Here is a 40,895-nt window from a genome sequence, read left to right on the forward strand (position 1 = left end):
CGCCCGTCCCCGCCCCGACCACCCGCCGAAACGTCAGGTTGACCCGCTCGCCCTGCACGGCCGGTGCCTTCGGCACGCGGTGCTGCCATTCGGCCTGCGTGCGGCCGCGCATCACGAGCAGGCTGCCGTGCGTCAGCCGGTACGCATGCACGACGCCGGTCGCGCGATGACGCAAGTCGAACACGCGCATCGCGCCGAGGCTCACCGACGCGATCACCGGCGCGTCGCCGAGTTCCGGCTCGTTGTCCGCATGCCAGCCGAGGCTGTCCTGCCCGTTCCGGTAGCGATTGAGCAGCACGCTGTTGAAACGCGCGCCGCAAGTCGCCTCGACCGCGCGCTTCAGGTCCAGCACGGCCGGCGTCCACGGCGCGGGCACGTTGCGGATCCCCGAATATACGTAGACGGCGTCCGGCTCACCCTGCCATGCGGTGAGCCGCGGCAGCGGAATGCGGCCGCGCGGCGTGCGGATCGTATCCTGCCGCCACGCGACCTCGTCGACCAGCGCGGCCAGCACGCGATCGGCCTCGGCCGGTGCAAGCCAGTCCGGGTACCAGTCCACGTCGGGCGCGGGCGTATCGGCAAAAAGGTCGGGCGTCGACATGTCGGGATCAGGCAGCACATGAGCGGTGCAGGCGCACCATGTCTGCATGGTAGCCAACGGCGACGCGCACCGCCATGCGCTGTCATTCGGGCGCGTGACACGCCCGTGCACGCCAATCACCAGTCGCGAAGCCGATGCGCTGTCGCGCGCCACGCTATCATCGCGGCCTGTCGCAGCGCCCTCATCCGGGGTGCGGCCTTATTCCGCAATGCGGGCCGGCGCGACCCGGCCGATTTCTTCCCTGACCCACCATGACGCTCTCCGATTCCGCCCTCGACCAACTGTTCCTCACCGCGCGCACCCACAACGCCTGGCAGGACAAACCCGTCGACGACGCGCTGCTGCACCGGCTGATCGATCTGACGAAATTCGGCCCGACGTCGGCCAACGCGAGCCCCGCGCGCTTCGTGTTCGTCAAGTCGCCCGACGCGAAGGCGCGCCTGGCACCCGCGCTGTCCGAAGGCAATCTCGCGAAGACGATGGCCGCGCCCGTCACCGTGATCGTCGGCATGGACTTCGCGTTCCACGAGCACCTGCCACGGCTGTTCCCGCACGCCGACGCGCGCAGCTGGTTCGCCGGCAACGACGCGCTGATCGAAGCCACCGCATTCCGTAACTCGTCGCTGCAGGGCGCGTACCTGATCCTCGCCGCGCGCGCGCTCGGCCTCGATGCCGGCCCGATGTCGGGCTTCAATGCCGCGAAGGTCGATGCGGCATTCTTCGCGGGCACCGCGATTCGCACCAACTTCCTCGTGAATCTCGGCTACGGCGACCCGGCGGGCCTGTTCCCGCGCGGCCCGCGCTTCGATTTCGACGAGATCGCGCGCATCGAGTGACGCGCTAGCGGCCGCGCGTCAACCGGATCAGCGTGATTTCGGACGGCACGCCGAAGCGATTCGGCGGCCCCCAGTAGCCGGTGCCGCGGCTGGTATAGAGCCACATCGCGCCGAACCGGTTCAGCCCGCCGATCACCGGCTGCTGCAGGCGCACGAACGGCGGCCACGGCAGGAACTGGCCGCCGTGCGTATGCCCGGACAGCTGCACGGTGAACCCGGCCCGGCTCGCCGCTTCCGCGCTGCGCGGCTGGTGCGCGAGGAGGATCTTCGTCGCGACGTCGCGCGGCGCGCCCGCCAGCGCCTGCTCGGGGTCGCTGCGATGCGCCGGATCGAACCCGCCCGCCGTGAAATCGGTGACACCCGCGAGCACCGCGCGCGCGCCGTCGTGCTCGATCAGCACATGCTCGTTGAGCAGCACCGTCAACCCGATTCGCCGGAATTCGTCGATCCACGCGTGCGCGCCGGCGTAATACTCGTGGTTGCCCGTCACGAGAAAGCTGCCGTGCCGCGACTGCATGCGGCCGAGCGGCGCCGTGTGTTCGCGCAGCCGCTTGACCGAGCCGTCGACCACGTCGCCCGTCACGACGACGAGATCCGCCTCGAGCGCATTGACCGCGCGCACGATCCGCTCGATATAAGACCGCTTGATCGTCGGCCCGACGTGAATGTCCGACAGTTGCACGATCGCCAGCCCGTCGAGCGCGGCCGGCAGCCCGTCGACCGGAATCGACACGCGCTTGACCGCCGCCGTGCGGCGCGCGCCGACGAATCCGATCGCGCTGACCAGCACGGCGCCCGCCAGCACGCCGAGCGCCGTGCCGGATGCCGCGCCGCTCCATGCGCCGTCGTGCCCCAACTGCCGCCATGCGAAGACGGCGAGCAACACCAGCTCGCGCAGGAACGTCAGCACCAGCAGCGACGAGAAGAAACCCATCGCGATCGAGCCGGCCCAGCCGAACAGCGTCGCGGCCCAGCCTTCGTCGAAGCGGCGCGAGAACATGCCGAGCGGGATCAGCACGACGAAGCTCGCCAGCACCAGCGCCGCGATCGTGCGCGCGAGCGGCGACGCGAATGCGTCGGGAATGATCCGCAGCCCGACATACAAATGGAACAGCACGCCGATTGCAATGAACCGGACAAAGAAACTTCGCATGGAATACTCGCCCTCGTTGCGATACCGCTTCCGCGCTGCGCATCGGACGGGACCGTGACGTCTGGTCTCGTCATGTCCCGCGCCACGCGCCGCGTCCTTCGCACGATGGTACACAGATACCGGCCGGCTCGACCGAACGCGGATTCGTTCGCGCGCCTGCGGCAATCCGGCAATCGTCGCGGCGATTCCCGCGCATCGACAGACAAACGCCGCCCGCACGGTTTCGTCCAACGATCCTTTACAGTCCGGTTGCGCCCCTGCAAGAGCGTGCGCCGGCAGAATCGCGGACCGGCCGCGACCACCGTACCGCGAAGCCCGCCGGCCGGCCCGTCGCGCGCCGCCGGTGCATCCCGCATCGCTGGCGGTCCGCATCGCGCTGATTTATTATCGGCTCCGTATCGCGGAATCGTCGTCGCGGCCGCGAACCGAATTGCACCGCGCCCGGCATCCACTCCCAACGTCGAGCTCGCCACACCATGAGAAAAACAACGCCGCGCGCCCCCCTGCGCGTCGCCGCCGTCCTGGTGCCAGCCCTGCCGCTCGCGGGCTGCACGTCGCGCGGCGCACCGTCGTACGTCCTGTTCGGCGCATATTTCCCGCTTTGGCTCGTGAGCGCGATCGTCGGCATCGCCGGCGCGATCGTCGCGCACCGCGTGTTCGTCGCGACCGGCTGGGCCGCTACCGTCCCCTATCAGCTTGCCGTCTGCACCGCCATCGGGCTCGTGGTCGCCGTGATCGTATGGCTCACCGGCACGGGGCCGTTCGCATGAAGGCCGCCGGAACCGCCCGCCCCTCCACGAAAGGCCGCGTGATCGCGCTGGCGATCGTCGCGCTCGGCATCGCCGCGCTCGCGTACGCGTACCACCGCACGACGGCCTACCCGTCCACCGACGACGCGTCGATCGACGCGGACGTCGTCCACGTCGCGTCGCCCGTCGGCGGCCGCATCGTGCGGCTCGCGGTACACGAGAACCAGCGCGTCGCAAAAGGCGACCTGCTGTATGAAATCGATCCGGTGCCGTACCGGCTGACGGTCGCGCAGGCGCAGGCCGATCTCGAGCTCGCGCGCGCATCGCTCGACACGCGCCGCCGGTCGCTGATCGGCGAGCGCTCGAACGCGGCGGTGGCAGCGGAGCAGGTGAAACGCGCGACGCAGAACCACGATCTCGCGACGCGCGACGTGAACCGGCTCGCGCCGCTCGCCGCGCAGGGCTACGTCAGCGCGCAGCAGTTCGACCAGGCGAAGGTCCGGCAGCGCGATGCGGCCGTGTCGCTCGCGCAGGCGCGGGAACAGCAGCGATCGTCCGCGCAGACGATCGGCGACGACGCCGACGCGATCGCCACGCTCCATGCGCGCGAAGCCGCGCTCGCCCGCGCACAGCACGCGCTCGACGACACGGTCGTGCGCGCGCCGCACGACGGGCTCGTGACGGGCCTGGCCGTGCTCGCCGGCGAAACCCTCGCACCGAACCAGTCGATCTTCACGCTGATCGACGCGAGCGAATGGTTCGCCGTCGGCAATTTCCGCGAAACGTCGCTGAACCGCATCGCGGTCGGCGACTGCGCGACCGTCTATTCGATGATCGACCGCAGCCGTCCGCTGACGGGCAAGGTGGTGGGCATCGGCGCGGGCATCGCGGACAGCGATCGCATCAACCTGCCGCGCACGCTGCCGATCGTGCAGCGCTCGGTGAACTGGGTGCATGTCGCGCAGCGCTTCCCCGTGCGCGTGAAGCTCGACGAACCCGACGGCAAGCTCGTGCGTGTCGGCGCGAGCGCGATCGTCGAGGTCCGGCATGGCTCAGCCTGCCGCTGAGGTCCGCGCGCCGGGCCCGCGCGAAGTCCTGCGACTGCTCGCGCCGTTTCCGGGCCGCACGTCGATCGCCGTGCGGGTCGCGCTGATCTGCGCGCTGACCGCGCTCGTGACGAGCGCGTACGGTACGCCCGAAGCCGCGCTGTCCGCCTACGTCGTGTTCTTCATGATCCGCGCCGACCGCGTGACGAGCATCGTGCTCGCGGCCGCGCTGCTCCTGATCGTCACGCTCGTGATCGGGCTCGTGCTCGGCATCGCGATCTTCAGCATCGACTATTCGATCCTGCGGGTCGCGTGCATGGCCGTGCTGTCGGCCGGGCTGCTGTACCTGACGTCGGCCAGCAAGCTGCGCCCCGTGGGTGCGATCCTCGCGATGATCGTCGGCTTCGGGCTCGACCAGCTCGGCCTCGCGCCGTTCGGCGAAGCCGCGACACGCGCGCTGCTCTATATCTGGCTGACGATCGCGATCCCGGTCGGCGTCGCGATCGTCGTCAACCTGCTGATCGCACCGTCGCCGCGCCGGCTCGCGCTCGCGCAGCTCGCGAAGCGGCTGCGGCTCGCCGCGCTCCGGCTGCGCGGCGACGACGACACGCGCGCCGCGTTCGACGCGAGCCTGCGCGAAGGCGACCAGCAGTTGCTGACGTGGCTCAAGCTGTCGAAACTCGAAGGCACGTCATCCGCCGCCGACGTCGCGGCGCTGCGGCAGGCCATTGCGTCGAGCACGGCGCTGCTGGTCGGCGTCGCGCTGTCCGATCGCGAACCGGACGCGCGGCTGCCCGCCGCGTTTGCCGCGCCGATCGCGGCCACGCTCGACGAGATGGCGGCCATTCTCGAACGCGGCGGCTATCCCGTCGACGTGACGCTCGCGCTGCCGCCGGCCGATGCGCTGCCGCCGCTCGCGCGCGTCGCCGCGACGGATCTCCATGCGGCGGTTACGCGCTTCGCGGAACCGGGCGCGTCGGCCGATGCGGCGGCACACGCGCCGGCCGGCGCCGTCGGCACGGCCGCTGCCGCCCGAGCCGAACCCGCCGCATCGCCCGCGCCGGCGCCGCGCGGCGGCTTCTTCCTGCCGGATGCGCGCACCAATCCCGACCACATCCGCTATGCGTTGAAGACGACCGCCGCGGCAATCTTCTGCTATCTGCTGTATTCGCAGCTCGACTGGTCGGGCATCCACACGTGCGTCGTCACCTGCTACATCGTGTCGCTCGGCTCGACGGCCGAGACGGTCGAGAAGCTTATGCTGCGGATCGTCGGCTGCCTCGTCGGCGCGCTGCTCGGGACCGCGGCGCTCGTGTTCGTCGTGCCGGCGCTCTCGTCGATCGGTCAGTTGATGGCGCTGGTGTTCGCCGGCGCGTGGCTGTCCGCGTGGGTCGCGTTCGGCTCGCCGCGCATCGCGTATGCCGGCTTCCAGATCGCGTTCGCATTTTTCCTGTGCGTGATCCAGGGCGCCGGCCCCGGCTTCGACCTGACGATCGCGCGCGATCGCACGATCGGCATCCTGCTCGGCAACGTCGTCGTGTATCTCGTCTTCACGCGCATCTGGCCCGTGAGCATCGGCAAGCAGATCGACGTCGCGCTCGCGGCGCTGCTCGAGCAGTGGCGCCGCGTCGTGCAGACCGCGCAGCCGGCCGAACGCCGCACCCTCGCCGCCGAAGCCTTCGCGCGCCACGGCGCGATCGCGCAGGAGCTCGGCCTCGTCCACTACGAGCCGTCGTGGGTACGGCCGGCCGCCACGTGGCTCGCCACCCGGCGACGCGCGCTCGCGGAACTCGGCGCGCTCGAGGGGCCGCTGTTCCTGCTCGCCGAGCGCACGCCGGGCGACGCGGCGATCGGCGCGCAGCTCGCGCGCGTGGTCGACCTGCGCGACGGCGCCCCGGCTGTCGACGCCGCTGCGCCGGCGCCACCGTCGAGCCCACGTGCAGCAGCCGTGCCGGCTCCGCCGCCGGCCGCCACGCTCATCGACCCTGCACGCGACGCGCTGCTGAACCTGATCGACACGCGGCTCGCGCACATCGCCGACGCCGCGCGTCAAGCTACCCCGAAGGAGCCTGCCCCTCATGCGCGTCCCTGAACCGCCGCGCGCGTCGATCGCCGCCGCGCTCGCGACCGCCATCGCGCTGACCGGTTGTGCAACGTCGTCGATCGATCTGGCGCCGGAGGCACCCGACCGCCCGTGGCAGCCGCAAACGTCGGCCGCGGGCGACCTCGTGCCGGCGCCGCCGCTCGCGTCCGCGCAACGCGCGCCGCACGACTACACGCTGCCGGCCTCGCCCGCACTCGCGTCGGTGTCGCCGCCCGCTGCGCTCGATGCCACGCATCCGTATGCGCTGCCCGAGCTGATCGACCTCGCCGAATCGACGAACCCGCTGACCCGCATCGCGTGGAACGACGCGCGCAACGCGGCGCTCGCGGTCGGCATCGCAAAGGCCGCGTACCTGCCGAACCTGTCCGCGACCGCGATGGGTGCATACCAGACGAGCCACGGCTCGACATCGACGATCCTCGGCGACGCGTCGAGCAACACGACCGTGCACGGCACGATCTCGGCGCTGTCGCTGCAATGGCTGCTGTTCGATTTCGGCGGCCGCGCGGCGCGCGTCGAGGCGGCCGAGCAGGTGTCGCTCGCGTCGAACGTCGCGTTCACGGCCGTGCACCAGCAAGTGATCCACGACGTGACCGTCGCGTACTACCGGTACGAAGCCGCCCGCTCGCGCGCGGCCAGCGCGCGGCAGGGCCTGGCGAACGCGGATGCGATCCTCGCGGCGTCCCGCGCGCGGCTCAAGCAAGGCGTCGGCACCGTCGTCGAGCTCGCGCAGGCGACGCAGAACCGCGCGCAGGCGAATCTCGCGCTCGTGCAGGCGAGCGGCGCGGAAAGCGACAGCTACCTCGCGCTGGTTTCGGCGCTCGGCATCTCGCCGCTGTCGAAGCCGTCGATCGCCGCGCTGCCGAAGCGCCCGCTGCCGCCCGCGCTCGCTTCGTCGGTTGACGCGATCGTGTCGGATGCGATCGCGCGCCGCCCCGACCTGCAGGGCGCGTATGCGCTCGAGCAGGCCAACCGCGCGAAGATCAAGGCCGCGGAAGCCGCGTTCATGCCGAAGATCTTCCTGTCCGCGTCGACGTCTTACGCCAGCGGCGGCACCGCGATCACCGCGCTGCCCGCGATCGGCGACCAGGCACCGACCGTGAACCTGAACGGCAGCCGCTACGGCGGCGGCGTGTTCCTCGGCGTGACGATTCCGCTGTACGACGGCGGCCTGCGCTCGGCGGTGCTGATGCAGGCGCGCAACGATGCGCAAAGCGCGTCCGCGCGCCTCACGCGGACCAAGGAGGAGGCCGTCCGCCAGGTCGTCGCCGCGCAGAACGCGGTGCAGACGAGCCTCGCATCGCACGACGCGGCGCGGGCGCTCGTCGATGCCGCGCAGACGAGCTACGACGCGGCGCTGACCGCGTACCGGAACGGCGTCGGCTCGGTCACCGATGCGACGATCGCGCAAAGCCAGCTGCTCGCGGCCCGCAACGCGGAAGTCGACAGCTACGCAGGCGCGCTGTCGGCCGCCGCCGCGCTGGCGCTCGCGACGGGGACGATCGGCTCGTCGCCATCATCGTCGCAGTGACGCGCCGGCCGGCCGCCAAACCGGTTGACGCGTGCGCGGGCGGCCCTCTAGAATGCCGCCCATTCTTCCTTCAGGAACCATCGTGGACAGTTGCAGCACTCCGTTGCGTGCGCCGCTTGCCGCCTGAACGCCTGTCCGACGCAGTTCTCCTGCCGCGGCTCGCGTTCCGCGAGCCCGCACGCCACCCGTTTCACATCGAATGACGCATTCGCGCGGTACAGTACCGCGCGATGACGGCTATCGCGCCGCGCTCGGCCTCGCGCCGCCGCGACGCGGGCCGGCATGCGCTCCTTGCACGGCAGGACAACCCATGACTCTCGATTTCGCACTTCGTCTTTTCACCGCGTTCGCCTGCGGCGTCGCGATCGGCCTCGAACGCCAGATGCGGCAACGCACGGCGGGCCTGCGCACCATCACGCTCGTCGCGAGCGGCGCATGCCTGTTCGTCACGCTCGGCGTTCTGACCGGCAACGGCGTGGCCGGCGTCACGCAGATCGCCGCATACGTCGTGTCGGGCGTCGGCTTTCTCGGCGGCGGCGTGATCATGCGCGACAAGGGCTCGATCCAGGGCATCAACACGGCCGCGACGCTGTGGTGCTCGGCCGCCGTCGGCGTGCTGGCCGGCTCCGGCCATTACGTCCCGGCACTGGCCGGCACGGGCGTCGTGCTGCTCACCAACACGGTGCTGCGCGGCGTCAGCCAGGCGATCAACGCGACCCCCGTGTCGAACGCCGATCTCGTGCGCGAATACCAGATCACCGTGATCTGCCTGACCGCCGACGAAGTGCACATCCGCACGCTGCTGTCGAATGCGATGTATGCGAAACCGCTGTCGTTCCAGAGCCTGACGAGCGAGGACGTGCCCGAGCAGCCGGAGCGGCTGAAGGTAACCGCGACGCTGAAGCTGCATCCGAAGGATCAGCAGAAGCTCGAGCAGATCGCGAGCCGGATGAGCATGGAGAAGAGCATTTCCAGCGTGAGCTGGACCGCGAAGGAAGCGGAGCCGATGATGGAGTGAGCGGCGGCGGCCGCTCATGCAACCGGCGGCCGACCGCGCCGCCGGTGCCGCGTCAGGGCGTGTCGATGAGTCCGGCCCCGATCGCCTTGACGACCGCCTGGACCTTGTTCGTCGCGCCGAGCTTCTCGAGGATGTTGTTCACGTGGAAGTTGACCGTACGCTCCGAGATGCTGAGGATCTGGCCGATCTCGCACGCGGTCTTGCCCTCGGCCGTCCAGCACAGCACCTCGCGCTCGCGCGCGGTCAGCGTGACACTCGACTCGGGCGACAGCTTCGGCACCATGAAGCGGCTCATCAGCGAATGCGACAGGTTCGCGAGCCAGTTGGTCTGCAGCGTCAGCATGTTGATCTCGGCCGGGGTGAGCCGGTCGGCGTGACGCGCGATGCTCAACAACCCGAACGCGCCACGCGCCGCCCAGCTCGACTGCGCGACGCCCACCGACAACCCGTAGTCGCGCGCGTCCTGCCACAGCGGGCACGGCTCGATCCGGTCGACGTCGGGCCAGACGATCATGTTGGTGCTCAGCGCGCCGTCGCGAACCGTCGAGTCGATCTCGATGTAGTTCTGCGCCTGATAGTGCGCCATCCAGCCGTCCGGATAGGTATTGAAGATCGCGACGGCCGGCTTCGACACGGGCAGCGGCATGCGAATGCCGTAACAGCAATATTCGAAGCCGAGGCGTTTAGAATAAGCGGCGATCCGCTGGAAGAGCTGCTGCTCGTCTTCCGCGGCACTGAATTGTTGGTAGGCATCCTGCCAGCGCAATTCCATTATTTCTCCGACAACGTCACGCTGTCATAGCTGTCAGGTGCCAGCACCGGTTGGGGGCTGATACATTCCGCGCATGACTTCACCTTTGTTGCACCCGGTCCGCGGCCCGTCTCCGGACGGCTATGTGCGTCTGTCCGAAAGCGCACTGGCCGCGCTCGCGCTCGACCATGTCGCCACCGGCCTCGATGCATCGCTGCTCGCGGAACTGCACGACAGCGCCATCGACGCACGCCTGGCCGGCTACACCGAATGGCACCGCCCGGCCAGCGCCGGCGTCGCATACCTGACGATCGGCTGGGACTGGTATCTCGAACGCGCGACGGGCATGTTCGTGATCGCGGGCGGCGACGTCCGCAGCAACATCATGGCCGTCGACGCCACCGGCGCCGACCTCGGCATGTTCCGCACAGCGGCAGCGCTCGCCGCGCGGCTCGCGTCCATCGACTGGCCGGCCGCGGTTGCGTCGGCACTGCTCGGTCGCAACGACGCCTATCATGCCGGTCCCACGCTCCAGTGACAACCGGCCACGCATTCCTCTGACATTTCCGCAAGACTGGCGCTCTTTATAAGCAAAAGCCGTCCGTATTTCAATCCCGCCGATCAAGAAACCGTTACCACCGGTCGAATGGTGCCGGCGCACGCCCTCACCCTGTAAGAGTTACCAGTTACCGCCTCCTCGGAACGCGCGATGTAATGCGTGCATACCAAAGTACCGATCCGAGGACACCATGCGGACCTTCGTTCACGAAGAAGGGCGGTTGCCACACGAACTTGCAGCGGATCTCGGGCGCTATCGGCGCCGGGTGTTCGTCGAACAGCTCGGTTGGGCACTCCCGTCGGCGAATGAAAACTTCGAGCGCGACCAGTTCGATCGCGACGATACCGTCTACGTGTTCGCGAGAAACGCCGGCGGTGACGTGTGCGGATGTGCGCGCCTGTTGCCGACCACCCGCCCGTATCTGCTGAAGTCACTGTTCGCCGACCTGATCGCCGAAGACGTCGCGCTGCCGCAATCGGCTGCCGTCTGGGAGCTGTCGCGGTTCGCGGCGACCGGCGACGAAGGCGGCGCCGGCAATGCCGAGTGGGCCGTTCGCCCGATGCTCGCCGCGGTCGTCGAATGCGCGGCACAGCTGGGCGCGCGGCAGCTGATCGGCGTGACGTTCGCGAGCATGGAGCGGCTGTTCCGCCGGATCGGCGTGCACGCGCACCGGGCAGGCCCACCGAAGCAGGTGGACGGTCGCCTGGTTGTCGCGTGCTGGATCGACATCGATCCGCAAACGTTTGCCGCACTTGGAATCGAGCCGGGACGGGCCGCCCGGCAAGCCATCGCCGCCTGAGCCGGAACGCGCGTAGTCCGGCCGGGCGGCATCGTAACGAAGGAGAACCACCGTGGACCAGTCTCAGGTCTTTCGCGCGATGATGCCCGGCTTGACGGGTACCGGCGGCGCCCGCATCGCAGTCGCCTACCCGGCGTTTTCGCGGCCGCTGCCGCTCGTGCGGCTCGATCGCCGCGGGCTCGTGTTCCGGGCTGCCGGCGCCGCGCCGCTCGTGTGCGGGCTGCCGCGCGCGGCGACGCTGCTGGTCGCCGACGAGCCGCTCTGCTCGCTGCGCCTCGTGATCCGCGACGTCGCCGCTGTCGGCGACGGCCGGCACGACCTGACGATGCAGCCGTCCGGTGCCGCCGGCGACGAACTGCTGTGGCACGCGCTGCGCGAGCGCGAACCGTACCGGCAGATCCGGCAGCCGCTCGCGCCGGTCGATGCGGCCATCCCGCCGAACGGCGAGCCGCGGGCCGCCGGCGACGCCGCACAGCGTCCGTCGCGCAGCGCGGCGTTCCGCCTGCGCTGCCACAGCGATGCGTTGTTCTTCGCCGACTGGCTCGAATATCACTTCGACGAGCTGCGCGCGCTGTCGCAGCGGCACGGGCCGCAACTGCAGCTCAACGAGCTGCGGCGCCAGGTCGCCGACGACGAGGTGGGCGTGCGCTTCGTCTACGACATCGACGGACACGCGACGCGGCACGCGCTGACCGACTGCGCGCGCGAGGCCTGCGCGTGGATCGAGACGGAAATGCGCAACAAGTACGCGGTGCCGGTTGCGCAGGAGAGGTTCGGCGCGTTTGCCGCCCACGCGCGGGCAGGCGCCATGTGACAGTGACGGCGGCTCTCACGGATACGCGACGGCTGCCGGATCGAGGGGCAAATGCGCTGTGGCCGGACACGGGGGAACGTCGGCAAGGGTCGCGATACGCGCTCCCCTACCCTTGCCAGGACAGCGCGCTGCGCTGCGTTGCACAATTACAACTAGGGCTTGCCAGCCCTCGGGTTTTCCCTTAAAGTTGTGTCTGTCTCCTCCATGTCTCCAAACATGGATTCAGCCCGCTCCAGTAGCGGGCTTTTTCTTGCCCGTATGGTTTATCGGGGTCACATCCTCCTCTCTACCCGCCCGCGGCATGTGCATTGGCCGGCCCCGGCCAGTAGTAGACGAAAGCACACACCAGCACGAGAAGCACGGCAATCATCAGCAGCAGGTGCAACCAGCCTTTCCGGGTCGTCGGCAAGTCCGGCGCGCCGGCCATTGCCATCAGCACCACGATTGCCAGTCCAGCCAGCACCATCGTCCCCTTCGCCACCCACCCGAACGCGACTTCCAGCACAGCCATCAATCGAGACTGACGATACGGGCCGGCGACCGGTCGGCGCAGATCGGGCTTACGCATCGTGTTGCCCTCGCATCCCGCATGCAGGCCCGCATGTTGATCTGACGACACGGAAACACCGGATTCCGGTCCGCGCGCATCGCGCTGTCCGCAACGACCGACTCATCGCTCGGTTCCCCCCTTTTGGCGCACGGATTCGCCGCGACGCCGCGTCTCCGGTCGACTCAGCGTACCGCCCACCACACCACCCAAAACAGCGCGCCCGTCAACAGCGTCGCGTACTCGTCGGCAAGCGCCACGACCAGGCCCTCATCACACCGGCACGGCGACGCTGCGATGTCCCGTTTGCCGTGCCGCGAACGGCACCATTTACCAACTCAAGTCTGCCCCTAACGCTTGACGACGGACGTAGGAGACTCCGCTGTCGTCTTCATGGCGTGGCCTCCGGGTCTTGACGACAACGTCATACCGGAATTTTCCCCTTTCAAATAGGACAGTCTTGTGGGTGAGGGTCTCAATCAGATCTCTATCGCTCGTTATCAAATGGATACTCATGTATTTCGCGAGCGCAGCTTGATCCGTCCCACGAAACCACTCGTACCGATCGCCTCTTCAAAACACCGCCGCGCGTGCCGCCCTCCCTGTCAGGGAGACGTGTCCTGACCGGTCGCAGTCTCTAAGAACTGCCCCAAAAGCGATCGACAATCACGAAATTTAAAGATCTATGACCGGTCCACCGAGCGTGCGCCCAAGAGACTGCACTACTGCCACAACGCGTCCATCAGCGCCAGTGACCGTAACCGAATAAACCCGATTTCGCCCCTTGTGGGCAGTCTCACTGGCCTCCGCAACAATGCGCTCGCCGCTTTTGACGGAATCAATAAAAACAATACTCGCACTCTGTGACACGCTCGCCTCATTTCGACTGTTACATGCATACGCAAACGCCGTATCTGCGAGCGCGAATAACATTCCTCCATGTGCGATACCATGACCATTCAGCATGCCAGGTTGAATGGTCATCGACAAACGCGAATATCCCGGTCCGGTTTTCTCGATTTCAATATTCCAGGCCAACCCAGTGCCCTCACGCGAAAGCATCTCTTTCGCAACCCGCTCCGCCAACGCAGCCTCGCTCACATTTTCCACTTTCCACCCCAATTCATAAGATCGTTGCCGCGGCACCACTTACAGATGATTTTTCATTAAATTTATCAATGAAACAGATTCGGAAGGATTGATGATCTGCCACTTCGGCTGGCCCAAACGGGCGTAATAGCCCCCTACAGAATCGACGCCCCGATTCGCCTCAAGTCGTTGAATTGACCGGATGCAGCCAATTTCCGTTTAGGTTGCAGCGCTTAAAACTGCGTCCACACGCCTGTTTCATCAATTTGAGCAATCATTTCCAAATGCGCCAGAGCATCTCATTGCCACTCAAAATTCCCTCGCGGAATACGCAGCGCCATCCTTTTGACGACGCAAGCACGGGCCAAACACGAGCACACCTGTCATGCAAGTAGCAATCGCATGATGATTCCAAGCTTCTCCGCGAATGGCCCATAAACTTCCTTAGCTATTTCCCTTCAATTTCATTTCTACAATTGCCTTTCTCACAAGATCTTTCGTCACCTTCCCGTAACCCGACTTAGGAAGATCTTTCCAGAAAAAATAATGCCGAGGCTTCTTGTACGAAGCAATTCTTCCATTTAGCCATGCATCCAGGTCTGGACAGGACGCTTCATCTCCTTCATTTTTAAGCACACAAACCGCAATACCAATCTCGCCCCATTCCTCGTCCGGCACCCCAACGACAGCGACCTCGCTAACCAAAGGATGTGCAAGTATCTGTTCTTCAATCTCGCGGGGGTAGACATTCGACCCGCCAGAGATATACATGTCTGACTTCCGCCCGGTGATAAACAAGAAACCATCCGAATCAAGATATCCCAGATCACCGGTGTGAAACCATCCATTCTTAAAACATTTTTCTGTCGCGAGCTGATCGTCAAAATAGCCCTCGAAGACTGCCGGTCCAATCACACAGATTTCACCAACCTCACCTGGCTCGACCTTGTGGCCTTCTTCATCGTGAATTTCGACATCCATTCCCGTCCGCACAAAACCAGCAGTTGCGCTACGCGTCCGGCTTTCGAGGTGCCATTCAGGAGGCAGAAAAGAGATGGTGCCGGCAACTTCAGCCAGCCCGTAATATTGGACGAGCACCGGCCCCAGAAGACGTAGCGCCTTTTCACGATCCGAATCGTACATGGGCGCTCCTGCATAAACCACGTACCGCAGCGAGGAATGATCGTGCCTCGACAAACCTTCGTAGTCCACAAGCCGCTTCAGAATGGTAGGAACCGTGAACATATTGGTTATCTTCCAGCGAGCAATAAGACTGAACACCTCCTCTGGATCAACCCTGCCGCTTTCCGGCAAAACAGATTTCACACCCCTGGCAACTTGCACCAGGAAATGAACTCCCGCACCGTGCGAGAGCGGTGCTAGCACCAAGGAAGCGTCATCGGCGGTCATCGACGGCATCAGGTCACAAAGCTGATTATTGATAGCGAACGCCATCTGACCATGTGTCATGGTCGCCGCCTTCGGGCGCCCCGTCGATCCCGAAGTAAACATAATCCAGCATAGGTCATCGTAGTTGACCGCAGCTGGCAGGACGGCTTCCCCTGCAAAATGGGCTAATACCTCTTCATATTGATCAGAACCGGAATTTTCAAGACCACCTGCCCAGCTCAATGCGAAACGCAAGCCCTCGGTTTCCAGGCGAGCTGACTCGACATGAGAGAAAAACTCGGCACCATGCATGAAGCCGATTGCGCGACTGACTCGTGCCTGATATGCCACCTCCATCGGAGTAAGTCTGAAATTCACCGCTGTGAAGACCGCGCCCACGCGAAAGCAGGCGAACATCGTTTCGAGCATTTCCACGCAATTACGGGATTGCACGAGAATCGTGTCGCCCTTTTTTATTTCATATCGCCGCACAAGTGCCGCCGACAATGCATCAACGCGACTGTTGAATTCAGCCCATGTGATCGTCCCGGATCCGCAGGCGATTGCAATATTCTTGGGGAAACGCGTGGCGGAATTTTCCAGCAATGAAGCGAGATTTGCTGTGAGACGCATCTGGTTTACTCCTCTCATCGCGTCCTCTCCAAGATCGATACGTAGTTTGTCACTGCTGCACTTCCCATATTAAAGACACCTGCAAGCTCGGAGTTTTCAACTTGCATACCTCCGGCTTCATTCATGAGTTGCATTGCCGCCATAACGTGCATTGAAATGCCTGTAGCACCAATCGGATGGCCACGCGCCTTCAACCCGCCGGACGGATTTACAGGCAGTTTTCCCCCTTTCTGGGTCCACCCCTCAAGTATCGCTCGCCTTCCCTCGCCTCTAGCGACGAGTCCCATGGCTTCGTATTCGATGAGCTCCGCAATCGTGAAGCAGTCGTGTGTCTCAACCAGATCCAAATCGTCGAGCTTGATTTTGCTTCTCTTTAAAGCCGCATCCCACGCACTACGCGCACCCGCAAATTCAATGACATCTCGACGACTTAGCGCCATGAAATCGTTGACCTGCGTCCGGGATCGGAAGCTTATCGCCCGCGGCAATGTATTCGCTACATCTTCCGATGCAATCACGAGAGCAACCGCACCATCGGACACTGGCGAGCAATCGGTTCGTCGCAAAGGCGCTGCGACGTAGGGATTCTGGCTGGAAACAGTGGCGCAAAATTCGAAACCAAGATCCTTCTGGACGTGTGCATACGGATTATCCAAAGCGTTGCGGTGATTCTTTGCGGCAATGTGTGCCATGGCATCCGACTGATCACCGTAACGCATGAAGTATTCAGAGGCCACGCGTGCAAATACTCCTGGAAATCCATGGGGTATTTCTGCCTCTTCCTTCATGTATGTCCCTCGTGTCAGCAACTCAGAAATCTCCGAGTTTGACACCGAAGTCATTTTTTCCGCGCCCACAACCAGTGCCACTTTGCCTCGCCCGGCCTCGATGAAATCGATCGCCCCAAAAAGCGCTGCGCTACCGGTTGCGCAGGCATTTTCGAATCTGGTAGCAGGTACATTGGCCAGCGCCGGATGACGCATGCCGACCAGAGAAGCTTGAAACTCCTGTCGCGTGAACCCGACGTTACAGATGCCAACGAAGATCCCGTCGATATCTGCAGGCTGAACTTGTGCGTGTGCCAGTGCGGGGCCGACGACCTCGAACATGAGTTCCTCGTTGTCCGCCGCCAACGATTTGCCAAATTTGCCGTGCGCCCAGCCGACGATACTTACAGGCATGATCATTCCCCCTTTTGCCTACGAGGCGCGGCCTCTTTCGCGAAGTCTTGCAGTCCGGCCGAAAGACCCTCGACCAGCTCCGTGCGCTCGCTGTCTGAGATCGTGAGCGGTGGACAGATCATCAGCCATTCACCATTCGCGCCACCGGCAGTTCGACGCGAAAACAGCAGCAGTCCATGGTTTCGGCAATGCATGCCGATACGCTCCGCAGCCATCATTTCCGCTGGGAACGAGTTCTTCTTGTCTGGCGACTGCACGATCTCGATGGCCATCAGAAGTCCACGACCGCGGATGTCACCAATCTCCGGATGCTGCTTCTGAAGACTCTCCAGATCTGCCCGAAGCTTCCGGCCTTGCAAGTCGGCGTTCGCGATCAGCCCCTCCTGTTCGACCACCTGCAAAACCGCATTCGATGCAGCGCAACTGATCGGATTGGCAGCATAGGTGTGGCCATGCTTGAAACCTCCCATCTTTCGCACATCTGCAACCATTCCACGGGAGACCAGAACAGCGCCAAGCGGTGCATAGGCACCGCTAACCCCCTTGGCCAATGCCACGATATCGGGGCGACAGTCAGGCCAATGCGCCGCGGCAAGAAATTCTCCCGTTCTACCTGCTCCACTCATGATTTCGTCATAAATAAGCAGGATTCCGTATTTATCGCAGATCCGCCGGATACCGGAATAATATTCATCCGGAGCGACAAGCGCCCCGGTAGAGACGCCTCCTACCGGTTCGACGATGAATCCCAATATTGTTTCCGGCCCTTCTCGTTCGATTGTGCTTTCAAGTTGCGTCAGGCAGCGTGAAACAACGTCGTCGATGCTTTCCGATTCATCTCGGCGATAGAGAAGGGGCGCATCCACTTTCGGATGCTCGACAAACATCGGCCGAAATGTTTCAGCATATGCGGGATCTCCCGTAATCCCGAGCAGCGCGGTTGTCGCTCCATGGTATGAGGGAAGGCGGCTAATAATTTTCCATCGAGAGCGCTCGCCACGGCTTACGGCCAATTGGCGCGCAAACTTGATCGCGGCTTCGTTTGCCTCAGACCCGCCCGACACAAAAAACGCCGCATCGTAGCCCCAAGCAGAGAGTCTCTCTAAACGCTCGGCAAGTTGTTCGTTCGGGTCGTTATCCCAGCGCAGGCTATGCGCATAGCTAATTCGATTCATCTGGTCACTGATTGCCGCGAGGACTGCGGGGTGTCGGTGACCAATATTTACAGCAACTGCCCCTGACGATCCGTCGAGAAGACGTCGGCCGTCGTTATCCCAGATATAAACCCCCTCTCCTCGAACCACTTTCGGGTACGGGATGGTGTTCGTCGGCGAGATAAAGTGCTGGTAACGCAGGGTCATTCCAAGATCTCCAAAGTGCGCCATCTAGACATAAGCGCAGATTTACAAAACTGGATATGAATTCATATTCATATCAGGACGCTCAAGACGCCGTATCGGCGCCAAGGATTAACCCTAATTTCAAAAGCCAAACCCGATGCTCGTTGTTGCGAGTGGATCGTCCGCACGGCGGGCGAGTGCCGCATGGACGTGTCTCTTCGAACTTAACGATGATGAGTTATTCGATCGCTGCGACACTCGGCAAGCATGCAAATTTTCGTAGGACGTTCGCGGTAACCCGTGAAACATTGTTGTCGTATCCGTTATACGAAAGACACGACGACCAGTTGATCGAGCCCACGGAAAACACATGTCCGCCACCAGGAACCGTGTAAAGCACCATGTCGGCACGAACATTACCGTGACTCCGTCCACCTTGATAGCCCGTAATACAGTTACAGTCCTCAATAACCACCTGGTACTGGTCAGTAAAATCTCGCGCCGTAGCGAGAACAATTACTCCAGCTGGAGATCCAAGATCGTGATCGACGCGGTCAATCTCGAACCCCGCTGCGCCCCAGGTCAGGGAGAGCGCCGGGAAGTCGCCAATCACGGTATCGTCGACGCCATCAAAGACGAACTGTGCCGCTGGTTGGAAACTTGCCTCCGTGCGCACGTAGCCGCATCCACGATCAAAACCCTGTGAGGCCATACCTATGCCTACATACCGGTTTGGTGCACGCCCCCTATCTCGCCACAACCCTCCCGGTTCACCAGTTAAACTGATATGCCCCTGTCCAGGCCACCCATTCCACGGCCGGGTTCCAGCAGGCCGCTGGACTTCGATCATGTCGCCATCGTCGCTGAGTGCGGTAACCCAGTACAGTCCGTTACCAGACAGGTACATAAAGTTACCACCCTGCTCCTGGTAAGCTGCCAGCGCGTCCAGAATCTGTCCGCTAACATATTCCGCGTGGCTCCCGCTGATCACGACGCTATAAGGTGCAAGCGCCTCGAGCCCATCTGAATGGACCTCACAATCGGTAACCACATCAAACTCAAAGCCCAGTTCCATCAGCCAATCAACAATATAAAGATCAAATCCAAACTGTTGCGGCGTATTTCTGGAGGCCGCCCTGCTTTTGGGACGAAACGCCAAAAGCTGTGGCCGCTTAACGGCAGCCAGGCTCACCCCCGAACCGTCCCGATGATGGTCGTAAGTGCTAAGCAATTTGCTTTTTACGATGAACTCATGTTCGTCCGAACCGATAGTCTGATCACGGTGCGGCGCGAGATCCCCCATTAGCTTCAAGGTCTGGTTATTGTAGTTGGCATATGCCAGATAACTAAAAACTGGAGCAAGAAATGCTATGCGAGCCCGAGTTCCCGAGGGGCTTGGAGTAACAAAAAATGGAATGTAGTCCTCGGCGCCGTCTGCCCCGGTCAGCCAATATGCGTAAACGCCACTAGGCAAATCCGCAGGAACAGAAAATGAAAATGCGACCGGCCATTGAGCGTCCTCAATGTCATCTTCATGAAAATGCACAGCGTCGTAATGCGCGGGCAAAGCCACAGGATTCACAACGGAACCATCAAACTCCGCGCTGGTAACCCCTCGAGCAGGCCTGTTAACCAATCGCCCATGAAGAGAATATGAACACTCGTCAATTACTACCTTGCTCGATATCTCCAGACCCATGTTCCAGTTGCACAGCGGACGTGCATAACCTCCGTCACCCGTGTCAATCGACATAAGCGACAGGCCACCGATTTTTCCGTTGAAATGGTTAGCCGGCGCGCCGCCATTGACGACATGCGCCGCCAGATACACTCTTTCGAGCAGGACATCTCGGGATCTCTTTACAAGAACGCGCAAATCGTCGGACTTTTTCGACTCGGTGTCTCTGACATTCAGCGTTATCTCGCCGCTTTCGGCATTGATGTCGATCTGACACGCGACCCATCTGCGCTTGCAAAGATCAATGGTGGAAAGCGCTCGCTGCTCGACACTTGCGCCATCAAACGTCGACAGGATGATTTTCCCGTCCTCCAGCAGGACGAGAAGACGCCACCCATCAGCATCGAGTGCGACAATCGACTGGGATGCGGCAGCCATGGACGTCGGCAGGAACTTGAATTCAAGTCTCATGGCAGCGTGACGGCCGAGCTCCGATAAGCCTGAGAAGTCAGCATATGAGCCTGACGCTATCCCGAATTTGCTGCCGCGATATGCACCATCGACCGACGACGGTACTTCGGTCTGGCGAAAACCGGGTCCTCTCGGATTTGTATCTCCGTGTCTGAGACGGACTAGTTTTGCACTGTATTCATCAAGCTCCGAACTGACATGAAACGAGATGCGTCCCCCCTGCTGGACGCTTATGCGATCAGAATAGCCGACTATTTTCATACCACTTGCCCCCCCTCTTCCGGCATGACGACGGAATTCGCCAGGCTGGGACGTTTTCGCGCGCAGATCAAGAATGAAAGGATCGCAAGAGGCGCAGCAGTCATCAAGAGCGTGACGAGCGCCAGATCGAGACGGCCGGCGAACATCGGGATATGATCAGATACATACCCTGGAATAAAAACACCTATTCCCAGACCCATTATGCTGACCACCAGGACAAAAAGTCCTGCGGCGCGTGCCCGCATCTTCAATGGGGTTTCATCAGCAATAGTCACGGTCGCCGCCGCCGACCACGACAGGATGATGCTCTGCATCAAGGCGATGCTTACCCACATCATTTCACCGGACAGCAGCAAGGCTGGTATTCCCACCAGGATCATGAGGCAGGTAACGCCAATGCAGGTGACAATTCCGGGCGCAGAAACCCCCGCAGCGCGAGCACGATCGCAGCACCAGCCCACAAGGAGCATGCCGGCAGACGAACCGATCATCGTCATGGGTCCGAGCAACGCTCCAACATGCGCTAAAGACTCTCCTTTGTTTCTCGTCAATACCATTGGCAACCACGCAATCACGGATTGCATAACCATGGCCATGAAGCCAAATCCCAGGAATGCAAATACATAAAATACCGGATGCTTCTTGATATGCCTGACGAAGCTCTCGTGATGATCCGAACCCGCTGCAATAGCGATCGAACCGCCCTTACCTTCATCAGCCGGAAACATCCTGATCAATGCCCAGATGAGGATCCCTCCCCCTCCCATGCCCACGAACATGAATGCCCATCGCCAGGCGGCAAGTCCGGAAGCGTGGATCCAGCCGACCTCACTCAGAACGCGATTGAGAAGGCTGCCCAACGACAGGGCAAGGCCAATACCCACCGGAACACCAATCGCATAAAACGCAAAGGCACGACCTTGCCGACTGGGGTCCACCCGCTCAGATAAAACCGAAACTCCGCAGGGATGCACTGTCGACTCACCCACAGCGACAACCATGCGCGCCAATAGAATTTGCCAAAATGCAAAGCAAAGTCCGGTACTTGCCGTTGCGAGGCTCCAGCATAGAACTCCAGCCAGGATCATCGGACGTCGCCCCCAACGGTCCACCAGTGCCCCGATAGGCAACCCGAACAGCGTATAGAAGACCGCAAATACAGGCCCCAACAATATTGCCAATTGCGTATCGCTGAGGTGCAACTCCAACTTGATACTGCTGGCCAGCACCGAGAGAAGCTGTCGGTCGGTGTAGGAAATTGCTGTTGCGAAAAACAGCAAAAAAACCAGGCGCCCAGTTTTTCGGTTCATCGTCCCCTCATCCTCGTTCGTTTTGGCCGAGGTCCTTGCCAGGACACGCCGATGAACCGATTGCATTGCGGTGGCACCGCGCCCCAAGACGGACGGATCCCACGACGATCTCACCACGGCTGCCGGATCTCGCCTCCTGGCATGCCTCCGGTAAGGCATCGGCCGTGGTTTCCGCAGGCGATAGCTCCGCCCTCGCACCGCCTGAAGCCAAGCCCCTGGCATGTTGCTGATACCTCATTCTGTCTCCTTCCGTAGGAATTCTATGGTCAAGGCATGGTCGACAGCCGTTCTTGCAACGTGCAGCGCCACCTTGTTTATGAATGTGAACTCATATACATTCCGTGTCAAGATTGCCTTCCGTCAAAACGCCATGGGGTTTACGAGAGGCGCCTCCGATGCGCCAGTGAAAAGGCATGTGGCTCCGCGTAAACCCCGGGCGTCACTTGGCGCTCGCTGCTCCGCCCTGTGTAAAATTCGGCGCAACCTGAGGTACAGGGCTCTGATACCCCGCTCGTAGGCAGAGACAGCCTTTGTGGCGCACAATGTCAGCGAAAGGGAGTGATGGAACCAGTAGGAACCAGGGGAAGTCCTTCTGTCCAGAAAGGCTAGTACAGCAGAGCTAACCAGTTATAAATTTCTGCCCGGGAACATTGCATGACTTCTGATAATGGACCAGTGTCAACAACCAAGAACACCAACAAGAAGAAAAAAGCTGTGCACGATTACAATGAGGCACCAAGACTCGGTGATCGCTATGCTGCCGTACTCGATTTACAGATTTCCGGTGATCCCGTTAAAGGCAGGAGCGCGCGGACCAACGCCAAACTAAGACGCTCAGTTCTCGACTTGTTGTCATCGGAAGGTCTTGATGCACTGACTATTGCACGCATAACAGAAAACGCAGGCGTTGCAGTAGGCACTTTTTACTTGCACTACGAAAACACCACCGATCTAACTCTAGAGGTCTTTAAAGGATATACGGAGCACGATGTCCGGCCTGCGCTGCCATTGTCACCGGATAGCGGTGACCGGACTGGCGAAATGGTCCGCGACTTTCTGGAAATAGTCGCCTCCTTTCGGCATAGGCGCAAGTTTCTGGGGGCCATGTTCGAACTTCGTCGCAGAGAAAAGCGCGCCAATGAGATATGGTTGAACATGTCCAAGGTTTGGGCCGAAACCCTATCCACGGTTGCTGACAAGAAAGGGACTGTTTCTCCCATATTTCGTGATCTAGTTGGTCATGCGGCCAGTTGCTTCACGGATGAGTTTCTAACCAGGATCTACATTGACGAGATATTTGGAGAAGAATATGCAGACGATAGTAAGAATGACATCGAGATAGCCGAGTTTTTAGCGCTATGCAGACATCGTCTCTTGTTCGGATCCGACCCGACGCCCTCGCTTCCCTCTCAAGAGAAACGTTAGATACCGCGGGTTTTCAGGCTGTCTGGCCTGGTCGGGGCTGATCTTGAGTAGCGCGAAGCGCGACGACGTTGCGTTCGCGCGGCTGCTCCTCCCAGCACTGCGACCCTTGGTCAACGAAGGCCTCGCGATGTCGAAGCAGCCTGCGAAACAGCGAGCCACCCCCACATGTAGCGCGCCAAGCATGAAGTCAGGCCAAGCGACAATTAGCTTGCCCGGTCAGCGGGGGAATGTTCGCTCTTCAAGAAGTCATCGTTACCGTTCCTTGTGGCTCGTGATCTGGCAGTCGATGCCGCCGTGCAGCCTTGGTATCGCTAGCGCTCCGACGCCGGTACGTTGAGGCCGCGGAGCTATGCACAACAGGAACGAGCTGCTGTGCCCCTCCCGTTCACTTGAATGGGAGATTCATATGTTGGAATCGAGGTGCTCAAACGCGCCATGTTCCTGTCTGCCTTCGCTGCCCTGCGAGACCAAGTCTCGCGGGCCACACCCATCCGAGACAACGCACCGTTGAAATGTCCGACGTGGCGTTTGGTTTGTTGGGGCGAAAATGACGCGCGCGTTGAGGGCGCCGGAAATTGCTCGGCCAACCGTTGTTGGTCCAACAAATGCCGAAAGCGCCGGACTTTGAGCCGCTCCTGCAGCTGGCTCACGCTACCCAACCGGGCATGATCACCAATCCAGCAGCACGTCGCGGAGCACCTCTTACATCGCGCCTTGCCTACCCAGGTCAACGACGCGTTTCGCCCGATTACTATGGATAACTTATTGTATTTCCATCGAGACCGCGAGCCGGCGAATCAGGGCCGATATCGCGTATACCACTACGATGTTTTGGCGGAAAGTCGTTGCCCAGAATTTTGAGAACATATATCGTTATATATGAATATGCATTCATATTCATATTACTCGCAGCGAAGCTTTCAGACTGTCAGCTCTTGTGCAAGGAATCCTTGTGCAAAGGGGTACGTCGTCTGAGCGCAGCAGTCGAACAAGGAAATCTAACGAATTTCCCGACAAGATTTTCTAATTTTTCACAAGATCATAGGTTTGGAGACCTAAATGAAAAGATCGCTTCTGGTCGTAGCCATCTCTTTCAGCGGTACAGCGTTCGCGCAATCTTCCGTGACTCTGTACGGGCTGATGGATGCCGGTATCACCTACACGAACAACGTCGTCACCTCGTCCGGTCACGGTGCCGCAGCCCAGTTCATTTCTGGTTCTGCACAGGGCAACCGTTGGGGGATGAAGGGAACGGAAGATCTTGGCGGCGGTCTGCAGACTGTCTTCGTGCTGGAAAGCGGCTATGACATCGGCACAGGAAAATTGGGACAGGGCGGCCTCGCATTTGGAAGGCAGGCTTTTATCGGTCTAAAGAGCAACTGGGGGACACTGACTCTCGGTCGGCAGTACGACCTCATCGGAGACGTCCTTCCCGCATATGCGATAGGCGCCAACACGCCGGCCGGCGTCCTCGCATGGAGCTTGCCATCCTATGCGGCGGGCGGAAATGTGCTCGATAACCGCGTTTGGGGGGTTGGCGTCAATAACAGTGTCAAATATCTATCACCCACGTATGCAGGGTTTTCGTTTGGAGCAATGTATGGTTTCGGCAATGTGGCCGGCTCCATGGGCACCAATAGCTCGAGCAACTTTGTGATGAGCTACAACGGCGGTCCATTCAGCGCATCGCTCGCGTATATGTCAATCCATAATGCAACTGCCACGGCAAACAAGCGTGAATTCGCCGGAGGCGCTGCATACAACATCGGCAAGGTACGCGTGTTCGCGCTGGTCACTGACGTCCAGTTGTCGAGCGGTGAGCGGCAGCGCGCAACGACATACGAAGGTGGACTGGCGTATATGATCGTCCCAACGGTCTCGTTGGGCACCGGCTTCCAGTATCAACACCGCAACAACAATCTTGGAAGCGCGAACCAGTTCACGCTCAGCGCTGACTACTTCCTGTCCAAGCGCACGGACGTCTACATCGTTGGCGCGCTGGCGCACGATCACGCCTTCGGTGCTCAGGCACAGGCTGCCTATGGCGGTCCGTCGAGTACCGACTTTCAAACCGCGGTCCGCGTCGCCATTCGCCACAAGTTCTAAGATAGACATTGAGTGCCGGGCGCATCACGCATTCAGCAAAAGCGGATTGCGCCCCCAAGCTCACGTTACACCGTTCAAACCGAACATTAGGGAAATCTGACCTTTTCCCGCTGAAGCTGCCGATGCCAACCAGTAGCCCTGGGCTTTGGGCATTCTCATCCCGCACGTTCGGGCCAGCCGTCAAGCTAGCCCGGACACCTCAACACTCCATCCCCGCCCTCTCCTCCGATGTGCATTCTGAATGCTCGATCACGCGCATCATTTCAACGACGTTCGCGACATACGCACTCAAAGCGTCGGCCCGGCATCTCCAAGCTCGAGAAAAGAGATTCGCCAGGCGTCCCGCTTCCAGCACTTGCGTGTCTCGAATCCGACTGCGATGGCTGTGGTGGCATCACGCGATTTTCGGTCGATTGAAGCGCTTGTTCCGGACTGGTGAAAACTGCGAATCGCACCCACGATATAGACGATACCGGGATGATCGAGTAACCAACAATCGGCTCGGATGGTGTCAGGCAGCAGTCAGAGGTAAAGCATCTATTAGGATATCTTAAACTTTCCAACAGTATCAGCGAGTGAATTTGCCTGCATCTGTAATGTGGCAGCCGCGGCCGTCGACTGCTCAACGAGTGCGGCGTTCTGCTGCACCATCTCATCAAGCTGCGTGACTGCGCGACTGACCTCGTGAATGCCGCGCGTCTGCTCATTTGCGGCATCCGTGATCTCGGAAATGATTGTCGTCACGTTCGCAACATTGGCGACGATCTCCAGCATCGTCTCGCCAGCCCGGTGCACCTTGCCCGAGCCGTCCGCAATGCGCGTAACCGTAGACTCGACCAGTTCCTTTACTTCATGGGCGGCCTGCGCACTGCGTTGCGCGAGGCTGCGTACCTCCTGGGCAACCACCGCGAAACCACGGCCCTGCTCGCCTGCGCGTGCTGCCTCGACGGCGGCATTCAGTGCAAGGATGTTGGTCTGGAACGCGATGCCGTCGATTACGCCGATGATGGCGCCGATCCGTCCTGATGCCTGTTCAATCCGCTCCATCGTCGCGACCACATCCGATACGACTACGCCGCCTTGCGACGCAATCTCTGACGCTGCCGCAGCGCACCCGTCGGCCTGCCGGGCTGCGGCGACCGCCTGGCCGGCCGTTGCCGTGATTTCCTCCATCGACGCGGCAGTCCGCTGCAGGCTTGCCGCCGCCAACTGTGTGCGGGATGACAGGTCCCGGTTACCTGCGGTGATCTCGTTCGCCGCAGTGCGTACCGATTCACTGGTTTCGCAGATCTGACGTATCAGATGCTCCAGCATGTCGACAAAGCTGTTGAACGAGCGCGCGATGCCCGCGACTTCATCGCGCCCATCGGCGGGCAACCGCTGTGTCAGATTCCCCGTGCCGGAGCCGACCAGCGTCATCGCATGGTGAACCTGCAATAATCGACGAAAAGCTGTTGTCGTGAGCGCACCAATGCTCAGGGAAGCGATGCCGACCAGCACGAGGAAGGTGACAAGCGACGCGGTCAGCATTGAGCGCATACCTGCTGTCGCTTCCGCCTCGTCGAGCGCAATGATTACGTACCAGTCGCTGCCCGGAACCGGGCACGCACGCAGCAGCTTCGAATCGCCACCAAGGCGCACCTTCATCGGTGCGCTCGCAGTAGCAAGTGAAGCGGGCGTGATGGCACCCATCTCCGGCGACGCCTCAACAACAGGTTTGAAGACCAACTTGGGATCCGGATGCGCGACGATCCGACCACTACCATCGATCAACATCCCAAAGCTCGCCGGCGTCGGATGGATTGACTTTACGTTTTCGACAACACTGTCCATCGAGACGGTGCCCGTAATGACCGCCTTGACCATGCCATCACGCAGGAGCGGCACCGAAAATGCGACGAGCAGGTGTCCGGCGGTGCCAATCAGCGGGGTAATTACGGGTCGGCCTGCCTGTGCAGCCTGCACGTACCATGGCCGCTTCGTCGGATCGTAATCGGCCGGGGGAGGAGCCAGATCGCTGAACTTTGCGCTCTTGTCCGGATAGCCAACTCCCACGTTAGCGAAGCCGCCGGCGGCGGCGATCTGCCTGAGCGCCGGCGTAGGATCCTGAGAGAGCGCCGCATCGCGGAGCGATTCAATCATCCGGGTCCTCGATGTGACCCAGTCGCCGATCGCGATGGCATGGGCATCCGCGACCGCCGTCAAGTTGCGTTCGATCGCTTCATCATTGCGTAACCTCACGATCAGATAATTGGTCAGCGTGCTCGCGACGAGGGCAACAACCACAAGCGCAACACTCGTTGCGAAAATGCGGGTTCGAATCGAAGAGAACATGTCAACGACTTAGTAGGATTGCGAATTAAAATCGCTCACTCGATATATACGGCGATCGCGGCGTTTACCTGAGCGTCGTTGCACATTCACGCTGCGGAAAGCCCCAAGGTGAAAAGTGTCGCGTTAATGGGGCCATGAGATCGATCAATCCCCGAGACTGTAGTCTTATCTTTGGTCCTTGCTGGTACTGCGCCGCCATGGGCCATATATCCATGGCATTTGCTCAATAAGATCTCCAGCTATGGCTTCGGCGTGCCGAATTTCACTGCACCGAAGTTCGAGCAGCTATACCCTCGACCAAAGTCATGAAGCAATGTACCGTGAACCGACACATTGTTGCCAGCAGAAAAGCGCTGGTTCGTGCGCAGCGTTTCGATGACAAAAAACCTCGACCCAAAGTCCCCGCCTTTGCCTCAAGGTTCCGCATTCAATACAATTCCGGGAACCGCATAAATGGTCTCTCTGGATCTGGAGGGAAAACGTACCATTTCCCGTCCCGATGGCGAAAAAACAACATCTCCTTTGGCCCTGCTCCGTTATCCGCGACGACGCAAACGTAACGTCCGAATACGGAGCGCCCAACGTGGCTGACGCTAACCCCGCTCTCAACGGCAGGTGCCAGCCAATCCCGAACCATGGTTCTCAGTGACCTCCCCGCACTTCCCATCGACCTCTCCCACTACAAACTGCCAATCATGAATCGGAGTATTTATTAAATAAGGCATACTAATGATTCTATGGCCTCGCTTCGAATCGACACTCCGAGGAAGGTCGCCATTTCTGCCGCTTGAGTTCTGTATTATTTTTGGCTTCTTCCCATGCGTCGGATGAAGCGACACTTCCTCTCATCATTGCTTAAACCGACCGAACTGCGGATCTATAAAACGATCGATGGCAGAAGCACGGCGGCATGGAACTCTGGTCGAACCAGTTTTTCATCGTAATCAGGAGATGTCAAATAGATTCTGATTCCTATCGATTCGTTATAAATCAGATTGCTGGGCTCGCCCCATTGTCAGCTAACGGCATGACGGACCGCGGACACGCTTGGATTAGCTCTATGGGGTGAGCGCGTCTAAACCATCACTATTAATACTAAAGCATAGGAAATTACATAAATTTTACTGCGCCGCGCCGCCAGCCCATGGCGACATCACCTCGTTCATGCCCGTCAGTTCGCCGGTCCTAGCGTCGCGAACAATGCAGGACGGATTGGCAAAACCGAGCGGCGAAATCTGGTTCGCCACTTCCGTGATCGGCAGCTTATCCGCAATCGCCGCTTTTACCGCGTCGGGCAGGTCACGGTTGACCCGAATCGGGCCAACACCGGAGACGTCGATGCGCGGTTGGTGAAACGCGGTTGTCACATCGAGACCGCGATCGGTCATCATCAAGGCAATCTGCGCCACCGCCGAGACGATACGTCTTCCACCCGACGCACCGATGCAGAACCACGGCTCACCGTCCTTGACCACGACCACCGGACACATGTTGCTCAGGGGACGCTTGCCCGCTGCAATCGAGTTCGGCCGGTCGGCTTCCGGGTCGAACCACAGCATGCCGTTGTTCATCGTAATGCCAGTCTTGGGCAGCATCACGCAGGACCCGAACAGTGACATCAGCGTCTGGGTCAACGCGACCATGTTGCCCTCCGAGTCGGCTGCACAGAAATGCGTGGTGCAAGTGTTCCCGGGTTTGTCGCCCAGCGTCTTGAGGCGCTCCTGGTAGGCGGTGTGCATACTCTCAGCGATGGCGACGAAGAAATCCGCCCCAGGGGCCCCATTGCCCTTGGTACCGCCTGCCGCGAGTTCGACGGCCCGCTTCAGCGTCGGACCAGCTGTGAGACCGCTGGCAGCGTTGAACGTCATACCGTTGTGCTCGAACGACAGCGGGTCGACGATACGTGCTTCGTAGTTCTTCAAATCTTCGTATGAAATGGCCGAGCCGCCCGCCTGCAGATCGGCGACGATGTCGCGTGCCAGCGAGCCTTCGTAAAATTCGCGCGGACCACCTTCGGCCAACCGACGCATCGTTTCACCAAGATTGCCGAGCTTGATATAGCGCCTGGTGCCCTGCAAGTCATTGGTAGGCACGCGACCATCATCGCAGAGGTAGTTAGCCTTGGAGGCAGGGAATTTCGACAAACGTTCCGCGCCGTTGGCGATCATCAACTGCATGTACCAGTCGAGCTCCATGCCGCGCTCGGCCAGAGCGACGGCGGGAGCCAGCACGTCCTTCCATTTCATCGTGCCGAACCGCTCGAGCGCCATGCTGAGACCCGCGACCATGCCGGGCACTGCAATCGAGTGGTAACCGACTTCGTTGTTCTGGTCAATGATGTCGGGCCAGGCGAATGGGCTGGCGGGACCAGGACCGACGATCCTGTAGTTCGAGACGTCGAGCTTTTTGGCCGAGATCGGTCCATAGTCGACCGTGTAGGCGCGCTTGTCCTTGGCGCTCCAGATGGTCATGAAGCCGACGCCGCCAATACCGCTCATCCACGGCTCAAGAGCGCCGATCGCCATACCCGTTGCGACTGCCGCATCGAAGGCATTGCCGCCCTTGCGCAGGATTTCGGCCCCCACCTCGGCTGCCTTGCAGTTCTGGGCAACAACCACCCCTTTACCCTTGACAGCCTCTTTAGCAATCTTCAGTTGCCCTGTCAGCGACTCACTCATCAAAACTCCTAGTATTCTCAGTTTAGACCACCCGATTGAACGGGAATCCGTAATGCGCTCAATCCCATGCAGCGCTCATGCATTCACCATCCAACGCCGCGTTTTGAGGATCAAATACACCTTTCATGTGCTTTGAGACTCTGCTTCCAGCATGACACCCGATCTGGACGTGCTAGGACGCGTTCGTGCGCAGATTGACAGTGAGAAGATTGCAAGTGGAGCAGCGATCATCAATACAGTGACAAGCACCAAATCGAGACGGCCTGCGAACATTGCAAAATGATCGGATATGAATCCCGGAATGAAAACACCTATTCCGAGTCCCATTATGCTAACAACCAGGCTACATAGCGCAGAGGCCCGTGCCCGCATCTTCGGCGGCGTTTCGTCGGTAATCGCTACATTTGCCGCGGCTGACCATGACAGCATGATGCTCTGCATCAGAGCTATACATACCCACATCCCTCCCCCGGACAGCAAAAGAGCCGGAATGCCAGCCAACATCATGAGGCAAGTAACACAAATGGCTATGACGATCCCTGGCGCCCGAACTCCGGCCGCACGCGCACGGTCACAGCACCAACCCACCAGGAACATGCCGACAGATGAACCGATCATCGTCATGGGCCCGAGCAACGCTCCAACGTGCGCTAAAGATTGCCCCTTGTTTCTCATCAATGCCATCGGCAACCAATGGACCACGGATTGCATGGCCATGGCCATGAAGCCAAATCCCAGGAAGGCGCATACATAAAATTTCGGATGTTTTTTAATATAATTTATGAAACTCGAATGATTTTCCGAATCAGCTCCAATGACTACCGAATTGGCACTGTTTTTATCTGCCGGGAACATTCTGATCAGCGCCCAGACAAGGATTGCCCCCCCTGCCAAGCCCACGAACACAAATGCCCATCGCCAGGGAGCAAGGCCACTAGCCTGGACCCAACCAACTTCTCCCAGAACGCGATTAAGAAAACTTCCCAACATCAAGGCAAGACCAATGCCGACCGGAACACCAATCGCAAAAAACGCAAAGGCACGACCTCGTCGATCGCGAGCCACCTGCTCGGATAAAACCGACACTCCGCATGGGTGTACAGTCGACTCACCCACAGCAACGAGGATGCGTGCTAAAAGAATTTGCCAAAATGCGAAGCAGAACCCCGTACTTACTGTTGCCAAACTCCAGCACAGGACTCCAGCCAGGATCATCGGACGTCGCCCCCATCGGTCCACCAGCGCCCCGATCGGCAAACCGAACAGCGTGTAGAAGACTGCAAATGCTGGTCCTAGCAATATTGCCAATTGCGTATCGCTGAGATGCAACTCCAACTTGATGCTGCCCGCCAGCACGGGGATAAGCTGTCTGTCGGTGTACGAGATCGCTGTTGCCAGCGACAGTAGAAAGACCAGGCGGCCAGTTTTTCGGTTCATCATCCCCTCATGCTCTTTCATTTTGGCCGAGGACGTTCTTGGAGCACGCCAATAAAGAGGTTGCTATTTGATTTGCATTCCTCATGGAAATTTCACAGCTGCCGGCAGCCCTCATCGCCCGCTGAACTCCCAGAAACGCGTCGACAGCCCTCGCAGCACGTGACAATGCCGTGCGCGGACAGCTTGAAGTTGAAACAATGGGATGTTGTTGCTGGCACCTCATTCTGTCTCCTTTCGTAAGAATTTTGAGGTCGAGGCAAGGTCTCCAACCGTCCTCGACATGCAGTCTCGCTGCATTTATGAATGTGAACTCATATACATTTTGTGTCAAGGCAACTTTTCGCAAAGACGCCGTAGGGTTTACGAGATGTGCATCTAATTGGGCTGTGCAAGTTGCACGACTGACATCAACCTCGAGCACGGTCGCGCGATGGTGTGAAGCCAGGCATTCCGGTGTGTAGTCGTCGTCGACGTTCAGTGTCCGAAGACGTCTCCCGTCGAACAGTGCATCTGCAACTAATGGTATGGTCCACCCGCTTCTTTTAACGTAGTGGCGCTACCATCCATGGATGGCTGCCATGAACTCGGTCACGTTAGGAATCGATCTCGGCAAGCGCTGGTTCCACGTCGTCGGCTGCGACGCTGCTGGCAAAGTCGTGCTGGGCGAGAAGTTGGGGGCGCCATCAACTCCTGCAGCTGATGGCACAACATCCACCGTGCCTTGTCGGTATCGAAACATGCTGTGGCTCGCAGTATCTGGCCCGCAAATTTCAGAGCTTCGGGCACGACGTCAAGCTTCTACCGGCACAGTACGTCAAGCCGTTCGTCAAATCGCAGAAGAATGACTTTAACGGCGCTCAGGCTATTTCCGAAGCCGTCCGACTTCCGACGATGCGGTTTGTGCCACTCAAGTCAGAGGAGCAGATGGATGTTCACGCGCTGCATCGCACCCGCGAACGCCTGCTCCAGCAGCGCCTGGCATTGACCAACCAGATTCGGGGACTGCTGCTAGATCGGGGTATCGAGATTGCACCGGGGTTCTACGCGCTCCGCACCGTGTTGCCCTCCCTGCTCGAGAAGGAAGACTCCGGCTTAACTCCCACGATGCGCGATCTTGGACACATGCTACTCGACATGTGGAACCGCACGGAAGCAACCATTGAACAGATGAACGACCGGCTCAAACGTCTCGCACGCGAGAGTGACCGTTGCCGGCGCCTTCAAACTATTCCGGGTGTAGGTGTCCTGCTGTCGACCGCGATCGTCTCCGCAGTCGCAATGCATCAACGTTCAGGCGAGCACGCGATCTCGCCGCCTGGGTAGGGCTGGTGCCACAACAGCATACAACCGGCAGCCAGCCACGTTTGCCAGGCATTACAAAGCGGGGAAACAGTTATCTGCGTCGCCTGTTCGTACAGGGCGCCCGCGCGCTACGGGTGTGGAAAGACAAGCACGCAACGATCCGATCCTGCGCTGGCTCATCCGACTTGCCGAACGCCGGCATGCGCACATTGCAGTCTGCGCACTGGCAAACAAACTCGTACGCATTGCATGGGCTGTTATCTGTTATGCGAAGCGGCGCGGAGTTTAACCTGCATTACCACACCTGAGGCATACCAGACCGATAGCTACCCTTGATCGCCGCCACTTTCCGCAGCTCGCGCAGCCAATTAGCCAGCGGAACCGCTTCGAGCTTGAATTCGAGCGTGTAGCGCGCCCGCTTCGTCTTGCTCATCTTCGTGACGCCTCTTGCTTGAGTTTAAACACTCAGCAAGGGATTCGTTTTTCGGGGGCAAGCTCACTTTTCCCACGCAGAGATCGCTGCAGCAAATGCCATCGCGGCCCACTCGCCGAGCTTCACCTGTCACATGCGGCCGTCGACCGGCGACTTGTAGCGATACGTCCACGACTTGCGACTCATCGAAGCCTGCAGGCGGAGTCCCGGAAACCCCTTAAAGGTCATGTGCTCGCCGCTCGGCAGTCTGGCCGCGACGCGTGCATCCAAGCGCACTTTCCGCAGCGTAGGTTTTTCCTGAGAGAAGCATACGCGGCGTAGGTTTTCTGTACAACGCCACAGAAACCTACGCCGACGCAGCAAGTTTAGCTAAGCAGAGACAAGCGTTGATGCCACGACGAAGGCGACGAGAAGCCCTGAATTTCCATTAACATTCAATGGCTTAAAGACATCAACGGATCAATTCAGACCACCTCGGACAAAGCCGAAATTTCGACTATTCGTTCTCTTCGAAGTAATGCCCGAACTTCACCTGCTTGGTCCGGATATAACGCTCGTTTTCCTCGCGCACGGGCACCGCGAGCGCCACGCGTTCGCAGACGGGAATGCCGTGCTTCACGAGCGTGTCGAACTTCTTCGGGTTGTTGCTCATCAAGCGCACCGACGTCACGCCGAGGATCCTCAGGATCGCGGCGGCCGAGTCGTATTCGCGGGCATCGTCGGGCAGGCCGAGGTCGAGATTGGCCTCGACGGTATCGCGCCCCTGCTCCTGCAGCGCGTAGGCGCGGATCTTGTTGCTCAGGCCGATGCCGCGCCCTTCGTGGCCGCGCAGATACAGCAGCACGCCGCGGTCTTCCGCCGCGATGTAGCGCAGCGCGAGATCGAGCTGCTCGCCGCAGTCGCAGCGGTAGGAGCCGAACACGTCGCCGGTCAGGCACTCGGAATGCAGCCGCGTCAGCACGGACTGCTCACCGGTGACGTCACCCATCACGAGCGCGAGATGTTCGGCATCGCTGCCCGATACGCGGAAAGCGTACGACGTGAACGTACCGTAGCGCGTGGGCAGCGACGCGGTGGCGACGAGCGTCACGCACTCGTCGACCTGGCCATTGCCCGGCGTGGGCGATTGGGGACGCGAAGACATCATGAATTCAGTCGAAACGATCAGGAATGTAGGAGTTGTGTGGATAGTGCGTGACCGGAGTTTACCGCTAATCTGACAACGTCACGCGACTGCCTCAGCCGGCCCGGCTATACTGGGCCCGTCGGGTGCCGCGCATCACGCCCTGCCTTCCCTGCATCGTCCCGCACACGGAGAAAGCAAATGAGCACGACTGTCGCGCAAATTCTCAAAGCCAAGCCGGATTCCGGCCGCACGATCTACACCGTCACGAAAGCCGATTTCGTCTACGACGCCATCAAGCTGATGGCGGAGAAAGGCATCGGCGCACTGCTGGTCATGGACGGCGACGACATCGCCGGCATCGTCACCGAGCGCGACTACGCGCGCAAGATCGTGCTGCAGGACCGCTCGTCGAAGGCCACCCGCGTCGAGGAAATCATGACGGCCAAGGTGCGCTACGTCGAACCCTCGCAATCCACCGACGAGTGCATGGCGCTGATGACCGAGCACCGGATGCGCCACCTGCCCGTCCTCCAAGACGGCAAGCTGATCGGCCTGATCTCGATCGGTGACCTCGTGAAGAGCGTGATTGCCGACCAGCAATTCACGATCAGCCAGCTCGAACACTATATCCACGGCACCCCGGCGGTCACGTCCGCGTGACCCACCCCAGCAAAAAAGGCCCAAACGCGCGAGCGTCTGGGCGGAAAAGCCGCCGGAATGCGGCGACGGAGGTTCTGCTCTGCTGACGCAGACGCGCGCGAGTGGCGCGCGTCCCGTCGGTCACATGCGGTGCTCGGGCAGACCCGGGGATGTTCAGTTGCCGAAGTAGACGGAATTCACGGGATTCGGGGCTTCATGCGTCATGCGGCGGCCCGACTGGCCTGCGCCCGTCGCCACCGCACCGTAGCCGCTCGTATCGGCTTGTGCGAGCATCGGCTGATTCGGCTGGATCCGTTGTTCCGCGGCCTGGATGTTCTGCGGATATTGCGAATCGCTCGCGAGCGGCTTGTAGCCGTTCTGTTCGAGTTGCACGAGGTCGGCCCGGACCTGGTCGCGGGTCAAGCCCTGCTCGGACTGTGCGAACGATGCGATCGGGGCGGCAAGGACGGATGCAGCGATCGCTGCGTAGATGATCGACTTCATGATGGACCTCCGAAATATGTTCTCTTTTGGCGTCGCTCCCGGCGGGACTGTCTGAAGCGATGGATCAAGTGTAGTGCTCGCAATACCAAGGGGAAACCCTTGGTTTGAACATACAGCGTTGCGTTTTTGGAAAATATCGACCGCTTTCGCTGCACGAGATTGCTATCACTTAAACCATTTTCACAACAATTCCTGACGAAAGGCCAACAGCCGAATCGCCGATCCGGAAGGTTGTGTTGTAAAATCGTAAGGTTTTATTCGCCTGTCGATACCCTATCCACCATGCACGCGCCCACGCCCCTTTCGGTTTCGCCGTCCGGCCCCGCCGGCGTGCGCGCGCGCGCCGGCCATCCGGCGCACCCCTGCGTTCGACGCACGGCCCAGGCGCCGCTCGCCCCTGCCCGGCGCCTGATCTGACGGCACGGTCTCCTCCCGGAGCCAGGTCAGACAGGCTCCGGGCGATCCCCATACGCACGCCACGCCTGCCCCAAGCCGATCATTTGGAGAACTGCCATGAAACAACGCCTTTACCAGTTGACCGAACTCGACGTTGCTCGCCTCGAGAAGCACGCCGAACACAACCCGCGCTTCCAGACGATGCTCGATACGCTGCTCGAGCGCGCCGACATCGTCCAGCCCGATGCCATCAAGGCGAACGTCGTCACGATGAACTCGCAAATCACGCTGCTCGACGAAACGACCCAGGAACAAGCCACCTGGACGATTGTTTATCCGGATGCCGCCAATCTCGAACTCGGACGCCTGAACGTGTTCTCGCCGGTCGGGATGGCCCTGCTGGGCACGCAACGCGGTCAACTGGTGAAGGTGCTGCAGCCGAGCGGCGCCGAAAAGCTCATGAAGGTCGCGGCGATCGTGTTCCAGCCGGAAGCCAACGGCGAATACACGCGCTGACGCCTGCAGCTCACCTGCCACACAGACAAAAAGCGAGGCGCTGAGCCTCGCTTTTTTGCGCCCGGACGATACGCATCGTCGTCGCGGCCTTCGTCGCCATCATCGACAGGCGAAAAAAAGGCGCCCGAAGGCGCCTTTTTCGATACTGCGAAGCTGGTTACCCAGCCGTCACGCTTAGAAGCGGTGACGCAGACCAACCGTTGCTGCGGTTTGGTTGATCGACGAGCTCGGCAGCGTGTTGACGTCGCCGTTGTAGATCGATGCGCCAACGCCGTTCTTCGCAGCGCGCTGGTACACAGCTTGTGCGTAGACGTCGGTGCGCTTCGACAGCGAGTAGTCAGCTTGCAGGCCGAACTGGTTCCAGTGCGTGCTTTCGCCAGCAACCTTCGCGTTCGTGTACGTGTACGCTGCGCCCAGGCCCAGAGCCGGCGTCAGGTTGTACTTTGCGTTGACTTCGTAGTTGTCAGCGTGGAACGTTGCCGCGCCGTTAGCTTGGTTGTCGATACGCGATTGCGTCCATGCTGCGCCAACTTGCGCCGGGCCGAATGCGTATGCAGCAGCCGCGCCGTACGTGCGCAGGCGGCCTTGGCCGTTGAACAGCGCCGACGACGAGTCAACTGCACCCGTGCTGCTGTTGTTCGGGTTGTTCGCTTGCGAGTAAGCTGCACCCAGCTTCAGGCCTTGGTACTGGTACGACACGCCGCCGCTGTAAGCACGGTTGTTGCCGAAGTTCGTGCTGTTCGAGAACGAGTACGTGCCGCCGAATTGCAGGCCAGCGTAGTTCGCGCTTGCGAACTTGATCGTGTTGTTAGCCGAGTAGCCGCCGTTCGTGCTCAGGTTGTCGTTGTTGAACGGGTGAGCGAAGTACGTACCGCCCCACGAGCCCGTTGCGGTCAGCGGTGCCAGGTAGTCCTGGACGGAGTCGTACTGCTTACCCAGCGTAACCGTGCCGTACTGGCTCGACAGGCCGACGAAAGCCTGGCGGTTGAACATGCCGTTGTTGTTCGCGAACTTGCCATTGCCGATGTTGAAGCCGCTCTCCAACGTGAAGATCGCCTTCAGGCCGCCACCGAGGTCTTCCGAACCACGCAGGCCGAAGCGGCTCTGGTCAATGCCCGAACCCATCGACCACAGCGACTTGCCTTGGCCGGCTGCGTTCTGGACGTTGCTTTGGTAGGTGATGCCTGCGTCCAGCACGCCGTACAGCGTGACGCTGCTTTGCGCGTGAGCGACGGTAGCGAACGATGCTGCAGCTGCTGCAACGATCAGAGTCTTGTTCATTCGTGGAGCTCCCTTCTAAAAAGAGGCAGGTCTCGCGACCTTGTTCATAAACGGTCTGCAACCGCCCGGGAACGCCATCTGTCCTTCTGGCCGCGCCCGGATAGTTGCCCGTTTGGGAACCGTGAGTTTAGGGGTGTACCCTAGGGGCGCGATCTGCAAATAAAGAAATAAGCTTTTCCAGAACTAGAAATAATGAAAGTGGGGACGAGTTATAAGTATTTGTTTTAACGCCTTTTTTTGACCTCTTGACGGCCTCTTTTTGGAGGCCTTCATCCCACCATTCTTTCATGTCATCGTCTTGACGGTTGCATAGAAACAACAAACGGAATCGGCGAAACCCTCAGAAAACGGTAATTTTTACCCAAATTGATCTCAAATACCGGGCCTGGCCGCCTAAAACGCGGCGATCGAACGGTAAACATATGGCGGCGCGGCCGTAGCCGGCCCCATTCGCCGCCGGCACCTGCTGCAACGGGAGACTTGGCCCAGCCAGCAGCCGGCAGCCGGCAACCAGCAGGGCCCTCGTGACATGCGGTAACAGCCTTAACGGCCCGCGTAACCCGGCCGCGGGACTGGCAGGCTAACGTCAGGCAGACCCGATTACATATTAGAGGACCCGCCATGAATCGACGCTCGTTGTTGCGCGCCATCGGACTGACCGCCGCCCTCGTCGGCACCGGCGGCTGGCTGCGTACCGTCGCGGCCCAGCCCGTACCGCCCGGGTACCGGCCGCCCGGACCGAACCACGGGCCCGGCAGGCCGCCTTATCCCGATCGCCCGGGCTTCGCGCCGCCGGCACCGCGGCACGATCGCCGGCCGCCGCCGCCGCGGCCGCGCGGCTATGTCTGGACCGACGGCTACTGGCGCTGGCAGCGCGGCCACTATATATGGGTGTCCGGCCGCTGGGTCGCGCGGCGCCCGGGGCGTCGGTGGGTGCCCGGCTACTGGCGGCGCCAGGGGCCGGTTTGGGTCTACGTCGACGGCACCTGGCGATAGGCAGTCGTCCACGCCGGCGCCCGGTCGGCACAAAGCCGTATGGCGGACGGCCCGGCGCCGTTCGGCGACGGGACGACGAGCCGGCATGTGCGGCGGCCAACCGGCATCGCCCGAACCGGCCGGGACGGCAGCCGCTCACGCCTGCCCCGATCACGGTGGATCGCGCCCCTCATGCCCCAATCGCCCTGCATACGTTGCCCCCTGCGCAACAACGCGCGCACACGCAAAGCGCGGCGTCGCGAACCGCGCCGGGCTGTTCGCGTGGTGCGTGACCGAAGACGACGCATGCGCCGACGGGGATCCCGGGATCGCGGCGGCCTTCCCCGCCTTCCCCCTTTGTCGCGGCTTGTCCCCAACACGATGACAGACTGCCGCCCGGCCCGGTCCTGGTATCTGACTCACCCGGCGCCAGCGGCGCGTCAGCCCCGCGGAGACGCGGAATGCCGATTCCCCGACGGACGCAGGCCTGAACGGCCGCGCAGGTGTCAGGCGATGCCGAGCGCTAGCACCTGCTCGGTCGTCAGCACGTCGCCGAACGTGTCCGACAGCGCGGCCAGCGTCGCGCGATGGAGGTCGCGGTGCGGCACCGTGCCGCCGTCCGCAACGTCGAGGTCGCGCGTCGCGCACGCGTCGTCGACGACGATCACCGCATAGCCGAGCGGCACCGCATCGCGCGCCGCGCCGGCGACGCACGCATGCGTCATCAGCCCGGTGACGATCAGCGTGTCGATGCTGGCCGCCTTCAGGCGCGCGTCGATGTCCGTCGTCGGAAACACGCTCACCGACGTCTTCTTCACGACCGCGTGGTGCGGTGCCGGCTGCAGGTCCGCATGAAAACGGAAGCCGTCGCTGCCGTCGGCGAACAGCGGGCCGTCGGTCGCGCCGACATGCTGGATGTGGAACACCGGGATGCCCGCGCGATCGGCAAACGCGATCACGCGCTGCGCATTGCCCAGCGCGCGCGGCCCCTCCGGAATCGGCAGGCGGCCGCTGAAATATTCGTTCTGGAAATCGATCACCAGCAGCGCCGTGCGGGCAGCGTCGATCGACGTCGGCGCGCTCGCGCCGGCCAGGGTACGGATGGTCGGATGTTGCATGGGTCGCTCTCTACTCCAGGTTGGCACATCGAACGGAACGGCGGTCCGGCAAGGCCGGCGCCGCCGCCGCGGCGCCTCGGCTGGTTGCCGCCCTGGGCGGGCCTGCCGTGACCGCGAGGCGCCAGTGTCGGGCCGCGCGGCTTCGCGCGACAGCGGCCCGCAGGACCACGTCCGACAGGATCGGGCCAACCTGCGCGCAGCCGTCTACGACAGCGCGGCCGCGCGCGCCCCGGCCTGCCTGCGCCCGTAGCACACCATCATCACGAAGCCGAGCAGGAAGCCCGCGCCACCGCTCAGCGGCAGCCCGATCTCGCCGAATACCGGCAGCAGGTTCGTGAGCGCCCCCGTCACGACCCAGGCGACGGCCATCACCGAGCCCGCGACGCCGAGCGCCCAGCCAGATCGGCTCGCTGTATTCGCTGACGATCCGCACCGTGCCCGAGGTCGTGATCGCGCTGAAGGAGCGCCGCCCCGAACTGCCGCCCGGCCGCGTGCGCGACCTGTTCGCGCACAAGATCGTGCTGGTCCGCTCGCCGCGCCGACGATCCGCCAGACGATCGGCCTGAGCTTCCTGCACCGGCGCGAACGCGACCCGAACCTGCTCGCGCTCGCGCTCGCGACCGTGTGCCGGCTGACGGTCGAGGGGCCGCACGCGGGATAACGCGCGGATCGCCCCTCCCTTCTCCATCCCGCTTTCCGGTCGTCACCTCGCGCACTCGAACCGTCGCGGCGCCGGACGACATCCGGCGCGATCCGGGCCCCGCA

35 protein-coding genes and 2 pseudogenes are annotated in these 40,895 nt (G+C 61.3%); 17 read left to right on the plus strand and 20 right to left on the minus strand.

From position 1 onward, the window contains the following. Positions 1–601 (minus strand): alpha-ketoglutarate-dependent dioxygenase AlkB (locus tag DIE21_RS33890; RefSeq protein WP_148092770.1); only part of this gene is annotated, 601 nt, incomplete at its 3' end. Positions 602–852: 251 nt separating this feature from the next. On the opposite strand from DIE21_RS33890, the gene DIE21_RS33895 reads away from it, so the two are divergent. Beyond that, positions 853–1,437, plus strand: a complete 585-nt coding sequence (locus tag DIE21_RS33895) for a malonic semialdehyde reductase (protein WP_124501729.1) — start codon at positions 853–855, stop codon at positions 1,435–1,437. Positions 1,438–1,441: 4 nt separating this feature from the next. Here DIE21_RS33895 and DIE21_RS33900 read toward each other — a convergent pair whose 3' ends face one another. Further along, entirely contained in the window at positions 1,442–2,590 is a 1,149-nt protein-coding gene (locus DIE21_RS33900) for a metallophosphoesterase (protein WP_124501730.1), read from the minus strand. A gap of 476 nt (positions 2,591–3,066) precedes the next feature. Here DIE21_RS33900 and DIE21_RS33905 point away from each other — a divergent pair, with 476 nt between their 5' ends. The 5 genes from DIE21_RS33905 to DIE21_RS33930 all read left to right on the plus strand — a co-directional run bounded on the left by DIE21_RS33905 (position 3,067) and on the right by DIE21_RS33930 (position 9,038). Continuing rightward, a complete protein-coding gene (locus tag DIE21_RS33905; RefSeq protein WP_124501731.1) occupies positions 3,067–3,360 on the plus strand; it encodes a hypothetical protein in 294 nt (97 codons plus the stop codon). Then, positions 3,357–4,406 carry a multidrug transporter subunit MdtN gene (gene mdtN / locus DIE21_RS33910; protein WP_124501732.1) on the plus strand — a complete coding sequence of 350 codons (1,050 nt, stop codon included), beginning with the start codon at positions 3,357–3,359 and terminating at the stop codon, positions 4,404–4,406. The genes DIE21_RS33905 and mdtN overlap by 4 nt, the downstream gene beginning before the upstream one ends. Beyond that, a complete protein-coding gene (locus tag DIE21_RS33915; protein WP_124501733.1) occupies positions 4,387–6,477 on the plus strand; it encodes an FUSC family protein in 2,091 nt (696 codons plus the stop codon). The genes mdtN and DIE21_RS33915 overlap by 20 nt, the downstream gene beginning before the upstream one ends. Further along, positions 6,464–8,020 (plus strand): TolC family protein, encoded by a 1,557-nt coding sequence (locus DIE21_RS33920; protein ID WP_124501734.1) that lies wholly within the window; start codon positions 6,464–6,466, stop codon positions 8,018–8,020. Before DIE21_RS33915 ends, DIE21_RS33920 begins: the two co-directional genes overlap by 14 nt. A 310-nt stretch (positions 8,021–8,330) precedes the next feature. Further along, entirely contained in the window at positions 8,331–9,038 is a 708-nt protein-coding gene (locus DIE21_RS33930; RefSeq protein ID WP_124501736.1) for an MgtC/SapB family protein, read from the plus strand. Positions 9,039–9,090: 52 nt separating this feature from the next. On the opposite strand, the gene DIE21_RS33935 is transcribed toward DIE21_RS33930, so the two are convergent. Further along, positions 9,091–9,810, minus strand: a complete 720-nt coding sequence (locus tag DIE21_RS33935) for an autoinducer binding domain-containing protein (protein WP_124501737.1) — start codon at positions 9,808–9,810, stop codon at positions 9,091–9,093. A 73-nt stretch (positions 9,811–9,883) separates the two neighbouring features. Between DIE21_RS33935 and DIE21_RS33940 the strand changes: the two genes are divergently transcribed. The 3 genes from DIE21_RS33940 (at position 9,884) to DIE21_RS33950 (ending at position 11,961) form a co-directional block, all read left to right on the plus strand. After that, positions 9,884–10,327, plus strand: a complete 444-nt coding sequence (locus DIE21_RS33940; RefSeq protein WP_124501738.1) for a DUF4902 domain-containing protein — start codon at positions 9,884–9,886, stop codon at positions 10,325–10,327. A 211-nt stretch (positions 10,328–10,538) separates the two neighbouring features. After that, positions 10,539–11,147, plus strand: coding sequence for an acyl-homoserine-lactone synthase (locus tag DIE21_RS33945; protein WP_124501739.1), 609 nt, complete (start codon positions 10,539–10,541; stop codon positions 11,145–11,147). Between the two features lie 52 nt (positions 11,148–11,199). Further along, entirely contained in the window at positions 11,200–11,961 is a 762-nt protein-coding gene (locus tag DIE21_RS33950) for a hypothetical protein (RefSeq protein WP_124501740.1), read from the plus strand. 286 nt (positions 11,962–12,247) lie between these two features. Here the strand turns inward: DIE21_RS33950 and DIE21_RS33955 are convergent, their stop codons facing one another. The 7 genes from DIE21_RS33955 to DIE21_RS33990 all read right to left on the minus strand — a co-directional run bounded on the left by DIE21_RS33955 (position 12,248) and on the right by DIE21_RS33990 (position 21,860). Further along, positions 12,248–12,529 carry a hypothetical protein gene (locus tag DIE21_RS33955; protein WP_124501741.1) on the minus strand — a complete coding sequence of 94 codons (282 nt, stop codon included), beginning with the start codon at positions 12,527–12,529 and terminating at the stop codon, positions 12,248–12,250. A gap of 654 nt (positions 12,530–13,183) precedes the next feature. Next, positions 13,184–13,630: a hotdog fold thioesterase gene (locus DIE21_RS33965; protein WP_221622412.1), complete on the minus strand. Its 447-nt coding sequence runs from the start codon at positions 13,628–13,630 to the stop codon at positions 13,184–13,186. A 411-nt stretch (positions 13,631–14,041) separates the two neighbouring features. Then, complete coding sequence (locus tag DIE21_RS33970) at positions 14,042–15,619, minus strand: AMP-binding protein (protein ID WP_260432581.1); 1,578 nt, start codon at positions 15,617–15,619, stop codon at positions 14,042–14,044. Positions 15,620–15,633: 14 nt separating this feature from the next. Continuing rightward, positions 15,634–16,806 (minus strand): acetyl-CoA acetyltransferase, encoded by a 1,173-nt coding sequence (locus DIE21_RS33975; protein WP_260432582.1) that lies wholly within the window; start codon positions 16,804–16,806, stop codon positions 15,634–15,636. Beyond that, positions 16,803–18,161 carry an aspartate aminotransferase family protein gene (locus DIE21_RS33980; protein WP_124501743.1) on the minus strand — a complete coding sequence of 453 codons (1,359 nt, stop codon included), beginning with the start codon at positions 18,159–18,161 and terminating at the stop codon, positions 16,803–16,805. The genes DIE21_RS33975 and DIE21_RS33980 overlap by 4 nt, the downstream gene beginning before the upstream one ends. Before the next feature lie 217 nt (positions 18,162–18,378). Beyond that, positions 18,379–20,550 (minus strand): N,N-dimethylformamidase beta subunit family domain-containing protein, encoded by a 2,172-nt coding sequence (locus DIE21_RS33985; protein WP_124501744.1) that lies wholly within the window; start codon positions 20,548–20,550, stop codon positions 18,379–18,381. Beyond that, positions 20,547–21,860, minus strand: a complete 1,314-nt coding sequence (locus tag DIE21_RS33990) for an MFS transporter (protein ID WP_185642898.1) — start codon at positions 21,858–21,860, stop codon at positions 20,547–20,549. The genes DIE21_RS33985 and DIE21_RS33990 overlap by 4 nt, the downstream gene beginning before the upstream one ends. Before the next feature lie 654 nt (positions 21,861–22,514). Between DIE21_RS33990 and DIE21_RS33995 the strand changes: the two genes are divergently transcribed. Together DIE21_RS33995 and DIE21_RS34005 are read left to right on the plus strand one after the other, a co-directional pair. After that, positions 22,515–23,285 carry a TetR/AcrR family transcriptional regulator gene (locus DIE21_RS33995; protein ID WP_124501746.1) on the plus strand — a complete coding sequence of 257 codons (771 nt, stop codon included), beginning with the start codon at positions 22,515–22,517 and terminating at the stop codon, positions 23,283–23,285. Between the two features lie 1,059 nt (positions 23,286–24,344). Continuing rightward, positions 24,345–25,391 (plus strand): porin, encoded by a 1,047-nt coding sequence (locus tag DIE21_RS34005; protein WP_124501747.1) that lies wholly within the window; start codon positions 24,345–24,347, stop codon positions 25,389–25,391. A 540-nt stretch (positions 25,392–25,931) separates the two neighbouring features. Here DIE21_RS34005 and DIE21_RS34010 read toward each other — a convergent pair. The 3 genes from DIE21_RS34010 to DIE21_RS34025 all read right to left on the minus strand — a co-directional run bounded on the left by DIE21_RS34010 (position 25,932) and on the right by DIE21_RS34025 (position 31,840). Beyond that, positions 25,932–27,725 (minus strand): methyl-accepting chemotaxis protein, encoded by a 1,794-nt coding sequence (locus tag DIE21_RS34010; protein WP_124501748.1) that lies wholly within the window; start codon positions 27,723–27,725, stop codon positions 25,932–25,934. 1,121 nt (positions 27,726–28,846) lie between these two features. Beyond that, complete coding sequence (locus DIE21_RS34020; RefSeq protein WP_124501750.1) at positions 28,847–30,403, minus strand: gamma-glutamyltransferase family protein; 1,557 nt, start codon at positions 30,401–30,403, stop codon at positions 28,847–28,849. A gap of 123 nt (positions 30,404–30,526) precedes the next feature. Then, positions 30,527–31,840: an MFS transporter gene (locus DIE21_RS34025; protein WP_185642900.1), complete on the minus strand. Its 1,314-nt coding sequence runs from the start codon at positions 31,838–31,840 to the stop codon at positions 30,527–30,529. Positions 31,841–32,539: 699 nt separating this feature from the next. On the opposite strand from DIE21_RS34025, the gene DIE21_RS34035 reads away from it, so the two are divergent. Together DIE21_RS34035 and DIE21_RS38360 are read left to right on the plus strand one after the other, a co-directional pair. Further along, the gene (locus DIE21_RS34035; protein ID WP_124501752.1) at positions 32,540–33,163 is read left to right on the plus strand and encodes an IS110 family transposase; all 624 of its coding nucleotides are present in this window, start codon (positions 32,540–32,542) and stop codon (positions 33,161–33,163) included. Positions 33,164–33,168: 5 nt separating this feature from the next. Next, entirely contained in the window at positions 33,169–33,450 is a 282-nt protein-coding gene (locus DIE21_RS38360) for a transposase (RefSeq protein WP_409364670.1), read from the plus strand. Here the strand turns inward: DIE21_RS38360 and DIE21_RS37445 are convergent. The 3 genes and pseudogenes from DIE21_RS37445 to ribA form a co-directional block, all read right to left on the minus strand. Next, positions 33,438–33,575: a hypothetical protein gene (locus DIE21_RS37445; RefSeq protein WP_185642902.1), complete on the minus strand. Its 138-nt coding sequence runs from the start codon at positions 33,573–33,575 to the stop codon at positions 33,438–33,440. The two genes, DIE21_RS38360 and DIE21_RS37445, sit on opposite strands and share 13 nt — an antisense overlap. 66 nt (positions 33,576–33,641) lie before the next feature. Then, positions 33,642–33,851 (minus strand): annotated as a pseudogene (locus DIE21_RS38075) (alpha/beta hydrolase); the annotation flags it as partial. A 220-nt stretch (positions 33,852–34,071) separates the two neighbouring features. Beyond that, entirely contained in the window at positions 34,072–34,722 is a 651-nt protein-coding gene (gene ribA, locus DIE21_RS34050; RefSeq protein WP_057929382.1) for a GTP cyclohydrolase II, read from the minus strand. A 177-nt stretch (positions 34,723–34,899) separates the two neighbouring features. Between ribA and DIE21_RS34055 the strand changes: the two genes are divergently transcribed. Beyond that, positions 34,900–35,361 carry a CBS domain-containing protein gene (locus DIE21_RS34055; RefSeq protein WP_124501754.1) on the plus strand — a complete coding sequence of 154 codons (462 nt, stop codon included), beginning with the start codon at positions 34,900–34,902 and terminating at the stop codon, positions 35,359–35,361. A 153-nt stretch (positions 35,362–35,514) separates the two neighbouring features. Here the strand turns inward: DIE21_RS34055 and DIE21_RS34060 are convergent, their stop codons facing one another. Then, positions 35,515–35,844 carry a DUF4148 domain-containing protein gene (locus DIE21_RS34060; RefSeq protein ID WP_124501755.1) on the minus strand — a complete coding sequence of 110 codons (330 nt, stop codon included), beginning with the start codon at positions 35,842–35,844 and terminating at the stop codon, positions 35,515–35,517. A gap of 513 nt (positions 35,845–36,357) precedes the next feature. On the opposite strand from DIE21_RS34060, the gene DIE21_RS34070 reads away from it, so the two are divergent. Then, complete coding sequence (locus DIE21_RS34070; protein ID WP_124501757.1) at positions 36,358–36,756, plus strand: GreA/GreB family elongation factor; 399 nt, start codon at positions 36,358–36,360, stop codon at positions 36,754–36,756. Between the two features lie 174 nt (positions 36,757–36,930). Here DIE21_RS34070 and DIE21_RS34075 read toward each other — a convergent pair whose 3' ends face one another. Further along, positions 36,931–38,037 (minus strand): porin, encoded by a 1,107-nt coding sequence (locus DIE21_RS34075; RefSeq protein WP_124501758.1) that lies wholly within the window; start codon positions 38,035–38,037, stop codon positions 36,931–36,933. 621 nt (positions 38,038–38,658) lie between these two features. Between DIE21_RS34075 and DIE21_RS34085 the strand changes: the two genes are divergently transcribed. Next, the gene (locus tag DIE21_RS34085) at positions 38,659–39,033 is read left to right on the plus strand and encodes a YXWGXW repeat-containing protein (protein ID WP_124501760.1); all 375 of its coding nucleotides are present in this window, start codon (positions 38,659–38,661) and stop codon (positions 39,031–39,033) included. Positions 39,034–39,518: 485 nt separating this feature from the next. Here the strand turns inward: DIE21_RS34085 and DIE21_RS34095 are convergent, their stop codons facing one another. Together DIE21_RS34095 and DIE21_RS34100 are read right to left on the minus strand one after the other, a co-directional pair. Next, positions 39,519–40,130, minus strand: a complete 612-nt coding sequence (locus tag DIE21_RS34095; protein ID WP_124501762.1) for a cysteine hydrolase family protein — start codon at positions 40,128–40,130, stop codon at positions 39,519–39,521. A 204-nt stretch (positions 40,131–40,334) separates the two neighbouring features. Then, a pseudogene (locus tag DIE21_RS34100) lies at positions 40,335–40,556 on the minus strand (MFS transporter); the annotation flags it as partial. Between the two features lie 8 nt (positions 40,557–40,564). Here DIE21_RS34100 and DIE21_RS38080 point away from each other — a divergent pair. After that, entirely contained in the window at positions 40,565–40,696 is a 132-nt protein-coding gene (locus tag DIE21_RS38080; RefSeq protein ID WP_260432584.1) for a hypothetical protein, read from the plus strand. The last annotated feature ends 199 nt before the right edge of the window (positions 40,697–40,895 follow it).

The organism is Burkholderia sp. Bp9140, from assembly GCF_003853425.1.
GTDB lineage: Bacteria > Pseudomonadota > Gammaproteobacteria > Burkholderiales > Burkholderiaceae > Burkholderia.

Excerpts from the sequence above, each read along its gene's own strand:
- DIE21_RS33895 (WP_124501729.1), top strand. The coding sequence starts at position 853 with ATGACGCTCTCCGATTCCGCCCTCGACCAACTGTTCCTCACCGCGCGC.
- DIE21_RS33900 (WP_124501730.1), bottom strand. The coding sequence starts at position 2,590 with ATGCGAAGTTTCTTTGTCCGGTTCATTGCAATCGGCGTGCTGTTCCAT.
- DIE21_RS33905 (WP_124501731.1), top strand. The coding sequence starts at position 3,067 with ATGAGAAAAACAACGCCGCGCGCCCCCCTGCGCGTCGCCGCCGTCCTG.
- mdtN (WP_124501732.1), top strand. The coding sequence starts at position 3,357 with ATGAAGGCCGCCGGAACCGCCCGCCCCTCCACGAAAGGCCGCGTGATC.
- DIE21_RS33915 (WP_124501733.1), top strand. The coding sequence starts at position 4,387 with ATGGCTCAGCCTGCCGCTGAGGTCCGCGCGCCGGGCCCGCGCGAAGTC.
- DIE21_RS33920 (WP_124501734.1), top strand. The coding sequence starts at position 6,464 with ATGCGCGTCCCTGAACCGCCGCGCGCGTCGATCGCCGCCGCGCTCGCG.
- DIE21_RS33930 (WP_124501736.1), top strand. The coding sequence starts at position 8,331 with ATGACTCTCGATTTCGCACTTCGTCTTTTCACCGCGTTCGCCTGCGGC.
- DIE21_RS33935 (WP_124501737.1), bottom strand. The coding sequence starts at position 9,810 with ATGGAATTGCGCTGGCAGGATGCCTACCAACAATTCAGTGCCGCGGAA.
- DIE21_RS33940 (WP_124501738.1), top strand. The coding sequence starts at position 9,884 with ATGACTTCACCTTTGTTGCACCCGGTCCGCGGCCCGTCTCCGGACGGC.
- DIE21_RS33945 (WP_124501739.1), top strand. The coding sequence starts at position 10,539 with ATGCGGACCTTCGTTCACGAAGAAGGGCGGTTGCCACACGAACTTGCA.
- DIE21_RS33955 (WP_124501741.1), bottom strand. The coding sequence starts at position 12,529 with ATGCGTAAGCCCGATCTGCGCCGACCGGTCGCCGGCCCGTATCGTCAG.
- DIE21_RS33970 (WP_260432581.1), bottom strand. The coding sequence starts at position 15,619 with ATGCGTCTCACAGCAAATCTCGCTTCATTGCTGGAAAATTCCGCCACG.
- DIE21_RS33975 (WP_260432582.1), bottom strand. The coding sequence starts at position 16,806 with ATGATCATGCCTGTAAGTATCGTCGGCTGGGCGCACGGCAAATTTGGC.
- DIE21_RS33980 (WP_124501743.1), bottom strand. The coding sequence starts at position 18,161 with ATGACCCTGCGTTACCAGCACTTTATCTCGCCGACGAACACCATCCCG.
- DIE21_RS33985 (WP_124501744.1), bottom strand. The coding sequence starts at position 20,550 with ATGAAAATAGTCGGCTATTCTGATCGCATAAGCGTCCAGCAGGGGGGA.
- DIE21_RS33990 (WP_185642898.1), bottom strand. The coding sequence starts at position 21,860 with ATGAACCGAAAAACTGGGCGCCTGGTTTTTTTGCTGTTTTTCGCAACA.
- DIE21_RS33995 (WP_124501746.1), top strand. The coding sequence starts at position 22,515 with ATGACTTCTGATAATGGACCAGTGTCAACAACCAAGAACACCAACAAG.
- DIE21_RS34005 (WP_124501747.1), top strand. The coding sequence starts at position 24,345 with ATGAAAAGATCGCTTCTGGTCGTAGCCATCTCTTTCAGCGGTACAGCG.
- DIE21_RS34010 (WP_124501748.1), bottom strand. The coding sequence starts at position 27,725 with ATGTTCTCTTCGATTCGAACCCGCATTTTCGCAACGAGTGTTGCGCTT.
- DIE21_RS34020 (WP_124501750.1), bottom strand. The coding sequence starts at position 30,403 with ATGAGTGAGTCGCTGACAGGGCAACTGAAGATTGCTAAAGAGGCTGTC.
- DIE21_RS34025 (WP_185642900.1), bottom strand. The coding sequence starts at position 31,840 with ATGAACCGAAAAACTGGCCGCCTGGTCTTTCTACTGTCGCTGGCAACA.
- DIE21_RS34035 (WP_124501752.1), top strand. The coding sequence starts at position 32,540 with ATGGCACAACATCCACCGTGCCTTGTCGGTATCGAAACATGCTGTGGC.
- DIE21_RS37445 (WP_185642902.1), bottom strand. The coding sequence starts at position 33,575 with ATGAGCAAGACGAAGCGGGCGCGCTACACGCTCGAATTCAAGCTCGAA.
- ribA (WP_057929382.1), bottom strand. The coding sequence starts at position 34,722 with ATGATGTCTTCGCGTCCCCAATCGCCCACGCCGGGCAATGGCCAGGTC.
- DIE21_RS34055 (WP_124501754.1), top strand. The coding sequence starts at position 34,900 with ATGAGCACGACTGTCGCGCAAATTCTCAAAGCCAAGCCGGATTCCGGC.
- DIE21_RS34060 (WP_124501755.1), bottom strand. The coding sequence starts at position 35,844 with ATGAAGTCGATCATCTACGCAGCGATCGCTGCATCCGTCCTTGCCGCC.
- DIE21_RS34070 (WP_124501757.1), top strand. The coding sequence starts at position 36,358 with ATGAAACAACGCCTTTACCAGTTGACCGAACTCGACGTTGCTCGCCTC.
- DIE21_RS34075 (WP_124501758.1), bottom strand. The coding sequence starts at position 38,037 with ATGAACAAGACTCTGATCGTTGCAGCAGCTGCAGCATCGTTCGCTACC.
- DIE21_RS34085 (WP_124501760.1), top strand. The coding sequence starts at position 38,659 with ATGAATCGACGCTCGTTGTTGCGCGCCATCGGACTGACCGCCGCCCTC.
- DIE21_RS34095 (WP_124501762.1), bottom strand. The coding sequence starts at position 40,130 with ATGCAACATCCGACCATCCGTACCCTGGCCGGCGCGAGCGCGCCGACG.